Consider the following 57671-nt stretch of genomic DNA (forward strand, 5'->3'; position numbering starts at 1 on the left):
AACAATATCCTCAACTCTTACTCCTAGATTTAAAATTTCTTCTAGGACCTTAACAGAAGGTAAAACTCTATGTATTACCCTATTGTTCAAATTAAAACTTATAAGTTTATCTATATTTCTACTGCCTGTAGTGTTTAAAATATTTCCTTCAACATTTTTCAGATGAGTACCCAGACTATCATAATCTTCCACCACAATAACATTTTCGTTGTTATTAAATTTCTCCAAAACTGATGGTCTCTCATACCTAACATATTGTACACCAGAAATTTTGCATGCTTCCATTGCATTTTTAGTGATTTCTAACGCATAAGGGTGAGATGCATCAATTAATATTTTTATATCATGAAGTCTTATAACCTTAATAATTCCCACTAAATCTAGCGGCTCCTCATTAAAAATTTTATATTTATAATCTTTTAAAAGCTCAGCCCCATAAGCGGTGGCTGTTGATATGAAAATATCTTCTGTAAACTCATTCAACCCTGAGAGAATGTTTTTTCCTTCTGAGGTACCTACAATTAAACCTATCATATTTATTCACATCCTAATAATAGTTGGGGATTTTTTGAGCGATTGGTTAGGGATGGTTAACAACCTGGGGATTGGTTGGGGACGGTTAACAACTTTGTGTTATTTACATTAACTAATATTTCAAGGGACAGTTAATAACTCTTTATTAATTGTTACCAATAATTAATTAGTTGTTAACCGTCCCCATGATCTTCATCTTTTTTCTAAACCTTATAACCCCTTGGAGTTATAAACTTACCATCTTTTACATAACTTTGGCTATTACCAATTATAACAATTGACATCATATCAACTATACTCTCATCAAAGGTATCTAATGTAAATATGCTTACTTCTTGTCCATCTCGAAGTGCATTTTTAACTACAGCTATTGGTGTAGTTCCATCTCTATGTGTTTTTATTATATTTATACACTCTCCTAAATAATGAGGTCTACCTTTACTCTTAGGATTGTACAAAGAAATAACAAAATCACCTTCTGCTGCTAGATTTACTCTTTGTTGAATCAATTCATATGGAGTCATTAGGTCGCTTAAGCTTATGTTGCAATTGTCATGCATTAATGGTGCGCCAAGTACTGAAGCTGCTGCTGACGACGCTGTTACACCTGGTATAACCTCAACTTCTTCATCTACCCTAAGTTGAAGGATTAGCCCTGCCATTCCATAAATTCCAGAATCACCAGTACTAACAACACTAACTACCTTATTATGACTAAGTTCTAGTGCCTTTTTACATCGCTCTTCTTCACCTTTCATACCTGTAGAGAAAATTTCCTTATCACCAAGCAATGGTTTTATCATATCTATATATTTGTTATAACCTACTACTATATCACTCTCTTTTATAGCGTTCATAGCTCTTAATGTCATATGATCAAGTCCACCTGGACCTATCCCTATTACATATAATTTTCCCAATTCATCATCCCCTTACCTATCTATTTTTTTCCTTCTCTAAACATATGTGTAAAAGTCTTATCATACAAAAGACTTTTATCATATTCACAATCTATAAAATCCCCTACAAGAATTTGAGCACATTTTGTTATTTTAGCTTCTTTTACCTTCTCTGCAATATCATCTAAAGTTCCAATAATAGCCCTTTCATCTGGCCATGTAGCTCTTTCAATAACCGCAATTGGTACATTTCTTTTGTAACCTGCTTTAAGTTTTGCAACTACCTTGTCTATCATTCCAATAGATAAGAAAATAGCCATAGATGCCCCAACAGATGCAAGTTTTTCTAAATCCTCAGTTTCAGGTACTGGAGTTCTTCCCTCAACTCTTGTAAGTATCAATGTCTGAGTTACACTTGGAAGCGTAAACTCTTTTTTTATAGCAGCTGCAGCTGCCGAAAAAGAACTTACTCCTGGAACTATACTATAATCTATATTTAATTTTTCAAGCTCGTCCATTTGCTCTTTTATAGCTCCGTATATAGCTGGATCTCCAGTATGTAGTCTTACTACATTCTTATTTTCACTATGTGCCTTTCTCATAACCTCTATAACATCTTCTAAGGTCATAGAAGCAGAATTGTGAACTATAACACCCTCTTTGCAAAAACTGATATGCTCAGCACTTACAAGTGATCCTGCATATATAACTACATCCGCACTAGATAATATATTTCTTCCCTTAACTGTTATTAAATCTACATCCCCTGGGCCTGCACCTATAAAATAAACCATATCATTCACCTATCCTTTATTAATTATTCTTTTTTCGCAATTATTAAGCTCATATACTCTTTGTTTTTTAATATATCCTCGCGGTTCCTTAGAACCTCTTGTCCTTCTCTGCCAGCTTTTTTAACATATACATAAGTATACCCCTTAGCTTCTAAACAATTTATAACTTCTTCTTCTATTTTATAAACTTTCATAATCACTAAGAATTTTTCATCTTTTATAGTATCAAGCCTAGTTGACGGAAGTACTAAAAGCGGTTCATTACCAATTACTAAGTACTCATTAGCAATACTTGCAGCAGCGCAAAATGATGTTATTCCTGGAACTGTTTCTACTTCATATCCGCTTTCCTTTATATAATTCATAAGATATATGTATGTACTATATACAAATGGATCGCCTATGGTTAAAAAGGCCACATCTTTTCCTTCCTTTAATTTTTCTTCAATAGACTTAAATGCCTCATATATTTTTAGTTCCTGCTCTGCTCCACCCATAGGAAAATGCTTAACTAGGACTTCAGAATCTTTATTAATATATTCCTCTGCTATTTCGTGCGCTATGCTTTTCCCGCCCTTCATTGCACTAGGCACTACTATTACATCACATTTACCAATAGTTTTTATTGCCTTTATTGTAAGGAGTTCTTTATCCCCAGGTCCTACCCCTACACCATATAATTTTGCCATGTTTTATCCTCCATATCTTTAATGAACTTATACAAAAGTATTTTAATTTATTTTCTGTGCATTATTTCACTTATGTATTCGGTCGAAGATTCCATATTTTCAATAACAACTACACTTAGGTTGTTAAAAATTTTATCTTTAAACTCTTCAACCGTGCCTTTTATTATTCTCTCATCTGTGTATGATAATTCTTCACCAACATATATTGTAGCTTTAATATTGTTATCAAAAAGTTTTCTACATAATGCTTGTGGTGAATTGCCCTTATCTGTAAGCCACACAGATATCTCATATTCACCTACAACTTTTATAAACTCTTCTCTTCTTCCATGCATACTGCCCAAATGAGCATTTTGCCAAGGTTTTTGTAGCTTGCACATTAAGTATTGAAAAGAACTTATACCTGGTATTATTTCTACCTTACCATCAAAATTACTTTTTATATAGTTTGTTATACCATAAAAACACGGGTCTCCTGATGCTATTATCGCTATGTCTTTATGATTATTTATTGTTATATAATCAATAATATCCTTTAATGTTTTGACTATTATATTCTGCACATTTATTTTAGGTATACTCGTCATAGCTCTTTCAAAACCTATTATAACATCAACCTTTTTCATAGTATCTACTGCCAAAGGAATAATATATTCAGGGCTACCAGGCCCTATGCCCACTATATAAATCATATATTATGTTACCCCTCCCTTTGAATTATTATTAAATAGTTAATTAGTTGTTAACTGTCCCACCTTTTTTATTGTTTAACCATTAGTTGTTAACCGTCCCTAACTATTTCTACTTATTTTCCCTGGTGTCAAACAAAATCCCTTTATTCATTGAAAACATAACAACCTCTGCTGGAATTGTATCATAAGTGTATTTGAATAATCTTTCTTTTATCTTAATTGCAATATTCCCATATATTTCATTATAATTATCATCTAATAACTTTATTGCTCCCTCAGTAGTTTTTTCATTATAAACTTTATTAATTATATCTGTAGGTGCCCCTATTAAAGCTAATTCTAAAGCTAATACTTCAAGCCTCACATCACATACTCTACTGTGAGTTTGAAAACATCCTGCTGCTATTTTACATGCTTTACCTATATGTCCTACCAACACAATATTTTCTATATGTTTCTCCATGCAGCTATTTAATGCAAATCCTATATAATTTGATATCATTACTATATTATCCGTTTTAATTCCAACCTTTATAGCTACATCCTCACCCATATTACCAAAAACCAAAGTAAGATTTTTATGTCCTGCAGCTACCTTTTGACATATTTCTATATGAATAGATTCTGTGAGAGCCTCCTCTGACATTGGTGTTACAATACCCGTTGTGCCAAGTATAGATATACCACCTTCAATATTTAACCTTGGATTGAAGGTTTTCTTAGCTACCTCTTCCCCCTTGGGTACAAATACAGTTATTATAATTCCTGATTCTTTGGGTAACACTTCTTTTACTTCTTTCTCAATCATTTTCCTGGGTACGGGGTTAATTGCCCACTCCCCTTTAGAGACGTACAATCCTTCACCTCTAACTATCCCAACACCTTTTCCACCTTTTAAAGTATATCCCGATTCTGATTTTTCAGCTCTTGCCCATATTTCCATGCCATCAGTTGCATCAGGGTCATCTCCGGCATCTTTTATGACGCAGCACTCCACAAAATTTTCTCCACGTGTTACCTTATATATTGGTAATAATAATTCTATGCCTTTTGGGGTATCAATCCTTATCTCGTCTACTTCAGTATTATAAAATAAAATTTGTGTTGCAGCCTTTGCTGCCCCTGCAGCGCAAGATCCAGTTGTATAACCACATCTAAGTTTTTTACCATTAAAATTAACATATAAATCCAGCATTATTAATCACCCCCAGCTAAGGTTACTATTTTTTAAACTAAATTAATTTCGTGTAGAACCTAACCTCTATCTACTATCATATACATTAGTGCATTTAGAATAGATGCAGCCACTGTGCTTCCACCTTTTCTTCCCCTAACAGTAATCATAGAGATGTCTAGTTTTTCTATTTCTTTCTTAGAATCTGCTGCTCCAACAAAACCAATAGGTGCTGCTATAATAAATTTTGCATTACACTTTTCTTCTTGAATCAGCTCCTTCAATCTAAAAAGTGCTGTAGGTGCATTACCAAATATAAAGAATTCAACTCCATCTTCCACCGCCTTCTCAACTGCCGCCATAGAACGAGTTATATGCCTTGTTTTTGCTATCTCTGCCACTTTGTCATCACTTACATAACATACTGCTTCACAATTTAAATCTTTAAGAGCTTTTTTATTTATGCCAGCAAGTGCCATTTTTGTGTCAGTATATATCGTTGTTCCTTTTTTAAGCAGTTCTACAGCCTCGTCTATTGAACCTTCTCTGATATAAACTATGTTTTTATAGTCGAAATCTGCCGTAGTATGTATCACTCTTTTAACTATTGAAAGCTCTCTATCTGAAAAAGCATGTTCTCCCATTTCTTCTCCAATAATTTCAAAACTTTTCTTTTCTATGTCCATAGGAATTTTTATATAATCCATATTTTAATCTCCTTTAAGTGAATTTGAATTAATCAGGTATCGGTGGTTGGGGACGGTTAACAACAAAATCATCTTTAGGCTTGTACTTTACTTTTATGATAACCCCTTGTTTATTGTTATTTTCCCTATTTAAAAATCTCCTTGAACCACACTAGATTATTAAAAAAATGCACATGTCCATATGCAGCTAACGTATTATTCTTAACATAACCACATTTCCAGTTCTTCTGGCTCTTGTCATAAACATCTTTCGTTAGTTTTAGCACTTTCCCATCCTTTAAATCTACAAATGATTTATGAAATTCATGACAATTTATAGAATCAATATTTTTAGGTAGAACATCATTTTCTACATCTACCTCGATTTTTGCATACCCAAAATTTTGTAGACTTTTAGTTAATGTATAATATCCCTCGAAATAACCTACCATATTATGTGGTATTAGAACTTCCCCTTGTGATTCCTCCGCTAACGGTTTTACACCTAATGTAAGATACATCAACCCTCCACACTCCGCATAACATCGCAACCCATTATCTAAAGCATTTTTTATGCTACCCCTCATAGATGTATTTTGTGATAATTCATTTATAAATACCTCTGGATAACCTCCGCCTATATAAAGAAAGTCAATATTGCTTGGAAGTTTTTCATCATTAATAGGACTAAAGTATATGACCTCTCCCATTTCCTCTAAAAGCTCTAAATTCTCTTTATAGTAAAAACTAAATGCTTTGTCATAAGCCACGGCTGTTCTTTTCCCTTTATACTCAACATGAAAATCATCTACATACTTTTCTCTTTCCTTAAATTGTTCTAATAATAAGTTCATATCCAAATGCTTTTCTAATAACTCTGCACAAGTATTAATTTTAACCTCTAAATCTACTATTTCACTGCTTTGAATTAGACCTAAATGTCTACTTTTCAAAGCTAATCTATCATCTTTTGGAAGATACCCCAAAACCTCCATGCTACAATTTTCTTCAATAGCCGCTTTAAGTAAATTATAATAACTCTCTGTTATATTATTTAGTATAATACCCTTTATATTGGCATCCTTAAAATTTACAATCCCATTAATCTCTGCGCAGAAGGTTGCTACTTGTGCCTTTGGAGATAATACAAGTATGATCGGAATATTTAGTGTTTTTGACACGTGATAAGTTGAGTATGCGGTATCTATACCTTTTCCATCATATAACCCCATCACGCCTTCCACAACTGCTAAGTCACCAGTTCCTCTAGTATAACTTGCCTTAACACCGTCTTCTCCCATAAGATATAAATCCAAATTTCTTGAATCCTTACCTGTTATCTTTGTATGAAATGCTGGATCTATGTAATCAGGGCCTACCTTATACCCTTGTACATCATATCCCCTATTTTGAAGTGCTTTCATAATTCCAAGTGTTACCGTGGTTTTTCCACCACCGCTTGAATTTGAGGCTATAACTATGCTCTTCATTTATATACACATCCCTTTATGGATTACCTTTTAAAATTTCATTCGTTAGTTAATTAGTTGTTAACCGTCCCTACTATTTACCCTAAACCAAACCTTTACTCTAAATCTCAATACTTTTAAACAACATAATAAGTTTTTCATTTGTAACATTATCCTTAATTGCTAACCTTATATATTGATTATCTAATCCTCTAAAGTTGTCCACTTTCCTTATAACAAATCCTTGTTCTAAACATATTTTATAAAGTTCATCTGAAGTCAGCCCTATTAATTTGCATAACACGTAATTTCCATAAGTTAAAAAAACTTTATCAATAAATGAAATCTTTTTCAGTGAATTTAGGAAACTAGTCCTTTCTTTTCTAATCCACTCTTTGCTTTTTTGTATATATAGGCTATCCTTTAACACATGGCATGCAGCAACCTCTGCAAAGCAGTTTATATTCCAAGGATTTTGTTTATCTTTAATCTTTTTTATTAAATTTATATTACTACTTATTCCATACCCAAATCTTATACCTGGCATAGCAAAAAATTTAGTTAATGCCCTTATTATAAATAAACATTTATAATCTTTTACCTCGGTTGAAAAACTATGAAGTGTTTCTCCCGTAAATTCAATAAACGCTTCATCTATAATTACCACTTTGCCATTGTTCTCGCAATATTCAAGGATATTGTGAATCTCACCTTTATCAATGATATTTCCATTAGGATTATTGGGATTACCTAATATCACACCTTCTACATATTTTAGTTTATTTAAAATATCTTCGTAATCGTAAGAAAGATTCGTATATTCTTTCTTTAATAAACTATTTTCATTAATCTTCTCTTTTAAGTAAGAATATTCTATTTTGCAATCCCACTTCTTAGCATCAATTTCGTATTCTACAAAAGAAGGTACCACAATTAATAAATTTTTATGGCAAGATATAACTAGGTCGATAATTTCTGCAGCCCCATTTCCTAAAACGAAATACTCTTCCGCGCAATCAGTGTATTCGTTTAGAGCTTTTAACACATCCCTATATTGAATATCTGGGTACCTTGTTAATGCATTAACCGCTTCATTAATATTATCAATGAAACTACCTGGAACTCCTAATGGATTTATGTTAGAGCTATAATCTATTAATTCTCGTCCCATAAGTAATCCATTAGTATAAACATCTCCACCATGTATCATTGAATACCTTCCTTTCTACTATAATCTCCGCCATTTCTGCAATTTAGCCGCTTTAACCTCCAAAGGGATTTAAATACCCTTAAGTGTTTTTCCTACATTATTAAATTTATCATTAATTACATCATAAATATGTTGTATGTAAATATCTTGAATTTCACTATTTTCCCCTAATCCTTGCATATATATTTTAACTTTAAATCCTTTTGCTTCTAAAACACTCTTCCAGGACTCTCGAGAATCCCCTGCCATATCATTTTTAGCATGATCCCCTGCTACAAGTAGTAGTGGCATCAAACTAACTTCTAGGCTCCCCTGGGCTATAACATTAGGTATTACCCTATCCAAAGTTGGGTAACCTTCAACTGTTGCTACGTGTACATTTCCAAACCCTCTATCCCTTAAAACACTTTCAAAGCAACAATATACCGCGTTTGCAATATGATTAGTACCATGACCCATTAAAATTACCGTCTCATTTGATGGCAATTGTTTTGAAAGAGCATCAAGCATTATTGAGTAATCATCTGGAACTCCATTCTCTTCTCCCTTAAAACATATAAGAGGTCTCCCTATCACAATATTGTCAAATACTTTAGATTGTTTGTACCTATTAACAACATTATTTATATAATCAAATTCAACTCCAGGAATAACGTGTAAAGGCTGAACAATTACCTCATTATAACCTTCTATCTTTAATTTCTCCAAAGCTTCTTCTGGTGTATCTATATAAATATTATCCCTGTTTTTAAGTACTTTAAGAATAACATGTGAGGTAAATGCCCTTCTTATATCATACTCTACAAAAGTATCTCTTATTTTTTCTTCTATTTTATCGATAGTTACTTTTCTTGTATCTCCATATGTAGTTCCGAAACTTACAACTAAAATTGCCTTCTTCATTCTTTTCTTCCACCTTATTATATATTTTAATATTCTTTTGCATCAATATTTTTCAAAAACAAAAAAAGCAGCTCACCTTAGATAGCGACTACTTTTTAATTAATTTATAGTTAAATTAATTATATTAAAAAGTTCTTTCCCTCCGAAAGCTTGTTAACATCATTTAGGCAGGTCTCCTGGCTTTTGATTTCTCAATTACAGTAGCGGGGGCTGCTGCGGATTTAAACCGCATTCCCTTTTCACCTATTACTAGGCACCTAAAATTCTATTTAATTTTAATATTAGTTTATTATATTTAGCTCACACTGTCAATGTTAAGATTATGAAATTGACGATTTGTCATCGCCTTATTGGGGACGGTTAACAACTTATTAACAATATTACTACGATATGAATATTATCCACTCCATAGGCAATAATTTAAATAAAAATTTGTTAGGAGAGGTGATTATTTATGCCAAGAAATGCAAGATTAAAAACGGACGACTCAATATTTTATATCATGTGCAAGAGTATTAGTGAGGTAGACTTATTTAAAGATGATTTTGATAAAGAAATGTATTTACGCCTTGTGAAAAAATATAAAGATCTCCATGATTTTAAGGTTTACGGTTACTGCCTCATGGATAACCATTCACATTTAATGATTGATGCTAACGGCGCAGATATATCAAAAGTGATGCATGGAATCAATTTTTCTTATGCAATGTATTTCAATAGGAAATATGGTAGAGATGGTCATCTTTTTAAAGATAGATTTAAGAGCAAAATAGTTGCGAATGATAAGTATTTGAAGGCATTGTCTTTATATATGCATAATAATCCTACAAGTATTGTAGAGTATAAAAACAGTCCAGAAAAATATGCTTTTTCTAGTCTAGGAATCTTTTTAGGAAAAAGATCTGATTCATTTAAACTTGTTGATTATGAGTTCATTATGGATTTTTTTGGCGATAACCTTAAAAAAGCAAGAAAAAGTTACTATAACCTTATTTTCAAATGTAATGAAGAAAAATTAAAAGAAGAAATTGAATTTGAAGATGAAAAAACGGAATATAGAAGCGGGAGGAAAATAATTATAAGAAACTTCAACCCAGATGATATACTAGAATATATGTCTACAAAAATCAATATATCAAAGAGTCATATTTGCACAAAATATAGCAGAAACCTTGTACACGCAAAAGCTCTAACAGTTGTTCTTATGAGAAGTCTTTGCAATTTAAGGTGTCATGATATATCCAGTATACTTGGAAACATAACCCAGGCTAGAGTATTAAAATTAAGCACTATCGGTATACAATTAATTGGAACAGAAGAAAAATACGAAAATATTATCGGTGATTTTATTAAGTGTCATGCTTAACTTTTTGATTTATATAAATTTAAAAATTCAATTTGCTTATAGTAATACTTATCACTTGAATTGTTCAATCTTTACTATATATTAGTTTATTTTCTAAGAAATAAAAACACATTAAATAACAAATTAATATAAATCTAAAAGTTGGACAAGTTTAATGTTAATATATTATTAACCGTCCCTAATTAAACCCGCTTTTAATCCTTAGCTTACTGCTATAAATAAAACCATCGTTAAAATTTCAACTAATTCATTATTAGCCCCCAAAGTATCCCCTGTAAGTCCTGTTATTTTACTCTCACAAAACTTATTAAATAAAAAGCTCAAAAGTATAGCTGAAAGCATTAGTATAGCACTTTTATAAAATCCTATTAATAATGTTCCAAGTATAATTGTTATAAAAGCCGCAATTACTAACCTTTTCACATCAATATTCCCAATAAATATATTTCCTGATCCAGTTTCTTTTGCATTTTTCCCTATAAATGATATAAAAACCACGGAAAATCTTGCAATTATTGGTGTAGCAATCAATATAAGTGGTAAATTTCTTCCTATCACAGTGCTCACCGCCGCGTATCTAACTAGCATGTCAAATACAACAGCAATAGTAGCGTATGTACCTACTGTACTGTCCTTCATAATCTCTATTATTTTATATTTATCACCTTTAAACGAAAAGAACCCATCGCAGGTATCTCCTAGTCCATCCACATGTAACCCTCCAGTAATAATTATTGGTATAATAACTATAAATACCGTTGTTATGTTTATTGGTAACACTTTCATTAATCCATAATAAACTAACCACTGAACAACTCCTATAAATAACCCTACCACAGGAAAGAATATCGATCCACGCTTAAAATTTTCTTGACCACAGTTCAAACTTTTATTTATAGGTATTCTCGTAAAAAACTGAAAAAACAACAAAAAATCATTTATATACTCTTTAACCATATTTACTTGCAAAGGATTCCCCTTGCAATGCTCACCTCTTCTCTAATAGTAATGTAAACTTAATTCTTACTGTAACCCATAGGACATAGGATATTAGATATGCATGATGGAATCAATATATAAATTTCCAAACTCATATTTTATAACGGATATGTCACCATTTTTACAACCAAATTTCCAAAATAAATCCATATTTTCATTCATAACATAACAATAAATAGCTCTAATGACCCCCGAATGTGCACTTATCAAAATGTTTTCTTTTTCTAAATTTTTAATATGCTCCATAAAGCTTTTGACCCTTTCGCACAGTTGTACGTAACTTTCTCCGTTAGGCGGTACAAATCCCTTCCAATCTTCTTGCCAACATATACATTCTTTAGGATAGAGTTTTTTAATTTCCTCATATGTTTTACCTTCGAAATCTCCAAAGTTAGTTTCATTTATTCTGCTATCATTTATAACTTCTATTTCCTTTCGTCCTAAAGCTAATTTTGCCATTTCTAAAGTTCTTTTTTTATTACTAACATATACTATATCAAATTTTATATCATTAAAGAATTCTTTAGCCTTATTACCTTGATTTATACCAATTGAATTTAGACTTATATCCAAATTACCATAATAAGTTCCTTTTCTATTTTCCTGAGTCTGACCATGCCTTAACAAATAAATATTCATATTTTTTCACACCAAAATTCTACCCAACGGTATTATCCCTTATATCTATATATTTTTTACTATCAAGCGCTGCATCTTCAAATGTTCCCATATTACCCATTGTGAATAAGGCTGCCTCAATTATATTAAATGCAAGTGGGCATCCTGAACCTTCCCCCAGTCTCATATTAAGGTTTAGCATTGGTGTTAGTCCTATCTCATTCATTATAAATGCCGCTCCTGGTTCAGCAGATAAGTGGGAGGCAAATATATACCCTATTACTAGGGGGTTTAATTTATAAGCACACAGAGCAGCTGCCGAGGCTATAAAACCATCAATAACAATGGGAACTCTATTTTTGGCAGCCGCTAGAAAGCAACCGCATAATCCTGCAATATCGAATCCTCCAACTTTTGAAAGCACATCAATGACATCGCCTTTATCCGGCTTATTTAATTCAATTGCTTTCTTAATTACCATCTTTTTATGAACGAACTGCTCCTCCGTAATTCCAGACCCCTTCCCCACTGACATTTCAACTTCGAGTCCAGAAAATACACTTAATATAGCCGCACTTGTCGCAGTATTTCCTACACCCATTTCTCCTGTTCCAAATAAATCATAACCCTCACGTACCAGATTATCAATTGTATCGATTCCAACTTCTATAGCTTTTATTGTCTCCTGCCTTGTCATCGCAGGTCCCTTCATCATATTCATGGTACCATATGCAATTTTTCTATTTTTAATTTTAGGATTATTAAAATCAGCATCAACGCCTACATCAACTACCGTAATATCACTTCCAGCAAATTTTGATAAAACATATACTCCTGTAATTTCTTTAGTGAAATTATTTGTTACTGTTGCTGTTACACTCTTAGGACAGTTAGAAACTCCCTCTTCAACGACCCCATTATCCCCACACATTATAACAACATTTTTTTTATTAATCTTATTATGTATTGATCCTGTAATTCCAGCCATCTTAGCTATAATATTTTCTATTTCACCTAGACTACCTATTGGTTTGGTTAAACTATCAATTCTATCCCACGCCTGTTTCATAGCTGCTTTATTTAGTGGCTGGATGTTTTGTAAAGTACTTTTTAGAAGTTCCATTTGTTAATCCTCCTGCCATTATAATCTTATCATAATTTTCACATAGTGAAAAAGTATATTATGCAATAAGAATTCTTATAAGTCTATTTTTAATTTCATTTATATTTAATCATACCTTCATAATATTCCAAAGGAAATATTTTTTCAAGGAAACCCACAATAATATTAAGCAAATGACACTTAGTTGTTAACCGTCCCACTTTTAATTTCAATCAACATTGTTTATTTGTTGTTAACCGTCCCTCCCAGAATTATCAACCTACCAATTTAATCAAACCTAAAGAAAAACAAGAACAAATGAATGTCCTTGCTTTTAAATGTTGTGTAATTATTAATATTTTTTATTAATATATATCATTATCATCTATTACTGGCAAACTATCTAAATTATTAGCTTTATTTTGATCAGGTAGACTTCTTAAAAATTCTTCACCCTTTTTTGAAGTTGAGACAGAAACCCCACCTATACTCCCTTGTTTCACAAGCAATACAGCTTGTTCTTTAGAAACTATTTCTCCAGTTTCAAGTTCATATGCTGTAATTTCTCCTTGATTGTCTTTTGCTACTCTACTAATAATATGGGCTGAGCCTTCGTTCTTATTCATAATAACACTACCTTTCTTCATTAAACACATATAAAATATGCATTTTTATTGAAAGATACTTAAGCAATATTAAATATGCTATAAAATAAAGTATCATCATATACAGTTTTACCAATTTTATAAATTTTATGAGAGATATTTATATGATTTTTTGTCAATAATATGAAGAGATTCTTGCAAGTTATTCGCATTTGGGTGTATAATACTTGTTGCTACTATTATTTGTTGCACTTATTGTTGTGCTTTTTAATAATTAATTAATAGTAGTTAATCAGGAAATTTTTGAGGAGGCTTTACATGATTGACATAAAAAATTTATGTTTTACATATACGAATTCAAAACCCTACATACTAGATAATGTTAACCTTAAGATCGAAAAAGGAAGCTATGTTTCAATTTTAGGTGAAAATGGTAGTGCCAAAAGTACTTTAATTAAATTAATATTAAATTTATTAAAACCAAATAACGGTGAAATTAATATATATACAACAAGAATAGCATACGTTGCACAAAAGGTAGAGAATTTTAATGCACAGTTTCCTATAACAGTTTATGAAATGTTAAATTGCCACAGAAGAGTATTAAAGCTTAAAGATAAAACTCTTATTATAAAAAGTCTACAGGCTGTAGGTATGGAAGATCATTGTAGCACTCTTATCGGAAACCTTTCTGGAGGACAGCAGCAAAAAATATTCATTGCTAGAAGTTTAATCGGAAACCCTGAGCTACTTATTTTAGATGAACCCTCCACTGGTATAGACATTCAAAGCATGGAAGATATATATGGAATTATTAAGGGATTAAATAACAACCTAGGTATTACAGTTGTTTCTATAGAACATAACTTAAAAGCGGCCCTTGAGAATTCAACTGATATTTTTGAAATGAGTAATTGTGGTGGAATACTTTATACTATAGATGATTACAAAAATAAATTAATAGAAGAAAGGGGGTAACATCACTTTATGTTTGAATATGGTTTTATGCAAAATGCTTTAATTGCATCGGTCTTAATTTCTATTTTATTCCCAATTGTCGGCGTTTTCCTTGTATTAAAAAGATATTCCATGATGGGTGATACTATGTCACATGCCTCCTTCGCAGGAGTTGCTATCGGCTTAATTCTCGGATATAATCCTATAATTTGCGCTTTTGTTTTTACAGCCCTATGTGGCTTATCCATTGAATTTTTACGAGATTATTATAAAAAATATGCGGAATTGATTTTAGCTATTTTACTTACCTTTAGTGTTGGTATTGGAATAACATTAGTAAGTACAGGCAAAGCAGGTGCCAATGTTAATTCTTATCTGTTTGGCAGCATCCTAACTGTTACCAAAGCAGATTTATACATAATGCTTGTGCTTAGTATTATTTCTATAGTAACTCTATTTTCACTATATAACCAATTATTATATATTACCTTCGATGAAGAAGGTGCTAAGGTTTCTGGTGTAAAAGTCAAAGTAATAAATTATGTTTTTGCTCTTCTAGTAGGCGCTACTATTTCAGTATCCCTAAGAATACTTGGAATACTTGTAATGTCATCAATGATAGCATTACCTGTAGCAACATCACTTCAGCTAAATAAGGGTTTCAAGCATACTTTAATTTACTCCATAATGTTCGGCTTTATTGATATAATTTTAGGTCTTGTTATATCTTACTATATAAACTGTGCACCAGGAGGAACCATAGCATTGACTTCCGTCTTTGTCTTAGTCATTGTAATTGGAATTAAAAAAATATTATCTAAAGTTTAATTATAAAAAAACAAAAGCTATAGGGGATATTTTTTACGCCTCCTATAGCTTTTTACTTTTTATATTAGAATCAAACGTATTAGACTTTTCTTTTAAATCTTCATTTCCTAAAAATGATTGCTCATCATATTTTTTAAGTCCCATAAGCCTGAAAATAATGTCAGATTTTTTATAACCATTATCATATAGTTTATATTTTTTTAAAATCCTTTTAATAACACCCTTATTTATATTAAGTAACGCCTCTAATTCTTCAATAAGGTAAAATTCTTTTATTAAAATTTTCTCAAGTTGACTCTGCATGTTAAGTTTATATTCTAAATCTAATTTTCTATTTTTATGAGGCCCAGTATCTCCTCTATGATGACAAGAACAAAGATATCTAAAGTTAAGTTGAAATTCAATGCCACCTTGGCTTTTATAAACTATGTGATGTTTATCCGCTGGTTTTCCACAGACTTCACACTTTAACAATACTATACCCCCTTATATTAATATAAGGCAAAACAACTAATAGTTGTTTTGCCTCATAAGTTTACTAATTTTTAATTTCTATTCAAATTTAAAATTCTTAAGTTTATCTCCTAATAAATCTGCTAAAGTTATTCCACCTTGTTCTTCTTGCTTATAGTCAGAAAAATCTTCATTTCCTCTTGCTGCTTCTTTAATGCTTAAGCTTATTCTTCTATCTTTTTCATTTATTTCACCAATTTTAACTTTTACAACTTCTCCAACTTTTAATACATCAGAAACCTTAGCTATACGTTCTTCTGATATTTCAGATAAATGAACTAGTCCTTCTATTCCTGATTCAAGTTGAACAAAAGCACCGAAATCCATTAATTTAACAACAGTTCCTTCAACTACTGAACCAACCTTGTAGTTACTTGTTATGCTATTCCAAGGATTACCTTCTGCTCCTTTAAGTCCAAGAGATATTCTTCCCTTTTCCTTATCGAAATCTAAAACATCAACTTCTACTTCATCACCAACTGAAACTACTTCAGATGGTTCTTGAACCCTCTTCCATGATAATTGAGAAACGTGAATAAGACCATCGATGCCACCTAAATCTACAAATGCACCAAATTTAGCTAGTCTAGTTACAACGCCTTTTCTTTTTTCACCTTTTTTAAGTTGGTTCCAAAGTGAATCTCTTTTAACTTCATTTTCAGCTTTTTCAATTACTCTTCTAGATAGAACTATATTTTTATTTTCTTTATCAAGCTCTATTATTTTAACTACTAATGTTTTACCCTTAAAGTCTTCTAAGTTTTCTACATATGCATCAGATATTTGTGATGCTGGTATAAACGCTCTAACTCCCTCAATATAAGCAGTAGCTCCACCTTTCACGATATCACTAACTGTTACTTCTAAAGTTTTATCTCCATCTAAAATCTCTTGGAATTCATCCCAAATTTTAAGACCATCTGCTCTCTTTTTAGATAAAAGCACATTTCCTTCTCCATTGTTAATTTTCATTATTAATACAGAAATTTCATCACCAATCTTAACAATATCTGAAAGAACTACTTCTTTTTCATTTGATACTTCTTCTTTTGGTATAACTCCATCTGTCATATATCCTATGTTGACAAGAACTTCATTTTCATTTACAGAAAGAACAGTTCCACTTACAACGTCTCCACTGTTAATATGTACCATAGTTTCCTCATTAATTATATCTTTCATTGTAACTTCTTCATTATTTTCTGTTGTCATATAAATACACTCCTCTTATTAAATACTTTTCTAAAACTATTTTTAGATTATTTATAGTCTACTATAATATATTCTATAAATATTCATTGAAATCCTTCTTATTTTTAAAATTCACCTAATTCTATATCTTTTCTTTAAAACATCTACTCTATTATATCATACTTCCCCTATACATAAGGTCATACCATTCAATTTCATCTTATTTTTTATAATTTTCGCTCCACTAAGTTCTACACATGGCTCACAAACGGCACGAACTCCAATAGTTTTCTCTACAAAATCACTACCACAAAATTTATGTTGAATCGTCCTTATATCATTTATAGTAAATATATCAAGGTTACATTTTAAATAGTCTACTAATTCTCTTATTGCGAATTCATCTTTTTTAACATCAACTGTTGTTATTGATTTTATAGCCCTACTATCAATATTAGATTCTATAAGCATGTTTAACACTGTTTGCTGCATTTCCTTAGATGAAAAATTTTTCCTACATCCTATCCCAAGCACTATATTTCTTCTTATCAATTTAAGCATAGGTTTTAATCTAATCTCTAAACCCATATTAATTACTGCTCTATTGGAAATATACAATATTCCGCATATATCATTTAAATTACTAGTATATCCATTAGGAACTTGGATTATTCCTTTATCATCAATAAACCCAATTTTTTTCCCTTCTATTAAAAGCGATGATATTTGTTTTGCTTTTTTTAAATCATCAATAATAAGATTATTGTTTTTAGCTATTAAATCTGGAGCACATATCCCTAAATTATCAGTAGCTGTAGTTATTATGGGTTGCGCCCCCAGAATATTGCTAACTTCTAGTGTAAGTTCATTTGCACCACCCAAGTGACCACTTAAAAGACTTATAACATAATTACAAGAATTATCTATAACTAATACAGCTGGATCAATATCCTTACTTTTTATGTATGGCGCTATAGCTCTCACTGCTATGCCTGTAGATCCTATAAAAATTATACCTTTATAGTTTTCCATAACCTTTTTACTAACTTCCTTAAAATTAAAATCACTATCACTCTTCTTCGAAAATAAATCAATATTAAGAGTTAATGCTAGAATTCGAGCTATTTTATCTCCATCATGCGTAAATGTAATAACTGCATATTTCATTTTGTCACCATTCCCATTTTATATCATACTATCATTATACACAAAAATAAAATGATCGGGCAAAATAATTGGGGACGGTTAACAACTAATTGAAACATAATCATAAAGTTATTAACCGTCCCCAACTCAACTTACCCTCCACCCTAACTCCCCCCATAACAAGAAAAAATGCACAGCAATAAAAACTATTGCTGTGCATTTTAAAATATCGCCATATAACTGTTATCTTTCTTCCCTAAAATAAGGATTGGATAGTCCAGCTGGTGGTGAATTTTTACTAGACTTTCTCATGGAAACTATCACCAAAATAACTATTGTAGCTACATATGGTAACAAATCGATAATGTATTGAGATACTGCAAAATTAGGTATACCCTGAAGTCTAAATCCCAATATATCAAGTCCTCCAAAAAGATATGCTCCTATAAGCGCTCTCTGAGGCCTCCATGTTGCAAAAATTACTAAGGCAACTGCTATCCATCCTTTTCCCGCTGTTACATTTTCCTGCCATGCTGGTACGTAAACAAGAGACAGATATGCTCCTCCAAGACCGCAGAGAGCTCCACCTATTAATGTATTAACATATTTATATAATGCAACATTTATGCTAGCTGCATCGGCAGCTGCAGGATTTTCTCCAACTGCCATGGTGTTTAACCCCTTAGCAGTTTTATATAAATATACAAATAGAAGTATGGTAACTATATATCCCAAATATACAAATACATCATGATTAAAAAATACATCTCCTATAAAAGGAATATCCGAAAGTATGGGAATTCTTTTAGGAACAAAAAATACTTTAATATTATCTGGAGTAACTTTACCTATCAGCTTTTTACCTAACATACTTGAAAATCCCGTTCCAAATATAGTTAATGTAAGTCCACATACAACTTGATTCGCCCGAAGGGATACAGTTAAAAACGAATAAATTAACGCTCCAAAAGCTCCTGCTAGTGCTGCAGCTATCATTGCTATAATAGGATTGCCAGTACTTAGTCCAGCCATAAATCCAATTACAGCTCCCATAAGCATCATACCTTCTACACCTAAATTAAGGTTACCTACTTTTTCAGTTAATAATTCACCTAGGGTTGCAAAAAGTAGAGGAGTTCCAGCTACAACTGCAGCGGCTAAAAATGTTGTTATACTATCCATTTCTATTTCCCTCCTTTTGTATATTTTTGGATCGTGTGCTTTCAGATTTAAAATTAATTTTATATTTAGTGAAGAATTCACTACCTAATACAAAAAACAGTATAATTGCCTGTATTAATTGTGCAACTGCTTGTGGTATTCCAAACACTGTTTGTATGAATGACGCTCCTTCTAAAAGAGCGGCAAAAAGTATAGATACTACTACTATAATAGGTGCAGACAGTGCTGATAACCATGCTATAATTATAGCTGTAAATCCTGCTCCACCCGCGACGTCTACAGTTAGTGTTCTACTTACAGCTGATGCTTGAATAACTCCCGCAATCCCACATAATGCACCACTTAAGAATATTGCAATATACATTGTTTTTTTAATATTAATACCTGCATATATGGCCGTTTTTTCACTTTCTCCAAGCACTGAAATTTCATAACCCTTCTTAGTGTATTTCATAAAAATATACACTATAATAACAAGAATAATTGCAATTATCCATCCAATATGCACACCAAAAACATCTGGGAGTGTCGCATTTGGAGAAAAATTAGGTATTTTAGGAAAACCCATTGCTTCTTTATCCTTCCAAGGTCCATATTGTAGATATGTTATGAATTTTAGTGCAATGTAGTTTAACATTAATGTAACAATAGTTTCATTAGTATTCCATTGACCTTTAAGTACTGCAGCTATTAACGCCCATAAGCCACCACCTACAACCCCTGCGCAAAACATTATTAATAACAATGGTAATTTATCCATATCCGGATATTTCAATGCGAAATATGTAGCAGCAAATGCTCCCATTACTATCTGGCCTTCTCCACCAATATTCCAAAATTGCATCTTGAAAGCTATTGATATACCAAGTGAAGTTATAATCAGTGGTATTGCCCTAAGAATCGTTTGCGTAATACTATAACTTGATCCAAAACTCCCCTTTATAATTGTTGCATATATATCTATTGGGTTAAGTTTAATTACTAGCAAAAACATCGCCAGTACCACTAAAGATAGGAGAATTGATATACTTCTAATCTTAAAATTATCTAATTTGCTAATATCAGCTTTTTTAACAATCTGAATCATTTATATATCCTCCCTCTCTACTGTATTTCCCACCATCATCATACCAATCTTTTCTCTCGAATCATCATTTGCATCAACAATTCCAGTAACCGTTCCGTCACAAAGCACCATAATTCTATCACATAATTGAATTAATACATCCAACTCTTCTCCAATATATAATATTGCCGTTCCTTTTTCCTTTTCTTTACTTATTAAGTCGTAGATTGTATAACATGTATTAATATCTAGCCCTCTTACTGCATATGCCATAATAAGTATCTTAGGTCGCATGCTTAATTCTCTTCCCACTAATATTTTTTGAATATTGCCACCTGATAAATACTTTATAGGATGATATATATCTGGAGTTTTAATTTCAAACCTCGAAACCATTTCTTTTGCCTTTGTTACTACTGGTTTCCTATCTATAAATATTCCCTTTTGTGTGTGGTAATCATTAAGTAAAAGATTATCCACCATATCCATAGACGCAACTAAACCCATACCCAATCTATCTTCTGGTATAAAACTCATACTTATACCTTTATTAATAATATCTCTAGGAGATTTACCAACTAAGTTGTCCCCTTCAAGAATTATCTCACCACTTGCCACGGTTTGAATTCCTGCAATAGCTTCACATAACTCTTTTTGACCACTACCAGCAATTCCAGCAATACCAAGTATTTCTCCGCTTCTTAAACTGAAACTTATGTCTTTAATTACCTCTGCGTTCTCTGCATTTAACACCTTAAGTCCTGATATTTCAAGTAAAACCTCTCCAGGCTCTTTTTCTACATTATTTATAGATAAATCTGCTTTTCGTCCCATCATAAGCTCTGTTAATTGTTTTGGTGTTGTTTTTTCTTTTTCTAATGTTTCTACTGCTTCACCTTTTCTTAAAACAGTTATTTTATCACAAATCTCCATTACTTCATTCATTTTATGACTTATAAATATAATTGCACAACCTTCTTCTTTCATCTTTTTCATTATCTTAAATAATTTTTGTGTCTCACTTTGCGTAAAAACTGTAGTAGGCTCATCTAACACTAAAATATCAGCACCCCTATACAGTACCTTTAGTATTTCAAGATTTTGCCTCTCTCCTACTGCCATATCGCAAACATACTTATTTACATCCACATCAATATGAAATTTTTCACATATATCATTAATTTTTTTAATTTCCAACTTATTGTTAAAAAATATCCCTCTATTTTGACCAAGTAATATGTTTTGCTTAGCAGTCATTTCCTCAACTAATTTAAAATGTTGATAGATCATTCCTATACCTGCTTTAATAGCATCTTTCGGAGAAGTAAATTTCATGTTTTTCCCATGAATAAAAATAGATCCACCATCCGGCATATATACTCCTGATAACATATTCATAAGTGTACTTTTACCTGCTCCATTTTCGCCTAAAAGTGCATGAATTTCTCCACCATATATAGTTAAATTCATGTTATTATTTGCTACTACTTTTCCGAAGGTCTTACTAATATTCTCTATAGATACATAAGGTGTTCTATCCATATTTGAGCCCTCCTCTCCATTTTATTTAAACCATTTAATCTAAGTACAAAAACTAACAAATATAGTAAGTATGATATCTCATACTTACTATATTTTAATCTTTTTATATTAATAATATATTATTTTGCTATTTTACCTTCTACGCCTTTAACAAACCAATCAAAAGATAATAATTCTTTATCTGACATTACTACACCTTTTGCTACTTTTACAGTTCCATCTTGAGCTGTTAGAGGTCCTACAAATATCTTATTTTTACCTGATAAAATAGTGGCTTTTGCTTTATCCACAGCTTCTGCTGCTCCAGTTGGTGCATTAGCTGTAAGTGGAGCGAGTTTAACTATTCCTGATTCTAAACCTTCCCAATAACTTCCTGATTTCCAAGTACCAGCTTTAATAGCTTTTATTTGCTCTACATAATATGGTCCCCAATTCCAAATTGGTGCAGTCATATATGCCTTTGGTGCTTTTGCTGCCATATCTGTGTTATACCCAATAGCTGAAATTCCAGCTTCTTCGGCTGCTTGTAATGGTCCTGCAGTATCTTGGTGTTGAGCAATTACATCTACACCATCTGCAACAAGCGCTTTTCCAGCTTCTTTTTCTTTAGTTGGGTCATACCAAGTATTAGTCCATCTTACCTTTACTACTGCATCTGGTTTTACAGATTGCACTCCTAAAGTAAATGCATTTATTCCTCTTATTACTTCAGGAATTGGGAATGCTGCTACATATCCAATTGTACTAGTTTTAGTCTTCATTCCAGCAACTATACCTGATAGATATCTTGCTTGATATATACGACCAAAATAGTTAGACATGTTTACCGAAGTTTTATACCCAGAAGCATGTAGATATTTAACATCAAGATGTTTTAATGCTGATGCTTCCATTCCGTCCATGAATCCAAAGCTAGTTCCTACAATAACATTTGCACCTTGATTAATCATTTCCTCACATGCTTTTTGAACTTCTGCTAAATCTTCTTTTACAGATTCTTTAAATATAGTCTTTACACCTGTCTCTTTTTCAAGTGCTAGTCTTCCAGCATCATGAGAGAATGTATATCCCTCATCACCAATTGGTCCCACATATAAAAACCCTACTGTTAATGGTTTTTCGGTTCCAGTTTTTGTCTCAGTTTTTTTATCACCACTACATCCTACAAGTGCTAATGACATGATTAATGTAACTGCCATTATTAAACTTCCTAATTTCTTCTTCATAATAAATCCCCCTCTAATTTTAACTCGCAAATATTTTGTTATAGTGAATTTCAATTATTTAAATTCTACCTCATTACCTTTTAAAGATTTTATTATTGCTAATGACTCTACTCTAACTCCCTCCTTTTCTATACATGCCCTTCCATTTTGGAATGCCTTTTCAATTACAATTCCTACTCCAACAACACCCGCACCCGCTTGACGCGCAATACTAATAAGACCTAATGCTGCATTACCATTTGCTAAAAAATCATCAATGATTAAAATTTTATCTTCTTTTTTTATATATTTTTTACTGGTTTTCACTTTATAATTCTTATTTTTTGTAAAGGAAAAGACTTCTGCTTCATATACAGATGTATCCAAAGTAGTTGCTTCATGTTTTTTAGCAAAGACTACAGGAATGTTATTAAAGTATTGTGCCACAATACATGCTATTCCTATACCAGAAGCTTCAACTGTTAATATTTTAGTTATTTCATCATTTGCAAATCTTTTTTTAAACTCTAAACCAACTTCATTCAAAAGTTTTATATCAATTTGATGATTAAGGAAACTATCAACCTTTAGGATTTCACCACCTATTACTGTTCCTTGAGATAATATTTTATTCTTTAGTACTTCCATAAACCTTCTCCTTTGTAAATAAAGTTGACTAACATATTCGTTTTAAACAAAAACTCCCTTGATAACGAATTACTACGTTAACAAGGGAGTTTATAATAAAAAAACACAAGTAAAAATAATTAATATAATAACTATTTAACTTCATTTATTAAAACACCCATAGTCAAGTAGTTTACGGTTACTTGGTAGAAACGCTTAGTCCATATTCCTAAGCTTATATGAGTTTGCGAATATTAAGTTTTGTTTTCTAACTAATCGTTCGTGTTTATATTTCTTATAACAATATTACAACAATTGTTTTGTTAAATCAACATGTATTTTAAAAATACTAAAAAAATGCTGTAACAGTTATTATCTATTACAGCATTTTATATAGTTATACTTTAGTTTTATTATAACTTAATGTTAACGGGTGGTGTCTCCCATATCTCTTTTGCATATTTTTTTATAGTGTTATCACTTGAAAATATACCAGATTTCGCAATATTTATAATTGACATCTGTTGCCAGATAGACTTTTGTCTATATAACCTATCAATTTCACTATGAGCATTTACATAAGCATCAAAATCTTTAAGTACAAAATACTCATCATTATGAGAAAGCAAACTATCATATAAACCCATAAATTCATTATTAGGGGTTTCTAGAAATCCATTTATTAAGTGATTTAATACGGTATTTACACGTAAATCACTATTGTATATATCATAAGAATTATAATTTTTATTTTTATAATACTCTATTACCTGCGGCGCTGTAAGACCGAACAATATGATATTCTCTTTTCCAACTGCATCAAATATTTCTACATTTGCCCCGTCTAAAGTAGCTATTGTAATAGCTCCATTCATCATAAACTTCATATTACCAGTTCCAGATGCTTCCTTAGATGCAGTAGATATCTGCTCACTCACATCAGCGCAAGGAATAATCTTTTCAGCAAGAGATACCCCATAATTTTCCATGAATAATATCTTTATTTTGTCCCGAGCTATAGGATCATTATTTATCTTATTTGCCAATGTATTTATAAGTTTAATACCTTGTTTTGCTATATAATAACTTGGAGAAGCTTTCGCACCAAATATAAATGTTCTTGGAACCATATCAAAATTTGGATTTTCCCGTAGTTGATTATATAGATGCATTATATGAAGCACATTTAAAGTTTGTCTTTTATATGAATGCATTCTTTTTACATGAACATCAAATATAGAACTCGGATCAATTGAAGTACCATAGTTAGCTAATACATAATTTGAAAAATTAATCTTATTATTTGTTTTTATATTTTGTATTTTCTCTTGAAAAGCAGAATCTTTTGCAAAACCCATTAATTTCTCAAGTTTATTCGGTGATTTTATCCACTCATTACCTATAGTTCCTGTTATAAGTTTTGCAAGTTTTTCATTAGAATTTAATAACCACCTTCTATGGGTTATACCATTTGTTTGATTATTAAATTTTTCTGGAAAGAACTCATAAAAGTCCGAAAGCTCTTGATGTTTTAATAATTCTGTATGAAGTTTTGCAACTCCATTAACAGAATGCCCACCTACTATGGCAAGATATGCCATACGTACATATCCATCATATATAATTGACATTTTATTAACTTTATTCCAATCACCATTATACCTATGGTAAACCTCATTGCAAAAACGCCTATTTATCTCTTCGACTATCATATAGATACGTGGAAGTAACCTTTTAAACATATCTACAGGCCATTTCTCTAGTGCTTCCGCCATAATTGTATGATTAGTATATGCCATTGTCTTAGTTGTAATGTACCATGCATCATCCCAAGATAAATTCTCCTCATCAATTAAAAGTCTCATAAGTTCAGCAACAGCTACTGCTGGGTGAGTATCATTTATTTGCACTGCAATGTGTTTATGAAATTCTTTAATTGTGATTTTTTTCTTTTTGTAATTTCTTAATATGCTTTGTAGTCCAGCACTTACGAAAAAATATTCTTGCTTTAGCCTAAGTAATTTCCCCTTTTCGTAACTATCATCTGGATATAAAATTTGTGAAATTGCCTCAGCTGAATATTTATTTTCACCTGCTTTTGCATAATTTCCTTGACTAAAGGATGAAAAATCAAAATCTTCCTCCATAGTTTCAGCACTCCAAAGCCTTAATGTGTTTACCGTATTGTTGTGATATCCTTTTATTGGAGTATCGTACGGAACCGCACGTACTACTTGATAATTCTCATATACAACTTTTGTTACGCCACCTACCACTTCTAAATGAACATCCCCAGCAAATTTTACTTCTACAGACTTACTTTCTTTTCGTATTTCCCAAGCATTACCGTTTTTCAACCAATTATCAGGTACTTCTACTTGATAACCACCTTCTATTTTCTGCTTAAATAATCCATACTTATACCTTATGCCACAACCATGACCCGGAACCTGAGTTGATGCCATAGAATCTAAGAAACATGCTGCTAATCTTCCAAGTCCACCATTCCCAAGACCAGCATCTGCTTCTATATCCTCTACCTCAATTAGACTAATTCCTAACTCACTAAGTGCTTTATCACAAACATCCTTTATGCCTAAATTAACTAAATTACTATTTAATAACCTACCTACCAAAAATTCCATCGAAAAATAATATACTTGCTTTCCTCTATTTTTCCCATACTCATTGTTACTTTCAATCCATGGTTTAGAGCAATAATCTTTTACAAGTGCACCTAAAGCATAATATTGATGCAAAGGCGACGCATCGATAGCATCTTCTGCAAACATTGTTTGTAGTTTTTCTACATAATCCATTTTAAACATTTCTTTGTCTATTACCACAACATTCACCACCTAAAAATTTTAGATTTGACCTGTTTTTATCTCATGTGTAAAGCAACCTGCTACACTTGTACTACATATTTAATATAGGCAATTATTTTATCAAATCACTATATAATTCCAGATAATTTTTAGCTGAATTTTCCCAGCTATTATTTGAACTCATAGCATTTTGTACTAATTTATTCCAAGAAGTCTTATCCTTGTATAAATCAAGACTCCTCTCTATTGCCTCTAACAATTCTTGACCACTATAATTCTTAAAAGAAAAACCGTTACCCTTCCCAGTATATTTATCATAAGGTATAATTGTGTCTTTAAGTCCTCCAGTTTCGCGTGTAATTGGAATACTTCCATACTTTAATGCTATTAGCTGCCCAATGCCGCAAGGTTCAAATAATGATGGCATTAAAAACATGTCGGAGCCAGCATATATCTGTTGTGCTAATGCGGCATCAAAAATAATATTTGCTGATATTCTACTTGGGTAGATAGACGCATGATACTGAAATATGTCCTCATAATACCCGTCACCATTACCAAGTAATACAATCTGAATAGGAAGGCTAAGGATTTCTTGGAGTTTTTCCACAATTAGATCTAATCCCTTTTGCTTAACTAGTCTTGTCACTATTCCTATCATAGGTATATTCTCAGAAACAGTAAAACCTAATTTTTCTTGAAGCTTTAGTTTATTTTTAACCTTTTGGTTTATATTTTTTATATCATAATTGTAAAATATTTTTTCATCAACTTCAGGACTATAAAGTTCATAGTCTATACCATTTACTATTCCATGTAGGTTAGCCGATCTCGCGGATAATAATCCATCTAGTTTTTCCCCATAAAAAGGAGTTTGAATTTCTTTAGAATAAGTATCACTTACTGTAGTTACCTCATCTGAGAATACAATTCCACCCTTCATAAAAGAGACTGCATCATAAAATTTCATTGCATCATCATTAAAATACTTCCAATCTAAATTTAACAACTCACCTAATACTTCTTTTGGAAATACTCCTTGATATTGTAAATTGTGTATAGTGAATACACTTTTAATTTTATTATATAAAACATCTTCACTATAATTCTCTTTAAGTAAAACTGGCACAACACCAGTTTGCCAATCATTACAGTGAACTATATCTGGTTTAAAATCCCCCATATATTTTATAGATTCAAGAACTGATTTTGAAAAGAAAGAAAACCGCTCACCATCATCATAATCCCCATATATGTGAGGTCTTTTGAAATAATATTCATTATCCACAAAATAGTAAGGCACTCCATCATAAATCAAATTTTCCAAGCCACAATATTGTTCTCTATATCCAACTTGTACATTAAAAGTAGCTATACTCTCCATGCAATTTTTGAATGCCAAAGGAATTCCACTATATTTAGGTATAATTACTCTTGCATCTATTCCGAGTTTTCTTAGAGCTTTAGGTAGCGCATATGCTACGTCCCCAAGACCTCCAGTTTTTATAAAAGGATATGCTTCTGACGCTACAAATAATACTTTCATACTAACCTCCCGCCTGGCACATATGAACAAATACTATATTAATATAGTTATTTGTTCATATATACTCTAAATTTAATATTTTTATGTTCTAAATTTTTTCTCTATAACAACTGGGAACTCCTCATCACCTTCAAGTACTGTATTCTCGCTTATAATAGTATTTTTATCAATTATAACATTAGTAAGTTTACATCCTTTTTTAATTTGACAATTCTGAAATATAATACAATTTTTAATTTCTGCCCCTTCTTCTACAGTAACTCTTCTTGAAATTACACTCTTATCTATTTTTCCTTTCAAAATGCATCCATTAGCGATCAAGGAATTATTAACTTTTGCTTCATTGAAGTATTTTGTAGGAGCTTCATCTTTACTTTTCGTATAGATTAGTCCATTGTTAAAGAATAATTCCTTTGTTACTTTACCATTTAGCATATCCATACTTGTTTTATAATAATTCTTTATAGAATTTACACATTGAAGATATCCCTTAAACTCATATGCATTTACATTAAGTTGTGAAACATCATCATATATTGCTGCCTTAATTGAATTATGACTTCCAGTCTGAATACATTTATTTATAATATCTATAAGAGTGCTCTTCTTCATTATAAACATTTCCATTCCTATATTTAGTTTGTCTTCTGCACCTATATTTTTACCAATGCTCAAGACTTTATTCTCTTCATTAATATATAAGGTACTACAACCTACATAATGCTTTTTAGCATTATTTGTTTTTTTATATATTAGAGTTATATCACTACCTGATTCTTCATGATATTTAGCCGCCTCATTATAATCTATATTACATACCATATATGATGAAGACATTATTACATATTCTTGCTTAGTTCTATAAATATATTCCATATTTTCACTTAATACATCTATATCATTTAATTGCGATCTTTCTGAAGTAAGATTAAATAAAAATAATCCATTTATTTTTCTATCTAAATCCCAAGGTTGTCCTGAACCTACGTGGTCTACAAGCGACCTCGATTTTGTGTTAGTGAATATCCCTACATTGTGAATACCGGAATTAACCATATTTGAAAGAACAAAATCAATAATTCTATATCTTCCACCTATAGGAATTGACGCTATAGGTCTTGATTTTGTAAGGCTTTTAATATTATCTTCTTTCTCATTTAACATTAATACTCCTATATAATTTTTAAGCATTTTAGCACCTCCTAATTTTATAATTTATTGACAACCATTAAATCAGCTTTAATTTCACGTCCTTTTTCTATAACAATAATATCGCGACCATTTCCAATATATGAATTACGTCTTATTACAACATCGCTTCCTATGATAGCTTTATCTATAACTACATTATTTCCTATTTTAGTATTTGGCAAAATTACTGAATTAGTTATTTTAGTACCTTTCCCTACATGCACTCCTTGGAAAAGAACACAATTACTTATTTCACCGAGAACAGTACAACCTTCATTTAGCATTGCATTTGTTATATTTGCCTCAGGTCCTATATATTGTGGTGGCAACATAGAATTAACCGTATATATCCTCCACTTATCATCATGTATATCAAGTTCATTATCATCAGATAATAAATCCATATTAGCTTCCCAAAAACTTTCAATAGTACCAACATCTCTCCAATATCCTTTGAAGTGATATGCAAACAACTTCTGATCATTATTTAACATCTTAGGTATTATGTTTTTTCCAAAGTCATTACTAGATATTTCATCTTGGTTATCCTCTTTTAAAAGTTGTTTAAGAGCTGCCCAGTTAAAAATATAAACCCCCATTGATGCTAAATTACTTTTAGCATTTTTAGGTTTTTCCTCAAATTCATATATGCTGTCATCATCATTAGCATTCATTATTCCAAATCTACTACATTCATCATCAGGAACTTCTATTACTGCAATACTAGCATCTGCACCCTTTTCTTTATGATAATCGAGCATTTTTGAATAATCCATTTTATAAATATGGTCCCCTGATAAAATAAGAACATATTCTGGGTTAAAACTATCAATATAGTTTGTATTTTGAAATATAGCATCAGCAGTACCCTTGTACCAATTACCACCATCTTCACTTTGGTACGGTGCAAGCATGCTTACACCCCCATCTCTCCTATCTAAATCCCAAGGAGCGCCTATTCCTATATGAGAGTTTAGTTCTAGCGGTTGGTATTGAGTTAGGACCCCTACGGTGTCAATATCTGAATTGGAACAATTACTTAATGAGAAATCTATAATTCTATATTTCCCCCCAAATGGCACCGCAGGTTTCGCAGTCGTTTTTGTTAATTGTTTAAGTCTTGACCCTTGACCACCTGCCAATATCATAGCTACCATTTCCTTCTTTTTCATTATAATTCTCCCCTTTCTATGTCTCATTATTTAGCTAAGCCCTAATTATTTAACTATATACTATTCTTTAATATATTAGCTTGTCTACTTAATTTGGTTTTATAAAAATTATAAAAACGATGACACCCTAATACTTATACAATATGTCTTATTATTCCACACGTCAAGTGTTGGTGATATAATTTATTATATATTCCTAAAAAAATAACCTACTATGATATTTTAAATATATCTAAAATATAATTGAAAGCATATTGAAAATTATACCATATAAACGGGTATAAAAGAGGTAAATTTTGTAAAAATATTTTCATTTGTAATTTATTGTTATATTCACAACAGATACTAACCTTTTTAGGCGCACTTTGATAAATAACTATAACTTCTAAATTATTATTTATCAAAGTGCGCCATATATAAAATTTTTATTGAAACATATAATGTTTTAACTACATACTATTAGCAAAATAAGATTCTTTCGCTAATTGCATATGCTCATAAACTTACAGTTTATTAATTACTGATTAGAAATGTCCATGCCATAAAATATTTCCGCCATTTCTTTTTCTAGTTTTTGTATAATATCACATTTCTCGTCTCTCGTTAAATCCTCTTCTTTAATCTCAAACAGATAATTTTCAAGGTCGAAATCATTTATTTTCATTTTTGTATGGAATATACTTGATTGGTATATATTCATGTCAATTAAAGTATACCTATCTATTGTCTCTTTAGCAATATAATCTTGTATAGAATTTATCTCATGATCTATAAAATGTTTTTTACCGTCCATATCCCTAGTAAAACCTCTAACCTTATAATCTATAGTAATAATATCAGAATCAAAGCTACCTATTAAATAATTAAGAGCTTTTAATGGAGAGATAGTTCCACAAGTGGCCACATCTATATCTACTCTAAAAGTACTTATATCATTTTGAGGATGACTCTCAGGATAAGTATGAACTGTTACATGACTTTTATCTAAATGTCCAACAATGTTTTCTCTCATCGGTGTCAAAATCCCCCTATTACATGAAGGATCTACCACATATAGTGGAATTTCTTCCTCTGAAATAAGTAAGGTTACACTTGCTCCTTGAGGATCATAGTCCTGTTTTGCTATATTTAGTACGCTAGCACCTATCATCTCCGTAACATCGCTCAGAATTTTTGTTAACCTCTCAGCGTTATATTGTTCATCAATGTATTCTATATATTTCTTGCGATCCTCTTCTGTTTTTGTGTAACAAATATCATAAATATTAAAACTTAATGATTTTGTTAAGTTGTTAAATCCGTATAATTTTATTTTGTTTTTTTCGTTTTTAATATCTTTGTCATTTTCATTAATTTTAGTCAACTCTATTCCCCATTTCTCTTAGACTTCTACTAGAAAAATTATATAACTTATGGCTTCATTGTCAAGGCATATATTTATTACCCTAACCATTCTATATTATAATTTGCTTGAAGTATATGCTTTTTAACACTATAATCAACTATAATAGTAACATATATATTTTTATTTTATTCTTACTATTCCCTTTATAACATGTATATCAATATATTTAAGTATAGTATTTATATTTTTCACATGTATATATCATTAAAATCGGAGGTATTAATATAATGGATAAAAAATTAAAAGTCGGATTATTAGGTGGAACTGGATTTGTTGGTCAACGTCTTGTTACACTACTTGGAAACCACCCTTATTTTGAAATAGTTGTTATTGCCGCTAGTGAGAATTCTGTTGGTAAAACTTATCTCGAGGCAGTAAGCAATAGGTGGAAATTAGACGTACCTATGCCTGAGAGTGTTAAAAGCATAGTAGTAAAAAACATCAATGAAGTAGATGTAATAAGTGGTTTAGTAGATTTTGTATTCTGCGCTGTTAATATGAGTGCAAATGAAATAAGAGAGATTGAAGAAAGATACGCAAAAGCTGAAACTCCTGTAATTTCAAATAACTCTGCGCACCGTAAAACGGCTGATGTTCCAATGGTTATACCAGAAATAAATGCAGACCATTTTGAATTAATTAACGTGCAACGCACGCGCCTTGGAACTAAAAGAGGTTTTATTGTAGCAAAACCGAACTGCTCAATTCAAAGTTATGTTCCCGCTATAAGTGCGCTTATGGAATATAAACCTACAAAAATACTAGTTTGCACATATCAAGCTATATCAGGTTCTGGAAAGATATTTTCAGACTGGCCAGAAATTATTGACAATGTTATACCATATATAGGTGGAGAAGAAGAAAAAAGCGAGCAGGAACCTCTAAAAATTTGGGGTCATATAGAAAATGATAAAATAGTTAATGCAGAGCAGCCTATAATTTCCACTCAATGTATACGTGTCCCTGTAGCTGACGGTCACTTAGCTGCAGTGTTTGTTTCCTTTGAAGAGAAACCATCAAAAGAAACTATTTTAAAACTTTGGTCTGAATTTAAAGGTAAACCACAACTTTTGAATCTTCCAAATGCACCCGAGCAATTTTTAACTTACTTTGAGGAAAATGATAGACCTCAAACAAAACTGGACAGAAATATCGAAAAAGGTATGGGAATAGCAGTTGGAAGACTTAGAGAAGATAAATTATTCGACTACAAATTTGTTTGTTTATCCCACAACACCTTACGTGGAGCAGCAGGTGGCGCAGTGCTTTCAGCTGAACTTTTATTTAGCGAGGGTTATTTAACATCTAAATAGAAAAAAGCGCATCAAATATGAAATTTCTCCTGCGTGAATGAAATAAGAGCTTGAAACATGAAATCCCATTAAGGAATTCTAATCTTTTACAAATATAAAAGAAGAATTTCTAAATGGGATTTCAATTGTTTCTGTACTTCTTATTTCTATTCACTTCCGGAGAAATTTCATACTATTATGTATATCTATCATTAAATTAAGGACTCTTGCGACTCATGAACATGAATTCTTAAACCCACTGTTAGGAAAATCTGAGGCCTATTGCCTCAATCTCTTACTTAGAGTCACGCAGGAGAAAGTTATAGGTCGCACCTTTTTTTACCACTCACTATAAATATAGGATTATTTGCCATCAACATATAACTCTGCCCTTTTGTCTTGCTTACTTGAACTTGGACGCATTCAACTTCATAGTTTAGCCCTTTTAAAGCTTCCATAGCCTTGTATACATTATTTAGTGTTATGAAATTCAAAACAATGTTTTTGCCTTTTTTAAGTTTATCACCATATTTTTCAATGATATCAGCTATATTTCCGCCACTTCCACCTACAAATATACCATCATATTCTTCTGCAATACTTGGCTGAACCTCCATGGCCTCTGCATTTACAATCTCTAAATTATGAGTCTTAAATTTTTCTTTATTTTGATTTAGAACTACTAATGCATCTTCATCTTTTTCTATAGCTATTACCTTACCATTTTTGCATATCTTGGCAATCTGAATACTTACCGACCCCGTTCCAGCACCAATATCCAACACCTTATAATCCTCTTCCAGCTCAAGCTTTACAACACTTAATATCCGTACATCTTCCTTTGTCATTGGGCAGTTACCCCTAATGAATTCATCATCCTTAATAAACCTCATATTTACACCACCTGTTTTACTTTAATACATAATATTTGCCTATCTCAACGCATTTATAATCAGTAGGCCATCACCATCAAAATTTTTAAGACTATAGTACTGTATGTACATATGCTTAGTACTATAAACGTCAATCGAACTACGGTCACTCTAACGCTTTTTCTGGAGATAATTCAAAATGTTTTTTTAGAATATCATAATTAAATAGACTTTATAAGAGAATAAGCATGTAAGAAGTGAAAGATAGTATATAGTAAATTTACAGTGTCTTAATTTATGTAATGTAAAATTCCCGTAAGCGGACCAGGATGGGTAGCGCGGAACCCTGAGACAGGACGTCGAATGGTTCCCATAGGGAATTTTACATGGAATAAACTTAGACACTGTTAATGAGCGGTCTACTATCCTAACTTCTTACATGCTGGAATTTTATAAAGTTGATTCGTTATATACTCCAATTATATATTAACCATTAAACTTCAAAACTCTTAAATGCCTCTAAGAATTTCTCAATATCCACCTCTGTATGTTTAACATTTAAGAATATTGCTTCAAACTGAGATGGTGCAATATTTATTCCACTTTTTATCATATGCTCAAAGTACTTTGCAAATAATTTAACATCACAAGTTTTAGCATCATCAAATGTTTTCACTTCTTTGTTTTTTGTAAAGAAAGCTGTAATCATTGACCCACATCTATTAACTACCATAGGTATCTTTTTTTCTTTTGCAATTTGGAGTAATCCCTCTTGTAGTTTTTCCGAAAGTTTTTCCATATTATCATATACGCTAGGATTATTATAAAGTTTAGTTAAAGTTGCATAACCTGCTGCCATTACTACTGGATTTCCAGACATAGTCCCTGCTTGATAAACTGGTCCCATTGGTGACAAAAGCTCCATTATTTCTTTTTTCCCACCATAAGCACCACATGGAAGTCCACCGCCCATGATTTTTGCAAAAGTTATTAAATCAGGGGATACATTATAAATGCTTTGAGCTCCTTTATATGCTACTCTAAATCCACTCATTACTTCATCAAAAATAAGTAAACATTTGTATTTATCACATAAATTCCTAAGTTCCACTAAAAATTCTTTCTGGGCTGGGATAACTCCCATATTTCCTGCTACCGGCTCAATAATTATGCATGCAATATCATCACTATACTTTAAAAATAGTTCATTTACACTTTCTATGTCGTTATACTTTGCTATTAACGTATTTATAATACTTTCCTTAGGCACACCTGCAGACCCTGGTATTCCCTCTGTAAGTACTCCTGAACCTGCTTCTACTAAAAAACCTTCAGCATGACCGTGATAACAACCTGCGAATTTTATTATTTTATTTTTTTCAGTATATCCTCTAGCAAGTTTCACTGCGCTCATTGTAGCTTCTGTGCCTGAATTAACCATTCGAACCATATCTACATTATCTACAGTTGAGCAAATATGTTTTGCAAGTTTTAGCTCTATTTCAGTAGGTGCTCCAAATGCAATAGCTTGCGCTGCAGTGTTTTGTATAGCTTTTACTACATCCTCATCACAATGTCCAAGTATCATAGGTCCCCATGCACATACGAAATCTATGTATTTATTTCCATCCTCATCATAAATGTACGCTCCCTTACCATTTTTTATAACTTTCGGAGTTACAGATACATCTTTATATGCTCTAACTGGGCTATTAACTCCACCAGGCATATATTGTTTTGATTCATTAAATATATCTAAATTTCTCATAGTAGTTACCTCTTTTCTAAATATTTAGCTATATTACAAACATTATCTACTCCCTAAGCCATCTACACAAATCAATAGCATAATAAGTAATTATCATATCTGCTCCTGCCCTTTTCATAGATAAATGCATTTCCATAGCTATAGCTTTCTCATCGATCCAGCCCATCTTCGCTGCTGCTTTTACCATTGCAAACTCTCCACTAACACTGTAAGCTGCTACTGGCACATCATGTCTATCTCTAGCCCATCTTACTACATCTAAATAGGATAATGCTGGTTTTACCATTATAATATCTGCGCCTTCCTCAATATCAGCATCTATCTCTCTCATGGCTTCTCTTATATTTGCTGGATCCATTTGGTAAGACTTTCTATCTCCGAATTGTGGAGCAGAATTAGCTGCCTCTCTAAATGGGCCGTAAAAAGCTGAGGAGTATTTTGCACTATAAGCCATTATAGATACATCTTTAAAATCATTTGCATCCAAAACCTCTCTTATAGCAGCTACATGACCATCCATCATGTCAGATGGTGCTATCATATCAGCTCCTGCTTGTGCGTGGGATAATGCTATTTCTGCTATATATTTTAGGCTCTTATCATTGTCAACCTTTGTTCCTTCAACTATTCCACAATGTCCATGACTTGTGTATTCACACATACATACATCTGTTATTATAAGTAAATCTTTCGATATTTCGCGTACTTTTTTAACTGCCCTTTGAATTATGCCATTTTTATCGTAAGCCCCGCATCCAACTTCATCTTTATGATCCGGTAGCCCAAATAAAATTATTCCACGAAGACCGACTTCTTCAACCTCTTCTATAACCTCATGAAGTCTATCTAATGAAAAATGATAATTTCCCGGCATAGAAGATATTTCTTCTTTAATGTTTTCTCCTTCTACTACAAAAATAGGGAATATAAAGTCCGCGTTGGTTAATACCGTTTCTCTTACTAAATCACGTATATTTCTTGTTTCTCTAAGTCTTCTATTTCTTTTAAACAAAGTTATCCACTCCTAATTAAATAAATTTTAATGTTATCCACAAATTGTTATAAAAAAGCACACTAAAGCCTAATTACATTTCCATAAGTTTACTTATAACACCCTTTGCGCTATAAACATCACATATGGTTGATTTTATTCCTTGATCAGATAGCGCTTTTGCAGTAATCGGACCTATTGCAAGTGATGTCTTTGACTTTATTGTTTCAAGGCCTACCATTTTAATCATGTTTTTAACTGTAGACGGTGATGTAAATATTATAAGATCTACATCTTTTATTTCATCCTCAGATCTTAGTTTTCCACATAATGTTTCATAAGTGAGTACCTCGTCAACATAACATCCAAGACCTCTTAATGCTTCTACTAGATAAGGCCTTGCATCTTTAGATCTTGGCACTAGCACTTTGTCATCTGCCTTTACATATTGCTTCATTTTATCAAACAAAGACTCAGCAACAAAATGATCAGCTACAATTTCCGGCATAATACCTCTATTTTTAATAGCGTCGGCAGTAGCTGGTCCTATTGCTGCAATTTTTGCTTTAAGTTTTCTAATATCAAATCCAATGTCTTTTAAGTAGTCAAAAAAGAAATTTACACCATTGACACTAGTTAATGTTATATAGTCATATTCTACAAGTTTTTCTTTATAATTATCTAAATTAGATGCTGTGTTTTTAAATGCTATAGAATTTATCTCAAGAACCTGCGCTCCTAAATCTATTAATTCTTCGCGTAGTTCTTTTGACTGCTCTTTTGAACGGGTTATACAAATACTCTTACCAAATAGTGGTTTTTTCTCATACCAATTAAATTGATCATTAAATTTAACTACCTCACCAACTACAATAATGCAAGGAGATGATATCTCTGATTTTTGGACCTTTCCTAAAATATCTATTAAAGTTCCCACTACCTTCTTCTGTTTTGATGTAGTTCCACTCATTATTACAGCGCATGGGGTACTTTTACTTATTCCATTAAATATAAGACTTTCCGCAATCTTCTGTAGATTTTTAAAACCCATCATAAATACTAGAGTTCCTCCAAGTTTTCCAACCACTTCCCAGTCTATATTAAGTTTTTCTGCACTCATTGCTGTGAATACGTGAAAACTTTGAGCTATTGCTCTATGAGTTATAGGAATTCCTGCATAATTAAGCACTGCTATTGGTGATGTTATTCCAGGTATAACTTCGAATTCGATGTTTTCCTTAAGAAGTGCTAGTGCTTCCTCTCCTCCACGTCCGAATACAAATGGATCTCCACCTTTAATTCTTCCAACTACATGACCATTTTTAGATAGAGATACTAGCATGTTATTTATTTCTTCCTGAGTTTTATAATGGCATCCTGGTTCTTTACCACAATAATATATTTCGCAATCCTCCCTTAAATATTTAAGTACACTAGTGCTCGCAAGCCTATCATACATAACCGCAGTACATTTACCAAGCATTCTTATTGCTTTTAGTGTTATTAGTTCTTCGTCACCTGGTCCTACTCCCATTAAATAAACCTTTCCCATTAATATCCTCCTTTCTGTTGTTTAAAATCACTTATCTTCTAAGACATTTTTAGCTAGCATAATACCTAGATTTATATATTCATTTTTATCTCCTGATATTTGTTTTTTTACTATTTTTCCATTAACATCGAATATACCAAGCATGTGCATATCATCTCCATTTAGATAAGCATACGCACCTATGCACCCATGACAATCTCCATTAAGAGTTGCCATAAAGCTTCTCTCTGCATCAACGCAGATTCTAGCATCATAACACTCTAATTTTTTAATCATATCGATTAGAGGGTGATTTTTAACCATTTCAATCCCTAATGCTCCTTGAGCAATTGCTGGTACCATTTCCTCTACATTAAAATAATTAGTAATTATATTTTCCATGTTAAGTCTTTTTAATCCTGCAGCTGCAAGTATAATTCCATCTAGATTTTCCTTTTCTATTTTTGCTATTCTAGTCTGTACATTACCTCTTATAGGTACAATTTCTACATCTGGTCTAATTATTTTGATTTGTGTGCCACGTCTTATACTACTGGTACCTATTCTTGCACCCTTAGGTAAATCGTAAAAGCTAATGTTATTAAATGCAACAAATGCATCTCTAACATCTTCCCTAACTGGAATAGCCACTATTTCAAACTCCTGAGGTATATCGTAGGGTACATCCTTCATGCTGTGCACTGCCATATCAGCTTTGCCATCAATCATAGCGTGCTCTATTTCCTTTACGAAAAGTCCTTTACCACCTATTTTATCTAAAGTAACATTTAAAATCTTATCTCCCTTAGTCTCAATAAGTACCTTTTCGCAGTCTATGTTATACTCTTCTTTAATCATAGCCATAATTGTATTTGCTTGAACTTGTGCAAGTTCACTTCTTCTAGTCCCTATATTAATTTTCAAAACTAACGCCTCCTCTAAATCCTGTCCATAAACTTTGACTTTTATATTAATTTCACTAAATTTCATTTTTATAAAACATTTCTAAAATACTATCATGTAATCCCTTAGTATAAAAAAAGTAGAAATCTTCACTACATACAAAATTCATAATTTCTTTTTTAAGAGTATTCTTCATTACTTTATTTCTTATACTAAAAGTATAATCTATAAAGTCTGTGTACAGGCAAAGTTTATCTTCCATAATTTCAGCCATAAAAAGTGCTGTTTTAGGGCTACCATATTTAGTATGTAACGCAAATTTAATATTATTTGTATCTTTTTGAACGGGCGATACGAATAACCCTCGTTTATGATCTTCGCAGTGCACATATAACTTACATATACTATCACAGTATTTTTTTATAATCTCATTTGTTTCTTTACTATTTGTTGCAATAATAACAATATGATTATTATCCACATAAACTTCATTATAATCATCTTTTATTAATTTAACGTTATATAAACCATCAACTTCTAAAAATTCCGGGCAGAATTCTTTTGACACTACTGTAACATTACAGCCTTCCTTTGAAAATGATCTACATTTTATAAAAGCTGCATCTCCCCCACCAACAATAAGTACATTAATCTTATTTGAGATAAGTGAAATCATAGTATAATTTAAATCTGAAAGATCCTGCTTATTATGTCCTGACATTCTTGAGACCTCCCTTTTAAATGTTCCTCCTTTAAGACATCAATAGCCCTGTTTACATAGGCATTTGAAGTGCTTTTTAAAAGTAGTTCAGCAAGCTTTTCATTATCTTTAGTCTTTTTCTTATGTTTAAAAGTTTCTAATCTTTCCTTGTAAACATCATCACCATTGCTCTTTATTTTTTTAATAAATGGTGCTAACTCCTCAACTGTTTTCCACTCTATATATTCTTTTATAGCTTTATCTACGATATATCTATTTTTAATCATCAGCTCTTGTCGTCTTTTATAATTTGCATCATGAATGTCACAAATCATATCTATGTCATAAACTTCATACAAATGGTTTTCACTTATTATTTCTTCTATATCTCTTGGAACTGCTAAATCAAACAATAGTAATCTTTTATTAGGTAACTCATTTAAATGCACTACGGTATGAGGAGCTGTAGTACAAGATATAATGCAATCTACCCTATTATAATATTTATCTAAATCATAAAAGGGTATTATTTTTGCTCGATCGTCTTCTATATTTACCTTTTGAGTATCCCTAACTACAATATATAGCCTATCTATTTTAGACTCTAGTATGTATTTAGAAGTAAGTTCCCCTACCGACCCATATCCTAAAACCATAAATCTTTTATGTCCCTTATCGATCGCCTTCTTTACTACCATAGAAGATGAAGATACTGGTATTTCACTTATTTTTGACTTAGTTCTAAAATGCTTACCACATGAAATTGAACTTTCGAATAACCTCTGAAGTTCCTTTTTATTAGTCTTAATCTCTTTAGCAATTTCATAAGCATCCCTAACTTGACCTAAAATTTGGTCCTCCCCAAGAAGTAATGAGTCAAATCCACAGACTACCTCCATCAAATGTCGCACTGCCTTTTCATCCTTATACCTAATAACACATTTTATTAAATTCTCATCCCAGCTAAGAGCCTTGAAAATTTTAGATACTATATCTTCATCCTTAGATTTAAAATATATCTCAGTCCTATTGCAGGTACTTAATATAACTGCCTCTTCACATATTTCTAAAAGTGCCTCTAAACACCTTTTTTGACGTATAGGTATAATTGATAGTTTTTCTCTAATTTCTAGTTTAACATCATGTTTTAGTCCTATAAGTTGTATCATTATATCATCTCCAAAAGTACTTAACTATTTCATATATAACATTTATTATTATCAAATAAAACATTGCCCCATACATTAATTGTATTGTATCTGCTATATGTTCTTTTCTTAAATCATTTATTTTATTTCCTATAGTTGGTTTATACATTTTCTCTCCAAAATATACGTTTGTACCACCTAATTGAACTCTCATAGCCCCCGCTGCCGCACCTTCTGGATAAGCGCAATTAGGGCTTTTATGGTTTTTCCTATCTCTTATCATTACTTTTATACTTTCCAAAATATTTCCTCTAACTAGAGGCGACGCCAAACAAATAAGAAACCCTGTTATTCTTGCAGGCACATAATTAAATACATCATCCGTTTTAGCTGGAAAGAATCCAATATATTTATATTTTTCATTCATGTAACCAAGCATAGAATCCATAGTATTTATGCCCTTATACATCATAGCTAAAGGGGCTCCTCCTAATATTGCATAAAGAATAGGAGCTATAACGCCGTCTGCTGTATTTTCTGCAATAGTCTCCACATCCGCCCTTACTATCTCGTATTCACTAAGGTTCTTTGTATCTCTACCTACAATGTAGGATAATTTAACTCTTGCGTCAATAATATCATTTTTAGCTAATGAGTCATAGACCTTTATACCTTCCGAGTGGAGACATTTAGCCGCTATTGTTGTCCAAAGTAATATTATATTAAGAATATGGTATAACCAAAATACATTTTTAGAAATTTTTAAAATTAGAAATGGCACTAAAAAACTTGAAAATGCCACAATAATTACAATAATTCCACCAAAAACTTTAATTTGCTTATCTGTATAACATAATTTCCTACCCAACTTATCCAACTTAGAAATTAGTTTTCCTATATAAATAACTGGATGTTTAAACCAGTATGGATCGCCAATTAATAAATCTAACAATACCGCCAATATTAAATCAATTATATTCATATGAAATAGTATTTCCATTTTAATTCCTTTCTATTTCCTTCTTGGTTTTTCCTACTTTTCTATCTATCCCAATAATTTTATATATTGCGTCCATATCTAAACTTTCTCGCACTATATCTGCTAGCTTGTCTAACTCTATCTCCCTTAAACTTTCATATTCCTTAGATTTCTTAGGTATCATAGATTTTTTTATCCTTAAAGTATTAATTAGATATTCCCTAAACTCTACCCCATCCAAAATGCCATGAATATATGTACCCATAATATTACCACCTATATTGATTGCTCCATCTGCATTAGAATAATTCTCACTATTTCTATCGTATATTTGAAAAAGTGGTTTAGCATTATGTCCGTAAATGCATTTGCCCATATGGATTTCATAACCGTAAACATCAATACTTTTATCAATATCCTTTATATTAACACTTTTTGCCTTTACTCTCGTAGTTGTTTTTTCATTTTCAAATACTGTATCTATGTCTAAAAGCTTCATACCGTAAGCTTTATCAGAACTTCCCTCTAAGCTTTTAGGATCATATAAACTATTTCCAAGCATTTGATACCCTCCACAAATACCTAATATAGTTCCTTTTAAACTATATTCACTAATTGCTTTAATAAGCCCTAATTCTCTTAAAACTATCAAATCGTCTATAGTACTTTTAGTTCCTGGTATTATAAGTAAGTCTGGATTACCCAGCTCTTCTTTAGTTGTAACAAATCTAACTGATACATCCTCTTCACTCTTTAGAGCATCTAAATCTGTAAAATTTGATATGTGTGGAAGTTTTATTACAGCAATATCAATAGGTGCCGTAATTTTCTTATTAAATTCCACCGCGCCATCTTCATCTTCCAAATTCAATCTAAAATATGGAACTACTCCATTGCAGGGAATATGTATAATATCCTCTAGCATTGTTAGCCCTGGCTTTAAGATTTCTAGATCCCCTCTAAACTTATTTATAATAGTGGCCTTAACCCTCTTTTTCTCCTTATCGCCCAGTAAAAGCATAGTCCCTGCAAGTGAAGCAAATACTCCACCTTTATCTATATCTCCGGCGAGAATTACAGGTGCATCTATAAGCTCAGCCATCCCCATGTTAACTATATCTCTATCTCTTAAATTAATTTCTGCAGGGCTTCCTGCGCCCTCCATTACTATAATATCAAACTTTTTCTCTAGTTCCTCAAACTGCTGCTTTAGCATGTCTTTAAATTCCAATTTCATATTATGATACTCCATAGCTGTACTATTTCCAAATACTTTTCCATTAACTATAATTTGGCACTTTTTATCCGAGGTAGGCTTTAATAAAATTGGGTTCATGTATACTTCTGGTTCAAGCCCTGAAGCATATGCTTGAAGCACTTGGGCTCTTCCCATTTCTTTTCCATCCATTGTAATATAAGAATTAAGTGACATATTTTGCGATTTAAAAGGGCATACAGAAAACCCATCTTGATTAAAAATTCTACAAAGTGCTGTGACTAGTATGCTTTTACCTACAGATGAAGCTGTCCCTTGAACCATTATTTTAGCCATTACTCTCCTCCTTATGTGCTTTTTTATAAAATAAAAAACAGCAAGCTTCACACCTGCTGTTAAACGCAATTTTTCATTGCACTAACTTAAATACTACAAGTTCTTTCCCGCCGAAAGCTTAATAATCCTATTTTAGGCAGGTCTCCTGACTCTTGAATCATTTTCTCTTTAACCATCCATTACAGATGTTATAAAAAGTTTGTATTCAAATACAGTAGCGGGGGCTGCTGTGGAATTACACCACATTCCCTTTTCACCTTATTAATATACAAATGTAGCTTAATCTACAAATGTAGCTTATTAATAAAAGGCACCTAAAAACATCTATTCACTTTTTTATTATTATACTTACATAAAACAACATTATAATTTTTGAATTTTATAAACTCATACAAATAAGTTTATAACATTACATTAGTTATGTCAATTAATAAGAATTCCAAATTACAAGGCCCATTGCTCACTTATTATATTAATTCTCTACAATTAACTTAGCGCGCAAAAACATAGCTTTTTTACCTATAGCATGAAATTTAGCTTCATATTCTGTAACTACATTCTCTTCAAAACCACTGTTATGCAAATCATGGGTTGAATACAATATTTCAAAACCACATGTTTTAAAATATTCTACTGAGTGTTCAAATAATTCTGTATCATCTGTTTTAAACCAAACTTCTGATCCCAGTTTTAAAAATTTCTTATAATTAGTTAAGAACTTAACGTGAGTTAACCTTCTTTTATTATGCCTACCCTTTGGCCAAGGATTACAAAAATTTATATATATTCTACTTATCTCATCTTTTTCAAAGACATCATCTATAAAACTAATATTTAATGGCATAAGCCTTACATTTAAATTTATATCTTGCTTGTCTTGAATTCCTCGCACTTCTATAACTTTTCTAAGAGCAAATACCAACACTTCATCTTTTAAATCTATACCTACAAAATTTATATCAAGATTTTGAGTAGACTTTTCTGATATAAATCCACCCATGCCACAACCTAGTTCTAGATGTATTGGGTTATTATTTTTAAATTCTTCATTCCATTTTCCTTTATACTCATATTGGTCTGTTATCACAATGTTACTAATTTCCATCTCTGGTCTAGCCCAATACTTTTTTCTTAAGCGCATATCTTTCTCTCCTTATATCTATAATAATTTTAAATCATTTGAGCAATGCTCATAAATAAACTAAATAACCCCTGGGATGGAACTTGAACAAGATAATAAAAAACTGATTGTCCACCAGGTAGTATAGGTAATATAAGCACCATAAATATTATAAATTGATACCTATTGATTGTGTCTGATAATCCATAAAAAAACTTCGGAAACAAATCCCGAACTATATGAAATCCATCAAATCCTGGTACTGGCACTAAATTAAGAAAAAATAACAGACAATTTATAGACCCTGCAATCTGTAGTATACTCACAACAATAGAATATATTGATCCCTGAGTTGGTGAGTATTTAAAAAACAATACAGTTAGAATTGAAAACACAAATCCTAGAATTAAGTTAGCAATTGGCCCTGCCACTGAAACTTTCAAATCATCTTTATAATAATTTTTATATGCACTAGGATTTGTCTGAACTGGTTTTGCCCACCCAAATCCCATTACTAATATCAGTATAAAACCTATTGGATCTATATGCGCAATTGGATTGAGAGTAAGTCTACCTTGAAATCTTGGAGTTTTGTCTCCTAACCTATCTGCTGTAATAGCATGAGCATACTCATGAAAGGTGAATGCCAACAGAATCCCTGGTATCATTAATATTTTATACAATAATTCACTATTACCCAAGTTAATTCCTCCTCATATTTATCTAATGAAAATAACAAATATAAATTGCCGATTACACATTATTTAAAGGGTACAAATGATACTTTATTATCTACTATGGATACTATTCCCTTAGTATATAGTTGTGACAATTCCCCTTTATAGCTAGTTTCAATTCCAGAATCAATTTCTTTTATTACACCTTTAAGAGAATCATTTTGGTATGCTTTGCCATCAGAGGATATAAATAAATCCTTTATTTCAGAAGCCTTTTGTAAATCTAGTATTTTCCACTGACTAGTATCTTGTGATGTTTTACCATAATAAATTTTACTTATCAAATTGTCTTGTAGTTCTCCAATATAAACCTCATCATTTTGAGCACCAATTAAAGTAAGCTTTTCTGCGCCTTGAAAACTTATACTTTTATGACTTATATTTTTATCACTATTCGTGGCATATATTTTATTATAAACTGATCCCTCGTACAATAACTTATCTTCACTACGAAGTACTGCAATATTACCTACTAGTTTAGGTATTGTATTAATTTTTGTAGTATCACCCATTCTATCAATTCTATAAATACTACTACTACTTGTGGCATTATTTGATACCTGAATGTATATGACCCCCGTTAAAGTAGATAATTGAATGTTTTCTACATCGGAGCTTATACCACTCCAATCCAATTCCTTAACCTTTACTTTTTCAGTTTTTTTTACATCATAAGAATAAAGCACTAAGTTGCTAGATTCACTATCGCTCTTTTTCTCCACAAGCAATATTCTATTTCTATCTGGAAGCCATTCAGAAAAAGTAATTTTAGACCCATCTTCTGCCTCTATATTTTTAATTTTTCCATCACTACAATTAACCAGTTTTAATTCTTCTTTTTCATAATATGATAAATATTTAGCGTCATAAGACACTAATACAGTCTCTGCTTCTTCTGGTACAGTAATGTCTATAGTTTTTGCTTTCTCACTTTTATCTTCAACAACCTTTTTTGTAACTACTTTTGTATCAGTAGCTAAAAGATAATTATTTATATAAAAGAGTCCTAGACATTGCATTGATAACGAAAATACTATCCAAATAACTATTCTTTTTTTCCATTTCATAATGCTGCTCCTTTGATTTAAAATATATAAACTTAATGTTAACCTTGTACATTTTCCTACTTAGTTACATATATTATTGAAGGTACAGATCGCTCTCCCAAGCTGTCACAAGGACTATTTATAATCTCATCATTATAATACAAAGTAGAAGAAGATCCACCATCTAGGTTAGTAGCATTATAAGCTCCATATTCATCAAATAATAAATCTTGTACCTCTTTTAATGTAGCCCCTAAACTACCTACCTGCCTACCGTCTATAACTAGTAATATTATCGCTCCATCTTTCCTTTGTGCTATAGCTGTTCTAGGTGCAATTCCCCAGCCACCATCGCCTTTATTTATAGTTTTCTTTCCATTAACTATAAGTGCTGGTCCAAAGGACACTGCTTCTGTTACTCCAAGTTCCTTCATCCCTTTAGCTGAATGTGCCCCAACTAATAGTCTTCCAGATTTAGTCAATGCTACAACTTGTCTTTTCTCATTTTCATTTTTAATATTATTATATACAATCTTTCCATCAGTCATTATAACTCCCGCAGGATTTGCTCCCGTACCCGTCCATTTTGCTCCAGCAACTTCATCTGTAAAGCCGCCGCCATTAATTGCTGCGATGGCATTATTATCTTTTGCAATATCACTGGTTAATTGACCTTCCTCACCAAGTTTACTGCTGTAACCTACTTTTATCCTAGTTGGATCATTAATTACTAATATGTACCCTTTAAATTTATTTCCACTTACATCATATCTTTCAATATTATTATCATTTTTGTTTTCTACAGTCACACCAGCATTTTTAACGTCTGTTTTATCTTGGACTATAGCTTCTACCTTTTGTTCACTCATAATTTGTTTGATTTTTTCATCAGATAAAAATGATGTTGCTAACCACTGTAATGTAAGAGTAGTCATCGCTGCACCTACTACTGTAGTCTTCACATTTTTAAACGGGCCATAATAAACCATAAATGGGCCTGTAATAGCTGTAAAAGTAAATTCAAATATTATAAATAATAAAACTAGTGTACTTGTTCTTTTTTTTCTTTTTCCAGATATATTTATTTCTCTCATGTTTCCCATCCTTTTCTTTATTATGTACTATAACATTGTACAGTAAAACTATATATTTGAAAACAAATTTTAAATGTAATTTTTGTGAATAAACCTATTATATGATAATTTTATACAAAAGAGAGTATAATTTTTATACTCTCTTTTGTATAATCAATTTTTTATAATTTCTTAGACCCCTCGAATGCTATTGGAGACCTTTCACATTCATCATATTTTAAAGTCACTTGATAACACAAGTCACTACCTTTCATCTTCTCAGAGGCATAACATAAACCGTTTGACCTTGAATCAAGAAAAGGATGATCTATTTGCTCTGGATCACCTATAAGTATTAGCTTTGTTCCCTCTCCAACTCTAGTTACTATTGCTTTAACTTGCTTTGGAGACAAATTTTGTGCCTCATCTATAATTACCCAGTTTTTAACTATAGACCTGCCCCTAAGATAGGCTACAGCTTCAGTAGTTATAATTCTTCTATCAAACAAGTCTTTTATCTTATCTAATAATTGCTTTTCATTTTTGTAACGCTCTTTTTCATCAGATTCCACAAGTATTTCTAAGTTATCAAATATTGGCCTCATAAATGGGGATATTTTTTCTTGTTCCGTACCAGGCAAAAACCCTATTTCCTCATCCATAGTAACATTTGGCCTGCAAATTAAAATTCTTCTATAATGCTCACCACCTTGGTGGTGCTCACCACCTTGGTGGTGCTCACCACCGGGGTTGTGCTCACCATTATCCTGCAATATTTTTTGAAGTCCCACCGCTAATGAAAATAGTGTTTTAGCTGTTCCTGCTGGTCCCTTTATAATTACAAGTGGAGCTTTCTCTGCATTAATGCTTAGCGCCTCAAGCATAAATCTCTGTCCTACGTTTCTTGGAACAACACCTAATGGTTTACTTTCCTTATTATAAAGTGGAACTACACTCTTTCCATCATATCTGCCTAGTGCTGTTTGTTTAGGATTTTCAATCGAATGAATTATTAAAAATTGATTTGTGTATAAGGATGGAATGTTATATTCATTCAAATTTTCATCATATTTAAGTAATGCACTCAATTCTAAATTTCTATTACTATAAAATTCCTGAAGTTTTTCTGGAGATACAAACACTTCTTCTCTTCCTGTATATTGGTCATCATATTCAGGTACAAATTTTTCATAATAATCTTCAACATTAATATCTACGGCATCCGCCTTTATTCGTTGAAATATATCTTTAGTTATTAACCAAACATCCTCCCCTTGCTCTTTAAGACCTTTACATACTTGTAATATTCTATTGTCAGCTTTTTCTTTATTCCAAGATGCAGGAATTTTAGTGTCATAGTGGTTCATTTCTACCCTAAGTCTTCCTCCACTCTCTAAATCAATACCCTCATTTAGTTTGCCTTGTTTTCTTAGCTTATCAATAAGTCTAGCGGCGTATCTGGCATTAGCTCCCAAATCACTTTTATCTTTCTTAAAACTATCTAATTCCTCTAATACTATCTCGGGTATTATTACATCATTATCTCCAAAAGATAATACAGAATTAGGTGAATATAAAATAACATTGGTATCTAATACATAGGTCTTTTTCAAATATCAGCACCCCTCTCTCTATTATTAATATATGTTACTTATCGTATAAATGAATTAAAAATAAAATAAATTTTATACTTCTTATTAATTCTATAAATTTACTTTTATTACATTAATATTTTTTTGACAAGTAATAAGTTTTATTATATAATAAAACTTATAATATACTTAATACTTTATAGGATGGTGTATATGGATAACATTACTACAATTTTCAAAGAAAAAAAATTAAAGCTTACACCTCAACGAATCGCTGTTTATAAATATTTACAGTCGACAAAAGAACATCCCTCTGCAGAAGTAATTTATAAAGCTCTACAACCAACATATCCTACTATGAGTTTGGCTACAGTCTATAAGGCACTAAAAACTCTTATAGAAGTTGAATTAATAATAGAGCTTAACGTAGGTGAAGGTAATTTTAGATATGACGGTAATATGTCATCACATCCTCACATACAGTGTGTAAGTTGCGGTAGAGTCGATGACATAGAAGGCATAAGTTTTTCAAATGCCTGTGAAGATGTAAAACAGTATACTAGTTATGAAGTAGTTGCAAGTAAAATTTATTTCTATGGTTTATGTCAAAGCTGTAAAAAATAATTTATTAAAGTAAAAGGAGCATGAATTAATTTCATACTCCTTTTGCTTTATTTATAACTTTTCTTTAATGTTTCATCCCATTCTTTAGAATTGTAAACACCATCTAAAATCTTTTTTAAAGTAAGAAGCACATTATTTTTGAGTATTTCAGGTATATTATATATTAAAAGCACACTGTTATCATTGGCTTTATACATATGTTCTACCATTATTTTTCCGGTACCGGATACTTTGCTATTTGCAACTTTATTCCCGCTAATAATTTCCTTTTGCACAATTCTTGCTTGAACCTCATCGCTATATATATATTTAATAAAATCATTAGCAGTATCCATATTTTTTGCATTTACGGGAACGCTTAATAATGAATTAATTATAATAGGAATATTTGATCCAAACTTTGAGTTATTGTCATAATCTTCAACTATTCCTATGTTGCTTCCATTTAGTTTAGAATTAAAATAAGAAATAGCAACCAATAATGGCGAATCTCCATTATTAAAATTAATAACACTTTGTTTGTTCCCTAACTCAAAACTATTTTTGGTAATAACCTTATCTTTCGCGAGTGAGTTAAATTCTTTAAAAATGTCCTGCACACCTTTAATTTTTTTGTATGATTCCTCGCCACTATCATAACTCTCCTCAATCTCATGAATATTTATGACTTTGCTAGCTACTAATGAAAATAAAAATCCATCGGCATCTACATCATCTGTTAGCACTATTGGGGTTTTCATACCTTTAGCATTAATTTGCTTAAGCACATCTAGCCATTTCTTTAAACTAGTAGGATTAGCTATTTTTAGTTTTTCTAGATTTGCCTTATTATATAATAGTTCAACTGAATAGGGTATAACCCCAATACCATAATATTTGTCACCTACTCTACCATAAGACCCCATAATGTCATAATATCTATCACTTATATTGTTTTCTTCATAAGTATCATACAAATCACTTAGAACTCCTTTTTTGCTAAGTTCAATAAGTGTATTCCTATTTGTGAAAATCATATCTACTTCTGTACCTTTATTAATAGTATCCATAATATCACTTTTTTCACCTAATACATTATTTAGTTTTACTTCCACATCTGGATTACTTTTTTTATAATCATCAATCATAAATTTAATTACTTCAGAGGAATATATATCGCTCGTATCTAAAAATATGTTTAGCTTTTTTTGATCTTCTTTTCCAGATTTACAAGCTGAAAGGTTAAGTACCATAATTAAAATTATAAAAATACTACATATTTTCTTCAGCTCTTTTAATATTTTTTTCATAAATTCACCTCAATGTATTAATAAATATGAATTTTTATTATTTTTAATAAATATTAATTATAGTTGTAACATATAATCTAAAGGGGGTGGAATATATGAGGTTACAAGTGATATTTTTTAAGAAGAAAAATATTTATTATACTATAGCAATTATTGTTTTTATAACAATAATTACATTCTTCTTATTATTCAGAAAAAATTCAATAAGTACATTTAATATTGTTAATGAACCTAAAATGATACAATCTGACCTAACCGGAGATGGCATTAAGGATATCCTCTACATAAAAACAGAGATGGATAAATATTATATTCAAATAAATTCCGAAGATAAAAGCTATTATCTAGAGCCGTCTAAAAAAATTAGCACTGTTGGAACTTCTAATCCTCAGTGGCCCATGCGACTTACTTTAATGGATATATCCAGAAACAAAGTACCTGAAATATTTACTCAAGCCTCTATAGAGGATACAGCATCTCAAAATAATAAAGCTATTTTACATGTTTTTCTTTGGAATGGTGAAAAATTTGATGATATATTTTGTAGTACAAACAATATTTTGGGTTTCATAGATAGTAAAAATAATAAAACACCTAAAGTTTTATCTGGAAATATTACCGATGGAATATTACATTTCACTAGTTATATTTTCATTAAAAATGGTTTAAAGTCCTTTGACTACAACTATACTGATAATTATATGGGCAAAAACACAGTACTAAGTTTCATAACCCTAATGGCAAGTTTCCCGTTACCCCAATTAAATATATCAAAAGAACTTTTCTCACCTGACTTAAATGGTAATGATATTTCATTATTAGGAGATTTATCAAGTAAAAAAATGCATTTAAACTTCCAAGATGCTGTTTTTAAAGACTCTAATTGGGATAAAGATGGAAATGCCAATGAAATTCTATGGACTCTAAATTTCAAGGGAACAAATACAAGCGACCTTAAAGAAATAAAAAACTACACTATAGAATTAATCGTAAAACTTCTACCTAATAACAATAAAAATTCAACTTTCAAAATAAGCTCAATAAATATTAAGTAATATATTAAATGTATTTGATATATACATATTAATATCTTAAACAAAATTACAAAAGGGACCGTATTATCGGTCCCAAGGGGATGGGGGGGTTACGCATAAAATAATTTATTTTATGCAAATGGAGATCTAACTCCGATTACATTAATAATATTAACCTTTTCACGTAATTTTATTCATATAAAATACAATTTAAACTAATTATTTATAAAAATATAATATTCAACAAATCGTCCTATAAATTATTAATATTTTTGAAAATAATTCAATTAGATAAGGGAGGAATTTACATGTTTAATAACAATAATAACAGTAATAATCATAAGGAAAAAGACACAGATAGGATTGAAACTTTAGTTGGTGCACAATGTCATATAATTGGTTCTTTGAATGGGAATGGATTGTTAAAACTAGATGGTTCTATTGATGGAGACATAGTTTGTGATGATGATGTAATTTTAGGCGAAACTGGCCACATAACTGGAAATACAATTTGCAACAATGCATATGTAAACGGAATAATTGATGGAAATATCTCTTGTAAAAGTACATTAACTATAGAAAGCTGCGGCAAGGTCACAGGCGATATCTCTGTTAAAAAATTAGTTATTTCTGAAGGTGGCATTCTTGATGGTAAGTGTACTATGATAGCTTACGAAAAGCCTGACACTGAATTTGATAATTTATAATTCATTCATAACTTAAATATTAAAAAACAAAAACAACACATAAATTAAAAATTTTTGTGTTGTTTAAAAAAATTTATCATATTAACCTACTTCATTATAGATTTTTACTGGGAAATTTTAATGTCTTAGGTTATAATTTTCTTCCACAATTTTATTTAGTGTTTCAAGTTTTTTCTCATCTACTAGGTGGGCTAATATATATATAAGCTGTCCTTTATCCTCATCTTCTAATTCATCTAAAACACTATGTGTATTTTCATTCGGACTAGTATGTTTAAATTCAACATCGTTATTTTCAAAAGAATCGCTATTTTCAAAAGAATCATTATTATCGAATGAACTATCATTTTCAAAAGAATTATTATTAGAAACAGAATTCATAATATCACTAAGATTTAAATTATTTAAATCTAAATTATTTAAGTCGATTCCAGATAACATATTTGAAATTTGGCTTAGATCTATATCACCCATACCCGAAAATAAGGTTGATATATCATTTTCTTGATCGTTTTCACTTTCATTTGAATTTACCGAATTATTATTCTCATTAAAATTATTGTTTTTGTTATTGTTATTGTTTCTATTATTATTATTATTACTATTGTTATTGTTATTATTTTTTGTTCCATTCGAAGTTGAATTATCATTTCCTAAATTTAAGCCATTAGCTAAATTACTTAATATGTTATTACCACCTTGGCCAGTTAATGTCCCCATCAAGTTTGATAACATATTATTGTCTTGACCACCTAAACTTCCCATTAAATTTCCTAATATATTATTATCTTGCCCACCTAAACTACCCATCAAATTTCCTAACATGTTGTTGTCTTTACCTCCTAAACCAGAAAGTAAACCTTCAATTAGATTTCCACCACCATTATTTCCACCACCATTATTTCCTCCACCATTATTCCCACCAAGAAAACTGGATATTAAACCCAATAACGGACTTGCAGAACTTCCATTTAACATTTGTGCTAATGGGTTACTGTTGCTATTATTGTTGTTGTCATTATTATTATTATCTCCGTTATTATTGTTTCCGTTATTATTGTTATTATTATTGTTTCCGTTATTACCATTACTATTACCGTTGTTGTTATTGCTGTTGTTTTGATTGTTCATATTATTTCTTTCATGCTTATGATGTTTTGACATATTTATCACCTCATTTATAAATAGGAGAGCCTTAAGCTCTCCCTGATTTTTTTAATTAACAACCGCAGCTTTTTACTGCTGTTCCACCATATGCACCTTTGCAAAAACAAAATCCTAAGAATAACAATATTAATAAGAAAGCGTTCTTGTTTTCAAGTAGACATGTTCTTTGAAGTATAATTAAAAGTATTATCGCACAAATTGGATTTGTGCATAGACTTCCTACTGGACTTACCACTGGTGCAACTATTGGTGTATTTCTACAACATCTTCTTTTTGACATATAAAACTCCCCTTTCTGGGCCAAATTTTAATGTGTTACATTTTTCAGCTAAAGTTATGAACATTTTATTTATCCATATTGTTCACTTATTATCATTTATCCTAATTTAATTTTTCGCCTTAATTACTCATCGTCACAACTGTCTAAATTAATGATGTTATTTGTACATCCTTTGTTGTTTCTACCATTGTTACCGGTACATGCGAATAAAAGTATTAAGATTATAATCCAAATGCCGCTTCCTCCGCCGCATCCACCACCTAATCCGCCTAAGCCACCAAATCCACCTAAGCCATATCCGCCGCTAGAACTTGATCCACATCTACAAAGTTCCTTGCAGTGCTTCTTTTCACATCCACATACAGTTCCACAATCTTGTCCTTGACCTTGGCCACAGAATAAAAGCAATAATACTATGATCCAAATTATTCCTCCACCACCGAAGCCGCCGCCAAATCCACCGCCACCGCCGCAATTATCGTTGTTGTTACAGTTTTTATTGGATCCGTTTTTTTGAGCGTCTGCTAATCCGCTTAATAAACCATTCATGTCCATTTTAATTACCTCCTTTTTGTATTTCTCTTAGTTGACTTTTAATTTTTTCTTTTGTTTTCTAATATATACTATTCTGATGAAAACATATTGATACAAATTAATTACCTTTGTTTATTCAACTTTTGTTCAATCAACTTTTACTATTTAACTTATAGATTCTTATCTTTTGTTTTCTAATATATACTATTCTGATAAAAATATATTGATACAAAATTCTTGATTAAAAACTTGTCAAAAAATAATAATAGACCTAATCACATTGTGCACTAAATGTTAGTTAACACAACCTTATAGGTCTATTAATATCGCAGCTTATTTTTTTATTCTTTAGATCTTATTTCATTTAACTATTCCTGAATATCATTATCGTGGAACATATTATTAAGCAATTCATTTACACCAGTTTTTTTAAGTGATGAAATATTAATAATCTCTTCATGTTCCTCAAGCGCCAGTGTTTCTCTTATTAATTTATTATTTTGCACTAATTCCGTTCTGTTCAGCTTATCTTTTTTGGTTGCAACTATAACAACCTCATATCCAAAATGTTTGATCCAACCGTACATTAAAAGATCATCTTTAGTTGGTTTACGTCTACAATCCACAAGTAACGCTACTTTTTGAAGTTGAGGTCTACGAACTAAATAGTCCTCCATCATCTTACCCCACTTAGCTTGTTCAGATTTAGATACTTTGGCATATCCGTAACCTGGTAAATCAACAAAATAAAAACTATTATTTATTAAGAAAAAATTTATAAGTCTAGTTTTTCCAGGTGTCCCACTAACTTTAACAAGCTTTCTTCTGTTCGTTAAAGTATTTATTAAAGAAGATTTACCTACGTTTGATCTACCAACGAAAGCATACTCCACTCTATTATCTGTTGGGTACTGGGCAGGTTTTACTGCTGAAATTATGAATTCAGATTGTTTTATCTCCATTGTTTATCTCTCCAATTAATGTATTTAAAATTATTATATTTACAATTAATATATTTTAAAGCAATGCATTTTCAAGTACATCTTCTATTTTACTTGCAATTATAAATTTTAGTTTGTCTTTAATACTCTTTGGTATCTTTTGTATATCTTTTTCATTATCTTTAGGAATTATTATTGTATCTATTCCCGCTCTATATGCAGCTAATGATTTTTCCTTAAGTCCACCAATAGGTAAAACCCTTCCTGTAAGAGTAATCTCTCCTGTCATTGCTACGTTATGCCTTACCTTTCTGCCCGTTAAAGCAGATATCATTGCAGTTATCATAGTTACACCTGCGGAAGGACCATCTTTAGGTACAGCACCTTCAGGCACGTGAATATGGATATCTTTATTTTTATAGAAATCTTTATCAATATTATACTTGTCAACATTAGCCCTAACATAACTGTATCCAGCTTTAGCAGATTCTTTCATAACATCTCCTAATTGTCCTGTGAGTTGAAGTTTACCAGTTCCATCCATAGCGCTTGCCTCCACTGGCAGTGTAACTCCACCAACTTCAGTCCATGCTAGTCCAGTTACAATACCAACTCCATCTTCTGTATCTGCTTTATCATAGGTATATATAGCAGCACCTAAGTACTTTTTAACATGAGTTGTAGTGACATTAACATTTTCTTTGTTCTTTTCAACCATTTCTGTTATTACTTTTCTAATAACGGAAGCAATTTTTCTCTCAAGATTTCTAACCCCTGATTCCCTAGTATAATTTTCAATAATACAGTTTATTGAAGAATCCGAAAAAACTATTTTAGCATCTTCCATATTATGCTCCTTAAGCATCTTTGGAATAAGGTGATTTTTAGCAATGTGGAATTTTTCTTCTGAGGTGTACCCTGATACCTCAATTATTTCCATTCTATCTAATAATGGTCTTGGAATAGTATCTAATTTATTTGCAGTAGTTATAAATAAAACCTTAGATAAGTCAAAATCTAATTCAAGGTAATGATCCCTAAAACTTGCATTTTGCTCACTATCCAAAACTTCTAAGAGTGCATCTGCAGGATCGCCCTTAGAATCACCACTCATTTTATCAATCTCATCTAATAGAAATAACGGATTTTTAGATCCAGCTTGTTTCATTGCATATATAATTCTACCCGGTATTGCTCCCACGTAAGTTTTTCTGTGACCTCTGATTTCAGCCTCATCTTTTACTCCACCTAGTGACATTCTTACAAAATTTCTATTTAATGCATTGGCAACAGATTTCGCTATAGATGTCTTACCAACACCCGGTGGACCTACTAAACAAAGTATAGGACCCTTTAGAGTTTTGCTGATTTTTTTTACGGCTAAGTATTCAATTATTCTTTCTTTAACTTCCTCAAGCCCATAATGTTCTGTTTCAAAAACTTCTCTAGCCTTTTTAATATCAATGTTATCTTTAGTTAACTTATTAAAAGGTAGAGCTAATACCCAATCTAAATATGTCCTTATTACTCCATTTTCAGCAGAATAATTACCGGAATTTTTCAATTTATTTAGTTCATAAATTGCTTTTTCTTTCGCTTCTTTAGGAAGTTTGGCTTTCGTTATTTTAGCTTCGTATTCAGCTACTTCTCTT

The 57671-nt window shown here is 31.3% G+C and carries 54 protein-coding genes and 3 riboswitches (2 of these 57 cut by a window edge); of the genes, 7 read left to right on the forward strand and 47 right to left on the reverse strand.

Features of this window, described 5'->3' with window-relative positions:
• From KPL55_RS04905 to KPL55_RS04950, 10 genes are all read right to left on the reverse strand, one after another.
• Positions 1 to 534: the 5' portion of a cobalt-precorrin-6A reductase gene (locus tag KPL55_RS04905; RefSeq protein ID WP_216305597.1), read on the reverse strand. The gene continues 240 nt to the left of window position 1, outside the view; 534 of the gene's 774 nt are visible here — the first part of the coding sequence; the start codon lies at positions 532 to 534; the stop codon falls past the left edge of the window.
• 203 nt (positions 535 to 737) lie between these two features.
• Positions 738 to 1454: a precorrin-3B C(17)-methyltransferase gene (gene cobJ, locus KPL55_RS04910; protein ID WP_216305598.1), complete on the reverse strand. Its 717-nt coding sequence runs from the start codon at positions 1452 to 1454 to the stop codon at positions 738 to 740.
• 20 nt (positions 1455 to 1474) lie between these two features.
• Positions 1475 to 2236, reverse strand: a complete 762-nt coding sequence (gene cobM, locus KPL55_RS04915; protein ID WP_216305599.1) for a precorrin-4 C(11)-methyltransferase — start codon at positions 2234 to 2236, stop codon at positions 1475 to 1477.
• A 14-nt stretch (positions 2237 to 2250) separates the two neighbouring features.
• Positions 2251 to 2916, reverse strand: coding sequence for a cobalt-factor II C(20)-methyltransferase (locus KPL55_RS04920; RefSeq protein ID WP_216305600.1), 666 nt, complete (start codon positions 2914 to 2916; stop codon positions 2251 to 2253).
• A 47-nt stretch (positions 2917 to 2963) separates the two neighbouring features.
• Positions 2964 to 3608, reverse strand: a complete 645-nt coding sequence (gene cbiE / locus KPL55_RS04925) for a precorrin-6y C5,15-methyltransferase (decarboxylating) subunit CbiE (RefSeq protein WP_216305601.1) — start codon at positions 3606 to 3608, stop codon at positions 2964 to 2966.
• Between the two features lie 109 nt (positions 3609 to 3717).
• The gene (gene cbiD, locus KPL55_RS04930) at positions 3718 to 4803 is read right to left on the reverse strand and encodes a cobalt-precorrin-5B (C(1))-methyltransferase CbiD (protein ID WP_216305602.1); all 1086 of its coding nucleotides are present in this window, start codon (positions 4801 to 4803) and stop codon (positions 3718 to 3720) included.
• 59 nt (positions 4804 to 4862) lie between these two features.
• Positions 4863 to 5489 carry a precorrin-8X methylmutase gene (locus KPL55_RS04935; protein ID WP_216305603.1) on the reverse strand — a complete coding sequence of 209 codons (627 nt, stop codon included), beginning with the start codon at positions 5487 to 5489 and terminating at the stop codon, positions 4863 to 4865.
• A 125-nt stretch (positions 5490 to 5614) separates the two neighbouring features.
• Positions 5615 to 6958: a cobyrinic acid a,c-diamide synthase CobB gene (locus tag KPL55_RS04940; RefSeq protein WP_216305604.1), complete on the reverse strand. Its 1344-nt coding sequence runs from the start codon at positions 6956 to 6958 to the stop codon at positions 5615 to 5617.
• Positions 6959 to 7058: 100 nt separating this feature from the next.
• Complete coding sequence (locus KPL55_RS04945) at positions 7059 to 8147, reverse strand: pyridoxal phosphate-dependent aminotransferase (RefSeq protein ID WP_216305605.1); 1089 nt, start codon at positions 8145 to 8147, stop codon at positions 7059 to 7061.
• Positions 8148 to 8216: 69 nt separating this feature from the next.
• A complete protein-coding gene (locus KPL55_RS04950; protein WP_216305606.1) occupies positions 8217 to 9050 on the reverse strand; it encodes a sirohydrochlorin cobaltochelatase in 834 nt (277 codons plus the stop codon).
• Positions 9051 to 9199: 149 nt separating this feature from the next.
• Positions 9200 to 9326, reverse strand: a riboswitch (cobalamin riboswitch).
• A gap of 178 nt (positions 9327 to 9504) precedes the next feature.
• Here KPL55_RS04950 and KPL55_RS04955 point away from each other — a divergent pair.
• Positions 9505 to 10416 (forward strand): transposase, encoded by a 912-nt coding sequence (locus KPL55_RS04955; protein ID WP_216305607.1) that lies wholly within the window; start codon positions 9505 to 9507, stop codon positions 10414 to 10416.
• Between the two features lie 201 nt (positions 10417 to 10617).
• Here the strand turns inward: KPL55_RS04955 and cobS are convergent, their stop codons facing one another.
• From cobS to KPL55_RS04975, 4 genes are all read right to left on the reverse strand, one after another.
• Complete coding sequence (gene cobS, locus KPL55_RS04960) at positions 10618 to 11373, reverse strand: adenosylcobinamide-GDP ribazoletransferase (RefSeq protein WP_216305668.1); 756 nt, start codon at positions 11371 to 11373, stop codon at positions 10618 to 10620.
• Positions 11374 to 11466: 93 nt separating this feature from the next.
• Positions 11467 to 12054, reverse strand: coding sequence for an alpha-ribazole phosphatase (gene cobC / locus KPL55_RS04965; protein ID WP_216305608.1), 588 nt, complete (start codon positions 12052 to 12054; stop codon positions 11467 to 11469).
• 19 nt (positions 12055 to 12073) lie between these two features.
• A complete protein-coding gene (gene cobT / locus KPL55_RS04970) occupies positions 12074 to 13156 on the reverse strand; it encodes a nicotinate-nucleotide--dimethylbenzimidazole phosphoribosyltransferase (RefSeq protein WP_216305609.1) in 1083 nt (360 codons plus the stop codon).
• A gap of 344 nt (positions 13157 to 13500) precedes the next feature.
• Complete coding sequence (locus KPL55_RS04975) at positions 13501 to 13761, reverse strand: DUF3892 domain-containing protein (RefSeq protein WP_246599304.1); 261 nt, start codon at positions 13759 to 13761, stop codon at positions 13501 to 13503.
• 297 nt (positions 13762 to 14058) lie between these two features.
• Between KPL55_RS04975 and KPL55_RS04980 the strand changes: the two genes are divergently transcribed.
• The gene (locus KPL55_RS04980) at positions 14059 to 14718 is read left to right on the forward strand and encodes a metal ABC transporter ATP-binding protein (protein WP_216305611.1); all 660 of its coding nucleotides are present in this window, start codon (positions 14059 to 14061) and stop codon (positions 14716 to 14718) included.
• Positions 14719 to 14727: 9 nt separating this feature from the next.
• Positions 14728 to 15525 (forward strand): metal ABC transporter permease, encoded by a 798-nt coding sequence (locus tag KPL55_RS04985; protein ID WP_216305612.1) that lies wholly within the window; start codon positions 14728 to 14730, stop codon positions 15523 to 15525.
• A 42-nt stretch (positions 15526 to 15567) separates the two neighbouring features.
• Here KPL55_RS04985 and KPL55_RS04990 read toward each other — a convergent pair whose 3' ends face one another.
• From KPL55_RS04990 to speD, 13 genes are all read right to left on the reverse strand, one after another.
• Positions 15568 to 15999 (reverse strand): HNH endonuclease, encoded by a 432-nt coding sequence (locus KPL55_RS04990; RefSeq protein WP_246599305.1) that lies wholly within the window; start codon positions 15997 to 15999, stop codon positions 15568 to 15570.
• Positions 16000 to 16077: 78 nt separating this feature from the next.
• Positions 16078 to 17250, reverse strand: coding sequence for a 30S ribosomal protein S1 (gene rpsA / locus KPL55_RS04995; protein ID WP_216305613.1), 1173 nt, complete (start codon positions 17248 to 17250; stop codon positions 16078 to 16080).
• A 156-nt stretch (positions 17251 to 17406) separates the two neighbouring features.
• On the reverse strand, positions 17407 to 18396 hold the full coding sequence (gene cbiG / locus KPL55_RS05000; RefSeq protein WP_216305614.1) for a cobalt-precorrin 5A hydrolase: 990 nt from the start codon (positions 18394 to 18396) through the stop codon (positions 17407 to 17409).
• A 222-nt stretch (positions 18397 to 18618) separates the two neighbouring features.
• The gene (locus KPL55_RS05005) at positions 18619 to 19557 is read right to left on the reverse strand and encodes an ABC transporter permease (RefSeq protein ID WP_216305615.1); all 939 of its coding nucleotides are present in this window, start codon (positions 19555 to 19557) and stop codon (positions 18619 to 18621) included.
• Complete coding sequence (locus KPL55_RS05010; protein ID WP_216305616.1) at positions 19550 to 20644, reverse strand: ABC transporter permease; 1095 nt, start codon at positions 20642 to 20644, stop codon at positions 19550 to 19552. The genes KPL55_RS05005 and KPL55_RS05010 overlap by 8 nt, the downstream gene beginning before the upstream one ends.
• On the reverse strand, positions 20645 to 22165 hold the full coding sequence (locus KPL55_RS05015; protein ID WP_216305617.1) for an ABC transporter ATP-binding protein: 1521 nt from the start codon (positions 22163 to 22165) through the stop codon (positions 20645 to 20647).
• A gap of 119 nt (positions 22166 to 22284) precedes the next feature.
• On the reverse strand, positions 22285 to 23391 hold the full coding sequence (locus tag KPL55_RS05020) for a BMP family ABC transporter substrate-binding protein (protein WP_216305618.1): 1107 nt from the start codon (positions 23389 to 23391) through the stop codon (positions 22285 to 22287).
• A 54-nt stretch (positions 23392 to 23445) separates the two neighbouring features.
• On the reverse strand, positions 23446 to 24018 hold the full coding sequence (locus KPL55_RS05025; RefSeq protein WP_216305619.1) for a xanthine phosphoribosyltransferase: 573 nt from the start codon (positions 24016 to 24018) through the stop codon (positions 23446 to 23448).
• A 140-nt stretch (positions 24019 to 24158) separates the two neighbouring features.
• A riboswitch (purine riboswitch) is annotated at positions 24159 to 24260 on the reverse strand.
• Positions 24261 to 24410: 150 nt separating this feature from the next.
• On the reverse strand, positions 24411 to 26843 hold the full coding sequence (locus tag KPL55_RS05030; RefSeq protein ID WP_312887217.1) for a glycogen/starch/alpha-glucan phosphorylase: 2433 nt from the start codon (positions 26841 to 26843) through the stop codon (positions 24411 to 24413).
• A gap of 94 nt (positions 26844 to 26937) precedes the next feature.
• Entirely contained in the window at positions 26938 to 28371 is a 1434-nt protein-coding gene (gene glgA / locus KPL55_RS05035) for a glycogen synthase GlgA (protein ID WP_216305620.1), read from the reverse strand.
• Between the two features lie 81 nt (positions 28372 to 28452).
• Complete coding sequence (gene glgD / locus KPL55_RS05040; RefSeq protein WP_216305621.1) at positions 28453 to 29562, reverse strand: glucose-1-phosphate adenylyltransferase subunit GlgD; 1110 nt, start codon at positions 29560 to 29562, stop codon at positions 28453 to 28455.
• A 17-nt stretch (positions 29563 to 29579) separates the two neighbouring features.
• A complete protein-coding gene (locus KPL55_RS05045; protein WP_246599306.1) occupies positions 29580 to 30734 on the reverse strand; it encodes a glucose-1-phosphate adenylyltransferase in 1155 nt (384 codons plus the stop codon).
• A 517-nt stretch (positions 30735 to 31251) separates the two neighbouring features.
• A complete protein-coding gene (gene speD / locus KPL55_RS05050; RefSeq protein ID WP_216305671.1) occupies positions 31252 to 32067 on the reverse strand; it encodes an adenosylmethionine decarboxylase in 816 nt (271 codons plus the stop codon).
• Positions 32068 to 32366: 299 nt separating this feature from the next.
• Between speD and asd the strand changes: the two genes are divergently transcribed.
• Entirely contained in the window at positions 32367 to 33452 is a 1086-nt protein-coding gene (gene asd / locus KPL55_RS05055; protein ID WP_216305622.1) for an aspartate-semialdehyde dehydrogenase, read from the forward strand.
• Positions 33453 to 33751: 299 nt separating this feature from the next.
• Here asd and cbiT read toward each other — a convergent pair whose 3' ends face one another.
• The 14 genes from cbiT to KPL55_RS05125 all read right to left on the reverse strand — a co-directional run bounded on the left by cbiT (position 33752) and on the right by KPL55_RS05125 (position 49464).
• Positions 33752 to 34324, reverse strand: coding sequence for a precorrin-6Y C5,15-methyltransferase (decarboxylating) subunit CbiT (gene cbiT / locus KPL55_RS05060; protein ID WP_216305623.1), 573 nt, complete (start codon positions 34322 to 34324; stop codon positions 33752 to 33754).
• 472 nt (positions 34325 to 34796) lie between these two features.
• A complete protein-coding gene (hemL, locus tag KPL55_RS05065) occupies positions 34797 to 36071 on the reverse strand; it encodes a glutamate-1-semialdehyde 2,1-aminomutase (RefSeq protein ID WP_216305624.1) in 1275 nt (424 codons plus the stop codon).
• Positions 36072 to 36117: 46 nt separating this feature from the next.
• Entirely contained in the window at positions 36118 to 37083 is a 966-nt protein-coding gene (hemB, locus tag KPL55_RS05070; protein WP_216305625.1) for a porphobilinogen synthase, read from the reverse strand.
• A 73-nt stretch (positions 37084 to 37156) separates the two neighbouring features.
• Entirely contained in the window at positions 37157 to 38614 is a 1458-nt protein-coding gene (gene cobA / locus KPL55_RS05075; protein ID WP_216305626.1) for a uroporphyrinogen-III C-methyltransferase, read from the reverse strand.
• A gap of 27 nt (positions 38615 to 38641) precedes the next feature.
• Positions 38642 to 39517 (reverse strand): hydroxymethylbilane synthase, encoded by an 876-nt coding sequence (gene hemC, locus KPL55_RS05080; protein WP_216305627.1) that lies wholly within the window; start codon positions 39515 to 39517, stop codon positions 38642 to 38644.
• 55 nt (positions 39518 to 39572) lie between these two features.
• A complete protein-coding gene (locus KPL55_RS05085) occupies positions 39573 to 40217 on the reverse strand; it encodes an NAD(P)-dependent oxidoreductase (RefSeq protein ID WP_216305628.1) in 645 nt (214 codons plus the stop codon).
• Positions 40181 to 41365, reverse strand: coding sequence for a glutamyl-tRNA reductase (gene hemA, locus KPL55_RS05090; RefSeq protein ID WP_216305629.1), 1185 nt, complete (start codon positions 41363 to 41365; stop codon positions 40181 to 40183). Before hemA ends, KPL55_RS05085 begins: the two co-directional genes overlap by 37 nt.
• Before the next feature lie 4 nt (positions 41366 to 41369).
• The gene (cbiB, locus tag KPL55_RS05095; RefSeq protein ID WP_246599308.1) at positions 41370 to 42344 is read right to left on the reverse strand and encodes an adenosylcobinamide-phosphate synthase CbiB; all 975 of its coding nucleotides are present in this window, start codon (positions 42342 to 42344) and stop codon (positions 41370 to 41372) included.
• Position 42345: 1 nt separating this feature from the next.
• Positions 42346 to 43875 (reverse strand): cobyric acid synthase, encoded by a 1530-nt coding sequence (locus KPL55_RS05100; RefSeq protein ID WP_216305630.1) that lies wholly within the window; start codon positions 43873 to 43875, stop codon positions 42346 to 42348.
• Between the two features lie 118 nt (positions 43876 to 43993).
• A riboswitch (cobalamin riboswitch) is annotated at positions 43994 to 44172 on the reverse strand.
• 175 nt (positions 44173 to 44347) lie between these two features.
• A complete protein-coding gene (gene trmB, locus KPL55_RS05105) occupies positions 44348 to 45016 on the reverse strand; it encodes a tRNA (guanosine(46)-N7)-methyltransferase TrmB (protein WP_216305631.1) in 669 nt (222 codons plus the stop codon).
• A gap of 29 nt (positions 45017 to 45045) precedes the next feature.
• Positions 45046 to 45663: a site-2 protease family protein gene (locus tag KPL55_RS05110; protein WP_216305673.1), complete on the reverse strand. Its 618-nt coding sequence runs from the start codon at positions 45661 to 45663 to the stop codon at positions 45046 to 45048.
• Positions 45664 to 45755: 92 nt separating this feature from the next.
• A complete protein-coding gene (locus KPL55_RS05115) occupies positions 45756 to 46799 on the reverse strand; it encodes a hypothetical protein (RefSeq protein ID WP_216305632.1) in 1044 nt (347 codons plus the stop codon).
• A 56-nt stretch (positions 46800 to 46855) separates the two neighbouring features.
• Positions 46856 to 47872 carry a phosphodiester glycosidase family protein gene (locus KPL55_RS05120; protein ID WP_216305633.1) on the reverse strand — a complete coding sequence of 339 codons (1017 nt, stop codon included), beginning with the start codon at positions 47870 to 47872 and terminating at the stop codon, positions 46856 to 46858.
• Between the two features lie 161 nt (positions 47873 to 48033).
• Complete coding sequence (locus tag KPL55_RS05125; RefSeq protein ID WP_216305634.1) at positions 48034 to 49464, reverse strand: PhoH family protein; 1431 nt, start codon at positions 49462 to 49464, stop codon at positions 48034 to 48036.
• Between the two features lie 192 nt (positions 49465 to 49656).
• Here KPL55_RS05125 and perR point away from each other — a divergent pair, with 192 nt between their 5' ends.
• Entirely contained in the window at positions 49657 to 50067 is a 411-nt protein-coding gene (gene perR / locus KPL55_RS05130; protein ID WP_216305635.1) for a transcriptional regulator PerR, read from the forward strand.
• A 47-nt stretch (positions 50068 to 50114) separates the two neighbouring features.
• On the opposite strand, the gene KPL55_RS05135 is transcribed toward perR, so the two are convergent.
• Complete coding sequence (locus KPL55_RS05135) at positions 50115 to 51356, reverse strand: ABC transporter substrate-binding protein (RefSeq protein ID WP_216305636.1); 1242 nt, start codon at positions 51354 to 51356, stop codon at positions 50115 to 50117.
• Between the two features lie 95 nt (positions 51357 to 51451).
• On the opposite strand from KPL55_RS05135, the gene KPL55_RS05140 reads away from it, so the two are divergent.
• Complete coding sequence (locus KPL55_RS05140) at positions 51452 to 52411, forward strand: VCBS repeat-containing protein (protein WP_216305637.1); 960 nt, start codon at positions 51452 to 51454, stop codon at positions 52409 to 52411.
• A gap of 287 nt (positions 52412 to 52698) precedes the next feature.
• On the forward strand, positions 52699 to 53097 hold the full coding sequence (locus KPL55_RS05145; RefSeq protein ID WP_216305638.1) for a bactofilin family protein: 399 nt from the start codon (positions 52699 to 52701) through the stop codon (positions 53095 to 53097).
• Positions 53098 to 53214: 117 nt separating this feature from the next.
• Here the strand turns inward: KPL55_RS05145 and KPL55_RS05150 are convergent, their stop codons facing one another.
• The 5 genes from KPL55_RS05150 to lon all read right to left on the reverse strand — a co-directional run.
• The gene (locus KPL55_RS05150) at positions 53215 to 54261 is read right to left on the reverse strand and encodes a hypothetical protein (protein WP_216305639.1); all 1047 of its coding nucleotides are present in this window, start codon (positions 54259 to 54261) and stop codon (positions 53215 to 53217) included.
• Positions 54262 to 54316: 55 nt separating this feature from the next.
• Entirely contained in the window at positions 54317 to 54544 is a 228-nt protein-coding gene (locus KPL55_RS05155) for a hypothetical protein (protein ID WP_216305640.1), read from the reverse strand.
• Between the two features lie 123 nt (positions 54545 to 54667).
• A complete protein-coding gene (locus tag KPL55_RS05160; RefSeq protein ID WP_216305641.1) occupies positions 54668 to 55099 on the reverse strand; it encodes a hypothetical protein in 432 nt (143 codons plus the stop codon).
• 347 nt (positions 55100 to 55446) lie between these two features.
• Positions 55447 to 56040 (reverse strand): ribosome biogenesis GTP-binding protein YihA/YsxC, encoded by a 594-nt coding sequence (gene yihA, locus KPL55_RS05165; protein ID WP_216305642.1) that lies wholly within the window; start codon positions 56038 to 56040, stop codon positions 55447 to 55449.
• 55 nt (positions 56041 to 56095) lie between these two features.
• On the reverse strand, positions 56096 to 57671 hold the 3' portion of the coding sequence (lon, locus tag KPL55_RS05170; protein WP_216305643.1) for an endopeptidase La. The gene runs 737 nt beyond the window's last position; 1576 of the gene's 2313 nt are visible here — the last part of the coding sequence; the start codon falls outside the window, past its right edge; its stop codon occupies positions 56096 to 56098.

It is taken from the genome of Clostridium lacusfryxellense, assembly GCF_018861735.1.
Classification (GTDB): Bacteria; Bacillota; Clostridia; order Clostridiales; family Clostridiaceae; genus Clostridium_AD; species Clostridium_AD lacusfryxellense.

Bases quoted from the DNA above. Each gene is read 5' to 3' on its own strand.
- KPL55_RS04945 (WP_216305605.1), bottom strand. From the start codon at position 8,147: ATGATACATGGTGGAGATGTTTATACTAATGGATTACTTATGGGACGA.
- trmB (WP_216305631.1), bottom strand. From the start codon at position 45,016: ATGCGCTTAAGAAAAAAGTATTGGGCTAGACCAGAGATGGAAATTAGT.
- cbiG (WP_216305614.1), bottom strand. From the start codon at position 18,396: ATGAAATATGCAGTTATTACATTTACGCATGATGGAGATAAAATAGCT.
- KPL55_RS04980 (WP_216305611.1), top strand. From the start codon at position 14,059: ATGATTGACATAAAAAATTTATGTTTTACATATACGAATTCAAAACCC.
- KPL55_RS05160 (WP_216305641.1), bottom strand. From the start codon at position 55,099: ATGGACATGAATGGTTTATTAAGCGGATTAGCAGACGCTCAAAAAAAC.
- KPL55_RS05135 (WP_216305636.1), bottom strand. From the start codon at position 51,356: ATGAAAAAAATATTAAAAGAGCTGAAGAAAATATGTAGTATTTTTATA.
- KPL55_RS05145 (WP_216305638.1), top strand. From the start codon at position 52,699: ATGTTTAATAACAATAATAACAGTAATAATCATAAGGAAAAAGACACA.
- KPL55_RS05110 (WP_216305673.1), bottom strand. From the start codon at position 45,663: ATGATACCAGGGATTCTGTTGGCATTCACCTTTCATGAGTATGCTCAT.
- cobC (WP_216305608.1), bottom strand. From the start codon at position 12,054: ATGAATATTTATTTGTTAAGGCATGGTCAGACTCAGGAAAATAGAAAA.
- cobA (WP_216305626.1), bottom strand. From the start codon at position 38,614: ATGGGAAAGGTTTATTTAATGGGAGTAGGACCAGGTGACGAAGAACTA.
- cbiD (WP_216305602.1), bottom strand. From the start codon at position 4,803: ATGCTGGATTTATATGTTAATTTTAATGGTAAAAAACTTAGATGTGGT.
- KPL55_RS05155 (WP_216305640.1), bottom strand. From the start codon at position 54,544: ATGTCAAAAAGAAGATGTTGTAGAAATACACCAATAGTTGCACCAGTG.
- glgD (WP_216305621.1), bottom strand. From the start codon at position 29,562: ATGCTTAAAAATTATATAGGAGTATTAATGTTAAATGAGAAAGAAGAT.
- perR (WP_216305635.1), top strand. From the start codon at position 49,657: ATGGATAACATTACTACAATTTTCAAAGAAAAAAAATTAAAGCTTACA.
- KPL55_RS04955 (WP_216305607.1), top strand. From the start codon at position 9,505: ATGCCAAGAAATGCAAGATTAAAAACGGACGACTCAATATTTTATATC.
- yihA (WP_216305642.1), bottom strand. From the start codon at position 56,040: ATGGAGATAAAACAATCTGAATTCATAATTTCAGCAGTAAAACCTGCC.
- KPL55_RS05150 (WP_216305639.1), bottom strand. From the start codon at position 54,261: ATGTCAAAACATCATAAGCATGAAAGAAATAATATGAACAATCAAAAC.
- KPL55_RS05025 (WP_216305619.1), bottom strand. From the start codon at position 24,018: ATGGAAGTACTAAAGAATAAAATATTATCTCAAGGAACAGTAATAGGT.
- hemL (WP_216305624.1), bottom strand. From the start codon at position 36,071: ATGAGAAATTTAGATATATTTAATGAATCAAAACAATATATGCCTGGT.
- KPL55_RS04975 (WP_246599304.1), bottom strand. From the start codon at position 13,761: ATGAATAAGAACGAAGGCTCAGCCCATATTATTAGTAGAGTAGCAAAA.
- KPL55_RS05140 (WP_216305637.1), top strand. From the start codon at position 51,452: ATGAGGTTACAAGTGATATTTTTTAAGAAGAAAAATATTTATTATACT.
- KPL55_RS04935 (WP_216305603.1), bottom strand. From the start codon at position 5,489: ATGGATTATATAAAAATTCCTATGGACATAGAAAAGAAAAGTTTTGAA.
- cobS (WP_216305668.1), bottom strand. From the start codon at position 11,373: ATGGTTAAAGAGTATATAAATGATTTTTTGTTGTTTTTTCAGTTTTTT.
- hemA (WP_216305629.1), bottom strand. From the start codon at position 41,365: ATGATACAACTTATAGGACTAAAACATGATGTTAAACTAGAAATTAGA.
- KPL55_RS04920 (WP_216305600.1), bottom strand. From the start codon at position 2,916: ATGGCAAAATTATATGGTGTAGGGGTAGGACCTGGGGATAAAGAACTC.
- KPL55_RS05115 (WP_216305632.1), bottom strand. From the start codon at position 46,799: ATGAAATGGAAAAAAAGAATAGTTATTTGGATAGTATTTTCGTTATCA.
- asd (WP_216305622.1), top strand. From the start codon at position 32,367: ATGGATAAAAAATTAAAAGTCGGATTATTAGGTGGAACTGGATTTGTT.
- KPL55_RS04950 (WP_216305606.1), bottom strand. From the start codon at position 9,050: ATGAAGAAGGCAATTTTAGTTGTAAGTTTCGGAACTACATATGGAGAT.
- KPL55_RS05005 (WP_216305615.1), bottom strand. From the start codon at position 19,557: ATGGATAGTATAACAACATTTTTAGCCGCTGCAGTTGTAGCTGGAACT.
- KPL55_RS05085 (WP_216305628.1), bottom strand. From the start codon at position 40,217: ATGTCAGGACATAATAAGCAGGATCTTTCAGATTTAAATTATACTATG.
- KPL55_RS04985 (WP_216305612.1), top strand. From the start codon at position 14,728: ATGTTTGAATATGGTTTTATGCAAAATGCTTTAATTGCATCGGTCTTA.
- cbiE (WP_216305601.1), bottom strand. From the start codon at position 3,608: ATGATTTATATAGTGGGCATAGGGCCTGGTAGCCCTGAATATATTATT.
- KPL55_RS05010 (WP_216305616.1), bottom strand. From the start codon at position 20,644: ATGATTCAGATTGTTAAAAAAGCTGATATTAGCAAATTAGATAATTTT.
- KPL55_RS05015 (WP_216305617.1), bottom strand. From the start codon at position 22,165: ATGGATAGAACACCTTATGTATCTATAGAGAATATTAGTAAGACCTTC.
- KPL55_RS05045 (WP_246599306.1), bottom strand. From the start codon at position 30,734: ATGAAAAAGAAGGAAATGGTAGCTATGATATTGGCAGGTGGTCAAGGG.
- glgA (WP_216305620.1), bottom strand. From the start codon at position 28,371: ATGAAAGTATTATTTGTAGCGTCAGAAGCATATCCTTTTATAAAAACT.
- cbiT (WP_216305623.1), bottom strand. From the start codon at position 34,324: ATGAGGTTTATTAAGGATGATGAATTCATTAGGGGTAACTGCCCAATG.
- KPL55_RS05020 (WP_216305618.1), bottom strand. From the start codon at position 23,391: ATGAAGAAGAAATTAGGAAGTTTAATAATGGCAGTTACATTAATCATG.
- KPL55_RS04940 (WP_216305604.1), bottom strand. From the start codon at position 6,958: ATGAAGAGCATAGTTATAGCCTCAAATTCAAGCGGTGGTGGAAAAACC.
- cbiB (WP_246599308.1), bottom strand. From the start codon at position 42,344: ATGGAAATACTATTTCATATGAATATAATTGATTTAATATTGGCGGTA.
- KPL55_RS05120 (WP_216305633.1), bottom strand. From the start codon at position 47,872: ATGAGAGAAATAAATATATCTGGAAAAAGAAAAAAAAGAACAAGTACA.
- rpsA (WP_216305613.1), bottom strand. From the start codon at position 17,250: ATGACAACAGAAAATAATGAAGAAGTTACAATGAAAGATATAATTAAT.
- cobT (WP_216305609.1), bottom strand. From the start codon at position 13,156: ATGGAACTTCTAAAAAGTACTTTACAAAACATCCAGCCACTAAATAAA.
- KPL55_RS05100 (WP_216305630.1), bottom strand. From the start codon at position 43,875: ATGGCTAAAATAATGGTTCAAGGGACAGCTTCATCTGTAGGTAAAAGC.